Origin of the sequence: Paeniglutamicibacter sp. NPDC012692 (genome assembly GCF_042901625.1) — a bacterium.
Classification (GTDB): Bacteria; Actinomycetota; Actinomycetes; order Actinomycetales; family Micrococcaceae; genus Paeniglutamicibacter.
Map to the genome: position 1 here is coordinate 343339 of NZ_JBIBDE010000001.1, position 57000 is coordinate 400338.

Annotated in this window: 50 protein-coding genes (2 of these 50 cut by a window edge); 24 read left to right on the plus strand and 26 right to left on the minus strand. The window is 63.9% G+C overall.

All coding sequences use genetic code 11. From position 1 onward, the window contains the following. The 4 genes in view from ACFY5D_RS01460 to ACFY5D_RS01475 are tightly spaced (at most 42 nt apart) and all read left to right on the plus strand, a layout consistent with a single transcriptional unit that may run on beyond the window. Positions 1–224, plus strand: the end of a protein-coding gene (locus tag ACFY5D_RS01460) for a bifunctional 3-(3-hydroxy-phenyl)propionate/3-hydroxycinnamic acid hydroxylase (protein ID WP_387524020.1). It extends 1282 nt beyond the left edge of the window; the window shows 224 of its 1506 coding nt (coding positions 1283–1506); the start codon falls outside the window, past its left edge; the stop codon is at positions 222–224. A 42-nt stretch (positions 225–266) separates the two neighbouring features. Continuing rightward, positions 267–1205, plus strand: a complete 939-nt coding sequence (locus tag ACFY5D_RS01465) for a VOC family protein (RefSeq protein WP_387524023.1) — start codon at positions 267–269, stop codon at positions 1203–1205. Between the two features lie 30 nt (positions 1206–1235). Next, positions 1236–2276 carry a fumarylacetoacetate hydrolase family protein gene (locus ACFY5D_RS01470; protein ID WP_387524026.1) on the plus strand — a complete coding sequence of 347 codons (1041 nt, stop codon included), beginning with the start codon at positions 1236–1238 and terminating at the stop codon, positions 2274–2276. Continuing rightward, on the plus strand, positions 2273–3124 hold the full coding sequence (locus tag ACFY5D_RS01475; RefSeq protein WP_387524028.1) for an ABC transporter substrate-binding protein: 852 nt from the start codon (positions 2273–2275) through the stop codon (positions 3122–3124). The genes ACFY5D_RS01470 and ACFY5D_RS01475 overlap by 4 nt, the downstream gene beginning before the upstream one ends. Positions 3125–3514: 390 nt before the next feature. On the opposite strand, the gene ACFY5D_RS01480 is transcribed toward ACFY5D_RS01475, so the two are convergent. From ACFY5D_RS01480 to ACFY5D_RS01490, 3 genes are read right to left on the minus strand one after another with little or no spacing between them, the layout of a single operon-like run. Beyond that, positions 3515–4771, minus strand: a complete 1257-nt coding sequence (locus ACFY5D_RS01480; protein ID WP_387524031.1) for an NAD(P)/FAD-dependent oxidoreductase — start codon at positions 4769–4771, stop codon at positions 3515–3517. Positions 4772–4783: 12 nt separating this feature from the next. Continuing rightward, positions 4784–5107: a 2Fe-2S iron-sulfur cluster-binding protein gene (locus tag ACFY5D_RS01485; protein WP_387524034.1), complete on the minus strand. Its 324-nt coding sequence runs from the start codon at positions 5105–5107 to the stop codon at positions 4784–4786. Positions 5108–5130: 23 nt separating this feature from the next. After that, entirely contained in the window at positions 5131–6411 is a 1281-nt protein-coding gene (locus tag ACFY5D_RS01490) for a cytochrome P450 (protein WP_387524037.1), read from the minus strand. Between the two features lie 102 nt (positions 6412–6513). Between ACFY5D_RS01490 and ACFY5D_RS01495 the strand changes: the two genes are divergently transcribed. The 4 genes from ACFY5D_RS01495 to ACFY5D_RS01510 all read left to right on the plus strand — a co-directional run bounded on the left by ACFY5D_RS01495 (position 6514) and on the right by ACFY5D_RS01510 (position 11342). Then, entirely contained in the window at positions 6514–7428 is a 915-nt protein-coding gene (locus ACFY5D_RS01495) for a LysR family transcriptional regulator (protein ID WP_387524040.1), read from the plus strand. A gap of 322 nt (positions 7429–7750) precedes the next feature. Beyond that, a complete protein-coding gene (locus tag ACFY5D_RS01500) occupies positions 7751–8767 on the plus strand; it encodes a fumarylacetoacetate hydrolase family protein (protein WP_387524043.1) in 1017 nt (338 codons plus the stop codon). After that, on the plus strand, positions 8767–9375 hold the full coding sequence (locus ACFY5D_RS01505) for a cupin domain-containing protein (RefSeq protein ID WP_387524045.1): 609 nt from the start codon (positions 8767–8769) through the stop codon (positions 9373–9375). The genes ACFY5D_RS01500 and ACFY5D_RS01505 overlap by 1 nt, the downstream gene beginning before the upstream one ends. Then, a complete protein-coding gene (locus ACFY5D_RS01510) occupies positions 9372–11342 on the plus strand; it encodes an acetoacetate--CoA ligase (protein WP_387524048.1) in 1971 nt (656 codons plus the stop codon). The genes ACFY5D_RS01505 and ACFY5D_RS01510 overlap by 4 nt, the downstream gene beginning before the upstream one ends. 162 nt (positions 11343–11504) lie before the next feature. On the opposite strand, the gene ACFY5D_RS01515 is transcribed toward ACFY5D_RS01510, so the two are convergent. From ACFY5D_RS01515 to ACFY5D_RS01530, 4 genes are all read right to left on the minus strand, one after another. Beyond that, positions 11505–12551, minus strand: coding sequence for a YeiH family protein (locus ACFY5D_RS01515; protein ID WP_387524051.1), 1047 nt, complete (start codon positions 12549–12551; stop codon positions 11505–11507). Next, entirely contained in the window at positions 12545–14059 is a 1515-nt protein-coding gene (locus ACFY5D_RS01520; RefSeq protein WP_387524054.1) for an SDR family NAD(P)-dependent oxidoreductase, read from the minus strand. Before ACFY5D_RS01520 ends, ACFY5D_RS01515 begins: the two co-directional genes overlap by 7 nt. 97 nt (positions 14060–14156) lie before the next feature. Further along, complete coding sequence (locus ACFY5D_RS01525) at positions 14157–14456, minus strand: DUF2283 domain-containing protein (RefSeq protein WP_387524057.1); 300 nt, start codon at positions 14454–14456, stop codon at positions 14157–14159. Positions 14457–14636: 180 nt separating this feature from the next. Beyond that, positions 14637–15098: an SRPBCC family protein gene (locus ACFY5D_RS01530; protein WP_387524060.1), complete on the minus strand. Its 462-nt coding sequence runs from the start codon at positions 15096–15098 to the stop codon at positions 14637–14639. Between the two features lie 253 nt (positions 15099–15351). Between ACFY5D_RS01530 and ACFY5D_RS01535 the strand changes: the two genes are divergently transcribed. The 3 genes from ACFY5D_RS01535 to ACFY5D_RS01545 all read left to right on the plus strand — a co-directional run bounded on the left by ACFY5D_RS01535 (position 15352) and on the right by ACFY5D_RS01545 (position 16998). Further along, entirely contained in the window at positions 15352–15942 is a 591-nt protein-coding gene (locus ACFY5D_RS01535; RefSeq protein ID WP_387524063.1) for a TetR/AcrR family transcriptional regulator, read from the plus strand. A gap of 58 nt (positions 15943–16000) precedes the next feature. Beyond that, entirely contained in the window at positions 16001–16456 is a 456-nt protein-coding gene (locus ACFY5D_RS01540; protein ID WP_387524066.1) for an SgcJ/EcaC family oxidoreductase, read from the plus strand. 197 nt (positions 16457–16653) lie between these two features. Then, positions 16654–16998 (plus strand): hypothetical protein, encoded by a 345-nt coding sequence (locus ACFY5D_RS01545; protein WP_387524069.1) that lies wholly within the window; start codon positions 16654–16656, stop codon positions 16996–16998. Between the two features lie 811 nt (positions 16999–17809). Here ACFY5D_RS01545 and ACFY5D_RS01550 read toward each other — a convergent pair. After that, a complete protein-coding gene (locus ACFY5D_RS01550; RefSeq protein ID WP_387524071.1) occupies positions 17810–18436 on the minus strand; it encodes a TetR family transcriptional regulator in 627 nt (208 codons plus the stop codon). Between the two features lie 89 nt (positions 18437–18525). On the opposite strand from ACFY5D_RS01550, the gene ACFY5D_RS01555 reads away from it, so the two are divergent. The 3 genes from ACFY5D_RS01555 (at position 18526) to ACFY5D_RS01565 (ending at position 20984) form a co-directional block, all read left to right on the plus strand. Beyond that, positions 18526–19284, plus strand: a complete 759-nt coding sequence (locus ACFY5D_RS01555; protein WP_387524074.1) for a GNAT family N-acetyltransferase — start codon at positions 18526–18528, stop codon at positions 19282–19284. Positions 19285–19900: 616 nt separating this feature from the next. After that, positions 19901–20272, plus strand: a complete 372-nt coding sequence (locus tag ACFY5D_RS01560; protein WP_387524077.1) for a GNAT family N-acetyltransferase — start codon at positions 19901–19903, stop codon at positions 20270–20272. A gap of 274 nt (positions 20273–20546) precedes the next feature. Further along, on the plus strand, positions 20547–20984 hold the full coding sequence (locus ACFY5D_RS01565) for a carboxymuconolactone decarboxylase family protein (protein ID WP_387524080.1): 438 nt from the start codon (positions 20547–20549) through the stop codon (positions 20982–20984). Positions 20985–21193: 209 nt separating this feature from the next. Here the strand turns inward: ACFY5D_RS01565 and ACFY5D_RS01570 are convergent, their stop codons facing one another. The 3 genes from ACFY5D_RS01570 to ACFY5D_RS01580 are packed head-to-tail and all read right to left on the minus strand — an operon-like array spanning position 21194 to position 24779. After that, positions 21194–21964: a nitrilase-related carbon-nitrogen hydrolase gene (locus tag ACFY5D_RS01570; protein ID WP_387524083.1), complete on the minus strand. Its 771-nt coding sequence runs from the start codon at positions 21962–21964 to the stop codon at positions 21194–21196. Between the two features lie 50 nt (positions 21965–22014). Beyond that, entirely contained in the window at positions 22015–23289 is a 1275-nt protein-coding gene (locus tag ACFY5D_RS01575) for a M20 family metallo-hydrolase (RefSeq protein ID WP_387524085.1), read from the minus strand. Further along, a complete protein-coding gene (locus ACFY5D_RS01580; RefSeq protein ID WP_387524088.1) occupies positions 23289–24779 on the minus strand; it encodes an amino acid permease in 1491 nt (496 codons plus the stop codon). The genes ACFY5D_RS01575 and ACFY5D_RS01580 overlap by 1 nt, the downstream gene beginning before the upstream one ends. Before the next feature lie 184 nt (positions 24780–24963). Between ACFY5D_RS01580 and ACFY5D_RS01585 the strand changes: the two genes are divergently transcribed. Continuing rightward, positions 24964–26109, plus strand: a complete 1146-nt coding sequence (locus ACFY5D_RS01585; protein WP_387524090.1) for a helix-turn-helix domain-containing protein — start codon at positions 24964–24966, stop codon at positions 26107–26109. 550 nt (positions 26110–26659) lie between these two features. On the opposite strand, the gene ACFY5D_RS01590 is transcribed toward ACFY5D_RS01585, so the two are convergent. Beyond that, complete coding sequence (locus tag ACFY5D_RS01590; RefSeq protein WP_387527526.1) at positions 26660–28306, minus strand: flavin monoamine oxidase family protein; 1647 nt, start codon at positions 28304–28306, stop codon at positions 26660–26662. Between the two features lie 670 nt (positions 28307–28976). Further along, positions 28977–30620 (minus strand): PucR family transcriptional regulator, encoded by a 1644-nt coding sequence (locus tag ACFY5D_RS01595; protein ID WP_387524093.1) that lies wholly within the window; start codon positions 30618–30620, stop codon positions 28977–28979. Positions 30621–30721: 101 nt separating this feature from the next. Between ACFY5D_RS01595 and lysA the strand changes: the two genes are divergently transcribed. The 4 genes from lysA to ACFY5D_RS01615 all read left to right on the plus strand — a co-directional run bounded on the left by lysA (position 30722) and on the right by ACFY5D_RS01615 (position 34870). After that, the gene (gene lysA, locus ACFY5D_RS01600) at positions 30722–32071 is read left to right on the plus strand and encodes a diaminopimelate decarboxylase (protein ID WP_387524096.1); all 1350 of its coding nucleotides are present in this window, start codon (positions 30722–30724) and stop codon (positions 32069–32071) included. A gap of 98 nt (positions 32072–32169) precedes the next feature. Next, complete coding sequence (locus tag ACFY5D_RS01605) at positions 32170–33093, plus strand: ABC transporter substrate-binding protein (protein ID WP_387524099.1); 924 nt, start codon at positions 32170–32172, stop codon at positions 33091–33093. Positions 33094–33108: 15 nt separating this feature from the next. Further along, the gene (locus ACFY5D_RS01610) at positions 33109–34050 is read left to right on the plus strand and encodes an amino acid ABC transporter permease (protein ID WP_387524102.1); all 942 of its coding nucleotides are present in this window, start codon (positions 33109–33111) and stop codon (positions 34048–34050) included. Positions 34051–34072: 22 nt separating this feature from the next. Then, positions 34073–34870 (plus strand): amino acid ABC transporter ATP-binding protein, encoded by a 798-nt coding sequence (locus ACFY5D_RS01615; protein WP_387527528.1) that lies wholly within the window; start codon positions 34073–34075, stop codon positions 34868–34870. A 177-nt stretch (positions 34871–35047) separates the two neighbouring features. On the opposite strand, the gene ACFY5D_RS01620 is transcribed toward ACFY5D_RS01615, so the two are convergent. From ACFY5D_RS01620 to ACFY5D_RS01635, 4 genes are read right to left on the minus strand one after another with little or no spacing between them, the layout of a single operon-like run. Further along, positions 35048–36520, minus strand: coding sequence for an amino acid permease (locus tag ACFY5D_RS01620; protein ID WP_387524104.1), 1473 nt, complete (start codon positions 36518–36520; stop codon positions 35048–35050). An 8-nt stretch (positions 36521–36528) separates the two neighbouring features. Further along, a complete protein-coding gene (locus ACFY5D_RS01625; RefSeq protein WP_387524107.1) occupies positions 36529–38184 on the minus strand; it encodes an amidohydrolase in 1656 nt (551 codons plus the stop codon). Beyond that, positions 38181–39833 (minus strand): flavin monoamine oxidase family protein, encoded by a 1653-nt coding sequence (locus tag ACFY5D_RS01630; protein ID WP_387524110.1) that lies wholly within the window; start codon positions 39831–39833, stop codon positions 38181–38183. The genes ACFY5D_RS01625 and ACFY5D_RS01630 overlap by 4 nt, the downstream gene beginning before the upstream one ends. Before the next feature lie 60 nt (positions 39834–39893). Further along, a complete protein-coding gene (locus ACFY5D_RS01635) occupies positions 39894–40685 on the minus strand; it encodes a nitrilase-related carbon-nitrogen hydrolase (RefSeq protein ID WP_387524113.1) in 792 nt (263 codons plus the stop codon). Positions 40686–41046: 361 nt separating this feature from the next. Between ACFY5D_RS01635 and ACFY5D_RS01640 the strand changes: the two genes are divergently transcribed. Continuing rightward, positions 41047–42189, plus strand: a complete 1143-nt coding sequence (locus tag ACFY5D_RS01640; protein WP_387524115.1) for a helix-turn-helix domain-containing protein — start codon at positions 41047–41049, stop codon at positions 42187–42189. A 246-nt stretch (positions 42190–42435) separates the two neighbouring features. Here ACFY5D_RS01640 and ACFY5D_RS01645 read toward each other — a convergent pair whose 3' ends face one another. Further along, complete coding sequence (locus tag ACFY5D_RS01645; protein WP_387524118.1) at positions 42436–43515, minus strand: Lrp/AsnC family transcriptional regulator; 1080 nt, start codon at positions 43513–43515, stop codon at positions 42436–42438. A gap of 169 nt (positions 43516–43684) precedes the next feature. Here ACFY5D_RS01645 and ACFY5D_RS01650 point away from each other — a divergent pair, with 169 nt between their 5' ends. Both ACFY5D_RS01650 and ACFY5D_RS01655 read left to right on the plus strand, forming a co-directional pair. Further along, positions 43685–45007, plus strand: a complete 1323-nt coding sequence (locus tag ACFY5D_RS01650) for a M20 family metallopeptidase (RefSeq protein WP_387524121.1) — start codon at positions 43685–43687, stop codon at positions 45005–45007. Continuing rightward, positions 45004–46383, plus strand: coding sequence for an MFS transporter (locus ACFY5D_RS01655; RefSeq protein ID WP_387524124.1), 1380 nt, complete (start codon positions 45004–45006; stop codon positions 46381–46383). Before ACFY5D_RS01650 ends, ACFY5D_RS01655 begins: the two co-directional genes overlap by 4 nt. 475 nt (positions 46384–46858) lie before the next feature. Here ACFY5D_RS01655 and ACFY5D_RS01660 read toward each other — a convergent pair whose 3' ends face one another. The 8 genes from ACFY5D_RS01660 to ACFY5D_RS01695 all read right to left on the minus strand — a co-directional run bounded on the left by ACFY5D_RS01660 (position 46859) and on the right by ACFY5D_RS01695 (position 54645). Beyond that, positions 46859–47323, minus strand: a complete 465-nt coding sequence (locus ACFY5D_RS01660) for a GNAT family N-acetyltransferase (protein WP_387524127.1) — start codon at positions 47321–47323, stop codon at positions 46859–46861. 255 nt (positions 47324–47578) lie between these two features. Then, positions 47579–49114, minus strand: a complete 1536-nt coding sequence (locus ACFY5D_RS01665) for an amino acid permease (RefSeq protein ID WP_387524130.1) — start codon at positions 49112–49114, stop codon at positions 47579–47581. Positions 49115–49192: 78 nt separating this feature from the next. Continuing rightward, positions 49193–50626 (minus strand): aspartate ammonia-lyase, encoded by a 1434-nt coding sequence (locus ACFY5D_RS01670; RefSeq protein WP_387524133.1) that lies wholly within the window; start codon positions 50624–50626, stop codon positions 49193–49195. Between the two features lie 106 nt (positions 50627–50732). Next, on the minus strand, positions 50733–51698 hold the full coding sequence (locus tag ACFY5D_RS01675; protein WP_387524136.1) for an asparaginase: 966 nt from the start codon (positions 51696–51698) through the stop codon (positions 50733–50735). Next, on the minus strand, positions 51695–52402 hold the full coding sequence (locus ACFY5D_RS01680; RefSeq protein ID WP_387524139.1) for a FadR/GntR family transcriptional regulator: 708 nt from the start codon (positions 52400–52402) through the stop codon (positions 51695–51697). Before ACFY5D_RS01680 ends, ACFY5D_RS01675 begins: the two co-directional genes overlap by 4 nt. Before the next feature lie 398 nt (positions 52403–52800). Further along, positions 52801–53247: an SRPBCC family protein gene (locus ACFY5D_RS01685; protein ID WP_387524142.1), complete on the minus strand. Its 447-nt coding sequence runs from the start codon at positions 53245–53247 to the stop codon at positions 52801–52803. 23 nt (positions 53248–53270) lie between these two features. Beyond that, positions 53271–54248: a TIGR03086 family metal-binding protein gene (locus ACFY5D_RS01690; protein ID WP_387524145.1), complete on the minus strand. Its 978-nt coding sequence runs from the start codon at positions 54246–54248 to the stop codon at positions 53271–53273. Continuing rightward, a complete protein-coding gene (locus tag ACFY5D_RS01695) occupies positions 54235–54645 on the minus strand; it encodes an ArsR/SmtB family transcription factor (RefSeq protein WP_387524147.1) in 411 nt (136 codons plus the stop codon). Before ACFY5D_RS01695 ends, ACFY5D_RS01690 begins: the two co-directional genes overlap by 14 nt. 352 nt (positions 54646–54997) lie before the next feature. Here ACFY5D_RS01695 and ACFY5D_RS01700 point away from each other — a divergent pair, with 352 nt between their 5' ends. After that, on the plus strand, positions 54998–55468 hold the full coding sequence (locus ACFY5D_RS01700; RefSeq protein ID WP_387524150.1) for a hypothetical protein: 471 nt from the start codon (positions 54998–55000) through the stop codon (positions 55466–55468). Between the two features lie 658 nt (positions 55469–56126). Beyond that, on the plus strand, positions 56127–57000 hold the 5' portion of the coding sequence (locus tag ACFY5D_RS01705) for a hypothetical protein (protein ID WP_387524153.1). Its footprint extends 659 nt past the window's final position; 874 of the gene's 1533 nt are visible here — the first part of the coding sequence; it begins with the start codon at positions 56127–56129; the stop codon falls past the right edge of the window.

The window sequence follows — 57000 nt, forward strand, 5'->3', positions numbered from 1 at the left end:
CCGCCGTCCCGGCGCCGCTGCGCGAACGACTCGAGGAGCATGGCGACGTCGTGGTCCTGTTCGATCCGGCCAAGGTCGGTCAGATCCTTGAGGCAGCCGGCGCCCGGGCGGTCGTCGTGCGCCCCGACCGCTACATCCTGGGCCTGGGGGACACCCCCGAAGCCCTGGAACGCCTCATCCGCAGCATCCCGCAGGTCGGCCGCCCCGTGCCGGCACACATCTAAACCCACGCCATCGTCCAACGGACAGAACTACAGGAGAACATCATGGCATTCAGCCCGATCACACACCTGAGGCACTTCGACATCGCGGTGCCCGATTACGAAAAGCAGATCGATTTCTACAAAAACCACTGGGGACTCACCGAAATGGAAAACGACGGCGGAGTGACCTACTTCGCCGCCGAGGGCTCCCCGGAACAGTACTCGGTCCGCGTCCGCAAGGCCGACGAGAAGCGCCTCGACATGGTCGCCTTCGGCGCGGCCGACAAGGCCTCGGTGGACCAGCTCGCCTCGGACCTGATCGCCAAGGGCGTGAAGCTCATTGGCGAACCCGATGACGTCAAGACCCTCGGCGGGGGATACGGCTTCCGCTTCTTCGACCTTGAGGGACGCACCATCGAGGTCTCCTCGGACGTCGAGGTGCGCAAGCACCGCAAGATCGAGGAGCGCGAAGCCATCCCGGTGCGGCTCTCCCACGTGGTGCTCAACTCCCCGGAACCGGAGAAGATGCGCGCCTGGTACGAGCAGCACCTGGGCTTCCGCCTCTCGGACACGCTGAACCACCCTCACATGGGTGACCTATTCTACTTCATGCGCTGCAACGCGCAACACCACTCCATCGCGATCTCCCGCGGCCCGCACGCCTCGCTGCAGCACGCGTCCTTCGAGCTGCGCGGGATCGACGAGTACATGCGCGGCAGCGGCCAGCTGCTGCGTTCGGGGTTCAAGAAGATCTGGGGCCCGGGCCGCCACAGCGCCGGGGACAACACCTTCACCTACTTCCACGATCCCAACGGCAACACCATGGAACTCACCACGGAACTAGATTCGGTCGACGAGGACACCTGGCACCCCAGCATCTACGACACCAGCGACCCCCAAACCTCCGACCAGTGGGGCACGGGCGGCGACATGGACGAGTTCATCGCCCGCGAAATGTTCAACGACAAGGACAAGGGCCTGTTCGTACCGCCACCGGTATAGCGGCACCAAATGAGGACCAATGGAGGATTCATGAATGAAACACCCGTCAACGAATTCAAGCTGGGCACCTTCGAGGGGGACGGGGAGGTATTTCCCGGGGCCGTCTTCGGGGGCTACGTCATTGACCTGCGCACGGTGGTGCCGGGCATCACCCGGATCGGGGACCTGTTCGCCGACTGGGATGCGCACCTGGACGTGATCGGGTCCCTCGACCCGGCCGCCGCCGGCGCGCGCCCGCTCGAGGGCCTCAAGGTGCACCCTCCGGTGCAGCCGATGGGCACCATCATCGCCGCCGGGGCGAACTACCGCGAGCACATCCTGCAGATCAGCGTGGCCCACAAGCTCGGCAAGGAAGGCGCCGACGCGGCGCAACTCCACGCCGACGCGGCAGTCGAAACCGACGAACGCGGCCGCTCGGGCGACCCGTACGTCTGGACCGGGATCCCCTCGGCGGTCTGCGGCGCCTACGACGACGTGCAGTTGCCGGATGTCGGGGGCAACGTCGACTGGGAGCTGGAGCTTGGCGTGGTCATCGGCCGCAAGGCGCACCGGGTCTCGGCCGCGGACGCCTACGACTACGTGGCCGGCTACACCATCGTCAACGACGTCACCGCGCGCACGCTTGTCCCGCGCGGAGACATGGCCATGATCGGCACCGACTGGTTCCGCGCGAAGAACCAGCCGACGTTCTTCCCCACCGGACCGTACGTGGTGCCGAAGCGGTTCGTGCCGGACCCGGCGAAGCTGCGGATCTGTTTGAGCCTCAACGGCCAGGTGATGCAGGATGCCCTGGCCGATGACCTGCTCTTCGACATCCCGAGCCTGATCGCCTACGCGTCTTCGGTCGCCGTGCTGCAGCCCGGGGATGTCCTCATCACCGGTTCGCCGGCGGGCAACGGTTCGCATTGGGGCCGTTTCCTGCGGGACGGCGACGTGATGGAGGCGGAGATCTCGGGTCTCGGCATCCAACGTTCAACGGTTCGCGGGCCCAGCGGGCAGCTGCCTCCTTGGTACGTGGATCGCCCGAAAGCGGTGGCAGCCGTCGCCGCGGCCACCGGAACCGGCTCGTGAGCCTGCGCCAAAGCCACTTCGTGACGCCGGTCTCCTATCTCCTGGCGGCCGAGCTGGGATTCCTGCGAGGCGTTCAGGTGGTGCCCACCCGGACCCCCTCGAGCGCCGAGCAGCTGCGGGCCCTGCTCGCCGGTGAACAGGACATGGTGGTCACGGCGATCGACAACCTGTTCGAATGGACCCGGGCCGGCGCCGACCTGCGCCTGGTGGCCCAGGTCGAGGCGAGCACGTCGTTGGGCATCCATGCGGGCGGAAACATGGGATCCCTCGCGGATCTGTCCGGCTGCCGGTTCGCGGTGGACGCACCCGACAACGGGTTCGCGCTCATCGCCAAGCGCCTGATGCGGGACGCCGGCGTCGAGGTCGATTACGTGGTGGTCGGTGGCGTGCGCGAACGCCTGGATGCGCTGCTCGACGGCAGCGCGGACGCGACCCTGCTCGGGCCGCCCTTCGACAAGCTGGCCGAACAGGCCGGTTTCGCGCGCGTGGCCGACGTCAATGCACTGCTGCCGGAACTGCCGGGCCAGGGTTTGGTCGTCCGCGCCGAGGTTCTCGAATCCGAGGAGCTGGCACGCTACCTGGGCGCCTTGGTGCGCGGGGTGGAAGTCGGAGAATCGATGGAAGAAGCCCAAGGCATCGAGTTGCTTGAACACTGCGGTTACCAAGCCGCGGCCGCTAGCACCTGGGGCTCACGGGCCCGCACGCTTGCCGTGGACCGCCGCGGACTGGAACTGTTGACCGAGATCCGTCGAGGCCTGGACATGCTTCCGCCGGGCATCAGCCTGGAAGGGCTCTGCGACGCCGAACCGCTCCAGCGGGCCACACGCTCCGCCACGGTTGACAACTGAGAGTCCTCTTTGGACATGGGCGGATTCTTCGCCGAAGCATCAGGCATGGGTGCGGGTCGAAACCATCGACCCGTACCCATGCCTTTCTGTTGCTGTACCTCAACCGTTGCCGCGGCGTGGACGGACCAAGACCAATGGGTCGGGCAACCCGTTTGGCCAATTGCCACGTATATTCGGACGGGGCGCATGCCCGGACGGATCCGGCGGCAAGAGCCTGGGCCCGGAGAATCATCTCCCGAGAACCGGGACCGGTCCCGGGCGCAGCGGATCCTCACTGTCCCGGACGCACCCAAGAAAGAACACCGGTCAACGCCCCACAGGGACATTGACCGGTGTTGTGGTGGAGTGGAACCGCCATGTTCCGGCGGTTCCACTTGGCGCGGGCGGGGCCTATGCCGGTGCGGAGGCCAGGGATTTCGCGGCAGCCTTGAGCGTGAAGCCCTCCGTCTCTGCCTCGTGCCGGGTTAGCCGTGCGGAGCCGGCCAGCAGCTTGCGGGCGGCGAGATGGTCGCCCGGCAAGTTCACCGATTCGACGGCGGTGAGGAATCCGTCGCGGAAGCACAGCACGGAGAACTTCGCGGCCGCCGGATCTCCCAGGACGAGGGTGTCGTCCTGGGGATGGGCCAGTCCGGCCATCTGCAACCGATACGGGCCCTGGGTGGACCAGAACCACGGGAGATCCGCGTAGACGGTCGCCTCCGCTTGGCCGCCCGCTGCCGCCATGATGGTGCGCGCGGCGTGGCGTGCCTGGTCGGTGGCGTTCTGCACAGACTCGAGGCGGATCCGGCCCCCGGCAAGGGGGTGGGGGAAATTGGCACAGTCCCCGACCGCCAGGATGCCGGGATCCGAGGTGCGCAGCCGCGCATCGACGAGGATCCCGTCCTCGGTCTGGAGCCCGGCTTCGAGCGCCAGGGAGTCGTTGGGCAGCACGCCGATGCCCACCACGACGAGATCGGCCGGGTAGCTTTCCCCGGTGGTGGAAACGGCGGCTGCCACGCGGCCGTGCTCCCCGGCTTCGAACCTGTCGATGCCCTCGGACAGTCTGAGGTCGATGCCGAGGCGCGCGTGGGCGCCGGCAAACCAGTCGCCCATCACCGGGGTCAGTGCCCGGCCCATGGGACGGGGCGCGAATTCCAGGACCGTGGTGTTGCACCCGTGGGCGCGTGCGGCGGCGGCAAATTCGAGGCCGATGAACCCGGCGCCGATGACCACGACGTTCCGTGCGGCAGGTAGCGCCGCATGCAGTTCCTCTGCGTCCGCAAGGGTGCGCAGGCCGTGGATGCCGGGCAGCCCGGCCCCCGTACAGCCCAGGGTGCGGTTGCGGGTGCCGGTGGCCAGGATCAGCTGCCCATAGGGCAGCGTCGTTCCGTCCGCCAATGCAACGGTCCGGGCCTGGCGGTTGATGGCGGTGGCGGACACGCCCCTAAGAAGTTTGATGTCCTTGTCGTTGAAGAAGGCTTCGCCGCGCAGCGGCAACGGCAGCGCTTCCTTGCCCGGCGTCAGGTAGTCCTTGGACAGCGGAGGGCGCTGGTAGGGGAGTCCCGGCTCGTCTGCAACGATCGTGATTTCCCCTGCATATCCCTCGGTGCGCAGCGAATCCGCGCTTTGGAGGCCGGCCTGGCCGCCTCCGATGATGACGATGCCCATGTCCTCGCCCGCCTAGACCTGGTCCGCGGGGATGTCGACGACGATGGATCCCAGCGATGGGCCCACGGCAACCTGGCAGCCCAGGCGCGATCCGGAAGTGCGCTCGGCCGTGGTGCAGTCAAGCATCTCGTCCTCGTCTTCGGCGATCTCGGGCAGGTTTCCTGCATATTCGGGGCGGACGTAGATGTGGCAGGTCGCACACATGGCCTGGCCGCCGCATTCACCGACGATTCCGTCCACTCCGTTGGACACTGCGGCGCGCATCAGCGTGGTTCCGTCGGCGACCTCGAGGGCCTGTTCGGTCCCGTCGGGCTGGGCAAAGGTGATGGTGGGCATCTTAACTCCTGATGGTGGGGGTTCTAGTTCCAGGTGACGGGCAGGCTGGTCAGGCCTCGGAAGACCCACCCGCCCCAGCGTTCGGGACGTCGGTCATCCAGTCGCAGCGAGGGGAAGCGCTCGTAGGCCTTGGGGACGGCAATCTGGCCGATCGCGGCCTTGGCAGCCCAGTGCCCGGCGCAGAGGTGGACCCCGGCGCCGAAGGCCAGGTGCGGGCGCTTGGGCCGGTGGACGTCAAAGCCCTCCGCGCTGTCCCCGAATTGGGCCGGGTCGCGGTTCGCGGAGGCGACGACGACGCCGATGCCGGCACCGGCGGGGATCCGGACTCCCTCCAAGACCGTGGCATGGGTGGTCTGCCGCGGGTACATCCCGATGGGGGACTGCCAGCGCACCGTCTCGTCGAACACCGCAGCCCAGAGCGGGGGGTCGGTCAGCACCGCCTCGCGTTGCGCCGGATGCAGGCTCAGCGCCCACACCATGTTGGTAATCATGTGCTGCGGTTCATTCATTCCGCCGGAGATCGCGAGCTTGACGTTGGTGACGACGCGTTGCGTGCTCATGCCGCTATTGGCGAGGGCGGAAATCAGCGACGCGTCGGGGTTCCGGCCGTAGAACGGAATAAGGTCGGCCAATAGCACGTCGGCCTCGGCCGTGGAGGTATCGCTGCGCTCCCAGATAGCCGGATCGTCAAGTACATTGCCCATGCCGGCAATGAAGTCGTGGGACCAGCGGCGGACCTGGTGCACGTCGGTGTCGCGGAGCCCCAGGAGGTCAATGAGGTTCTGCGAGGCCAGCGGTGCCGCGTAGTCGGTGTTCAGGTCCGCGGTCTCGGGTCCTTTGTCCTCGAGTGCGTCGAGATAGGTCTCGGCGTTGCGAGCGAAGACCGGGGCCCACGCTTGCTGGATTGACTTCGGGCGCAGGACCGGATTGATGGGAGCGCGCTCGGCCGCATGTTCGGGATCGTCTTTGCGCAGCATCGGCTGCGCGCCGATGGCCCGGGTCATCGTTGCCCCTGAAACGTTGGCGCTGAAGATATCTTGGTCCTGCTCGACGTCGTGGCACCCGGAATAGCTGGTCACGAGGAACTTCTGCAGTTTCGGGACCCAGGCCACCGGCGATTCCTCGCGCAGCCTGGCATAGGAGTCATAGGGATCGGCCGCGAGGCCTTCGACATCCAGCCAATCCGCAACCGGGTAGTCGGCACCCGCACTTGATAGCTGATCGACCTGTGGTGCGGGGTTAGATGCGGCGGCGGTGGACGCCGTGGTGTCTTGGAACGGGCACTGGGCCGCTGGGCTCGTCATCGGGTTTCTCCTCATTGGTTGCTTGTAACCAGTGTCACGGCGAAAGTTCTTGCAGTAAACTGCGGATATTAGTGATACTTCTTCGAAAACTTAGGAATAACGTTGGCCCGGTTCACCTTGCGGCAGCTCGAATTGTTCGCCGCCTTGCCCGACCACACCACCTTGAGTTCCGCTGCAAAGACCCTGCACGTCTCCGAATCCGCCTTGTCACATTCCCTCTCCGAGCTGGAAGCCGCGGTCGGCGAGCAGCTATGCATCCGCCGCAAGGCCCGCGGCATGCACCTCACGCCAACGGGGCGGCACTTCGCGGCAAGGGCGCGGGAGATCATCCGCTCCACCGACACGCTGGTCGGCGAGCTCGCGGAGGTCCGCGGAGAACTGCGCGGCCCCGTTGCGCTCGGCTGCTACACCGAGTTGGCCAGCAATGTCCTGCCTGCCGTCCTCGAAGGAGTGGGGCGCAGGCATCCCGAGGTGAACATCGGCATCACGGTGGGGGACCACACCGAACTGCTGGCGGCCCTCGAGAGCGGCTTGCTGGACCTGGCGATCGTCTACGACATCGGCTTGCCTTCGGGGCTGCAGCGGAGCGTCGTCTATGAGACCGAGGTCTTGGCCGTCCTTGCCGGCTCCGAGCCGCTGGCGCAGGAACCCGACATCGATCTGGCGGACCTCGCCGCACTGCCACTCATCATGCTCGACACGGCCCCCAGCAGCGGATACACCGAACTCATGTTTTCCCAGCGCAACTTGACGCCTCGCATCGGGTCGGTCGTTCCGCAGATCGATCTGGTCAGGGCGATGGTTGGCCGCGGACTGGGATACAGCCTCTTGATGTCGCGACCCCACCAGATTCCGGTCTCCAGCGAGGGCCTCCCTCTGGTCACGCGACCTCTGCGCCCACGTAGCGGCGTCACCTCTGTGGTGGCCATTTGGCCCACGGGGGCAAGGCTTAGCAAGCGGGCCAAGGCTGTATTGGACTACGCGGTTGAGGCATTGGAGGCCTCCGACCCGAACTAGGGAACCCCGGACCTGGCGCGATCTGGAAATGCGGGCGGTCCGGGACCTGCGGACGTACCCGCTTCTCGAATGCCGCCGATCGGCAGCCGGGCGTGCGCGTCAACGATTGCGCGCTTCCGGAAGATCGGTGATCGCGCGCAGCAAACCGAATTCCAGGCGTGGCAAGGCCCGCGGCCCCATGAGCCGCCCGGGCCTCGGGGGATGTCCCTGTTGTAGTGGGTGCCCGGGAGACAGTCAATTGCCATGAATTTTGCCTATTGCAACTCCATGAGCCCAATGCGATACTGTACGTATCGTATGAATAGTGCTCAAAGGAGTAACCATGAAACTGGGAAGAATTGCAGTGCCCACGCCCGACGGCGAACAGATTCGACTCGTCGCGGCCCAGCCTGAACAAGGACGGGTCATTGACCTTGCCCGCGCCTATGCCCTGACGCTTCAGCGCAAGGCGGCAGAGCCGGACCGCGCTCGGGCAATCGCCCTGGCGGTGCTTCCCGGAAGCCTGGCAGCGGGAATCGGCGGAGGCTCCATCTTCCTGGACGCCGCGCACGATGCGCTTGCCGCCGCGGACGACGCTTCGTACGGAATCGACGAGGTCTCGTGGCGCGCGGCGGTCGACTCGCCCGTCATTCGCGACGGACTGACCTTCGAGCAGCACATCCAGAACTTCCACCGGATTGTCGCCAAAGCGCAGCCGGCACGCTCGATCTACGAGCGCCCGGGGTATTTCAAGGGCACCACGGCCATGTCCTACGGCCACAACCAGGAACTGCCATACCCCGACTTCACCGAGGCCCTCGATTGGGAGCTCGAGGTTGGCTACGTCGTGGGCAAGTCCGGCAGCGACCTGACCCCGGAAACGGCCATGGACCACCTCTTCGGCATCACCGTCTTCAACGACTTCAGCGCACGCGACGTGCAGGGCCCGGAAATGGCAATCGGCATGGGTCCGCAAAAGTGCAAGGACTTCGGCTACGGCATCGGCCCCTGGGTCACCACGATGGACGAAATCGATTCCATCGAGGGGTTGCGCGGCCAGGTCCGCGTCAATGGCGAGGTGCTCTCCGACACCAAGGTCGAAGACTTCGTCTACAGCCCCGCAGAGCTTTTGGCCTACGTCTCGATCTCCGACCGCCTGCAGCCGGGCGACCTCATCGGCTCCGGCACCATGGGCTTCGGCGCCGGCGTTGAAATCGGGAAATTCCTGAAGCCCGGCGATGTCATCGAGCTGGAGCTCGAGGGGGTCGGCACCCTGCGTACGCCGATCTCCACCGAACGCCAAAAGGCCCCCTGGTGGCCCGAACCCCGGACCTACCCGCACGATGAATGGGTGGCCTGATGTCCCGGCCACCAGTTCGCCGTATCGTCACCGGGCACGACGACCAAGGCCGCGCCATCATCCTCTCGGACGGGGCGTCGCCCAACCACTGGTCCTCGGATCTGATTCCGGGATTCGGTGCCACCGTGCCCTGGATGACAGCAGCCGGAGCAATCAACCACGTCGACGACGCCGACCCGGCCACGGCCGAGACGGTAATCCCCAGCTTCCCCGCCCCGGGCGAAACGATCGTGAGGATCGCCGATTTCCCGCCGGATGCCGTTTATCCGGACGAAGCGGGGTCGGTGATCTTCGACGAGCTCGACGGACACGACGAGGCCGAAGCCGGCGCCGAGCACAGCGGTTCAAAGCACTTCTGGTTCCACCGCACCGACTCGCTGGATTACGCGGTGGTTCTCGAGGGCGAAATCACGCTGCTGGTAGACGAGGGCGAGGCGACCATGCGCGCCGGCGACGTGGCAGTGCAACGTGCCACCAGCCACGCGTGGTCAAACCGCACAGACCGCACGGCCAGGGTCCTGTTCGTGTTGATCGGAACCGAGCCGCAAACCGCGGCCGAGATTGCCGAGCAGCGCAAGGCAACCTCCCGGCCCTTGGAGAGCGCATGATCACCGACGTCCACGCCGCGGACGGCGAGGTGATCTGGGAACCTGACCTTGCACTTGGCGCGGAGACCGGCGTCGGGCGTTTCGCCTCCTTCCTGGAGGGTCAGGGGATCGAGGTCGGCCAGGGCTACGACGAGCTCTGGCAGTGGTCCGTGGATGAGCCCGAGCGGTTCTGGGCCCAATTCGCCCGGTTTGCCGGCGTCGAATTCGGCGGGACCGTCGGGCCCGTCTGCACCGGCGACGCCATGCCGCACACGCGCTGGTTCCCGGGACGCACGCTCAACTTCGCCCGGCACTTGCTGCAAGGCCACGAGGGGACCGCGCTGATCGGCATTGCCGAGGACGGCACGCGGGAGGAAACCACCTGGGATGCGCTGCGGCGCGAGGTGGCCTCCCTGGCGGCGCACCTCCGTGCCCGTGGCGTCGGCCACGGGGACCGGGTTGTGGCGATCCTTCCCAATGTTGCCGAGGCCGTTGTCGGGTTGCTGGCCACGGTCTCGATCGGTGCCGTGTGGTCCGTCTGCGCCCCGGAGTTCGGCGCCGGCGCGATCGTTTCGCGGTTCGCCCAGCTCGATCCCAAGATCGTGATCGCCACACCTGGCTACAAGCTCGGCGGGAAGAACCGAGACCGTCGCGGCGAGCTGGGGGAGATCTTCGCCCAGCTCCCCACCGTCGAGCACGTCATCTGGGTGGGGCGGCACACCTCCATCCCGAGCATGCCGACCGGGGTTCCGGCCGTGGACTGGGCACAGGCCGTGGGTGAGCCGGCGGAGCTCGTCTTCGAGGACGTCGAGTTCAGCCATCCCCTATGGGTTTTGTTTTCCTCCGGGACAACGGGCATTCCCAAGGGCATCGTGCACGGGCACGGCGGGGCGCTGCTTGAGGAAATGAAGATGCTCCTCATCCACTCGGACCTGCGGCCCGGGGACCGTTACCTCAACGTGGCCTCGACGAGCTGGGTGCTGTGGAACGCGCTCGTCTCCGCCCTGGGCGCGGGGGCGACTGCGGTGCTCGTCGACGGAAACCCCACCTTCCCCTCGATCGACAGGGTGTGGCAGATTGCCGCAGACGAACGGGTCGCGGTCCTCGGCGTGGGCGCGGGATTCGTCCATTCCTGTGCGAAGGCCGACCTGGTGCCAATGCGCGACCATGACCTGGGCGCCCTGAAATCACTTCAAGTCACCGGATCGCCGCTCTCGGCCGACGGCTACCGCTGGGTCTACGGCAATGTGGGTGACATCTGGCTGAGCTCGATGAGCGGAGGCACGGATATCGCCTCCATCTTCGTAGGCGGATCCCCGACGCTGCCCGTCCACGTCGGCTACATCCAGGCTCCGGCGCTTGGTGTGCGCGTGGAGTCGTGGGATGAGGCGGGCGATCCCACCCTGGGCAAGGGCGAGCTGGTGGTGACCGGTGCAATGCCCTCGATGCCGCTGAGTTTTTGGGGCGACGATGGAAGCCGGTACCACGAGAGCTACTTTGCCATGTACCCGGGGGTGTGGCGGCACGGAGACTACATTGAATTCACGTCCCGCGGCATCTTGATCCACGGCCGTTCCGACTCGACGCTGAACCGCAACGGGCTACGGCTCGGTTCGGCGGATATCTACGCGGTGGTTGAGTCACTGCCCGAGGTCGCAGAGGCGTTGGTCGTCGGTGTGGAACTTGGTGAGGACTACTACATGCCGTTGTTCGTGCACGTAGCTGAAGGCATCAAGCCGGAGTCGGCACACGCCGCAATCACCAAATCCATTCGGGAAAACCTCTCCGTCAGGTACCTGCCCGACGAGATCGTCTTCATGCCCGGCATTCCGCATACCCGCACCGGAAAGAAGCTGGAGGTTCCCGTCAAGCGGCTTCTGCAAGGGGCGCAGCTGGAAACGGTCGCGGATCTCGGGTCGGTGGATGATCCCGTGCTGATGGAAGCGTATGCCCGTTTTGCCCAAGAACGGCAGACGGTCTCGCTCTAGGTTGTTCCATTGTCGGCCCGCGGCTTCCAAGGATGCCGCGGGCAGACAGCCGACCGGAGCTGTCGGGCAAGGTTTGGCTCGAATTCATCGAGTGACGACGACCCGCCACCGGCACGGCGCATTGGCACCGAAGTCGGCGCCAAGGTTGGCAGAAGTGCGCCCTCAGGCCATCAGCGCGACGAAGCCGAGGCCCAGCCCGGCGACCACGGCCCAGGATCCGAGCGCGGCGGCCGAGGCGCGGCCAGCGGTGGAGAAGAGTTCGCGCAGGTCGATGGCGAAGCCCAGGCCCACGAGCGCCAGGCCGAGGAGGATTTCCTGCCCGGCCCTTGCCGCATGCAATGCCGGTTCGGGCATCCAGCCGGAGGAACGCAGCAGCACGCAGGCGATGAACCCCAGGACAAAGAGCGGCACCAGCGGCGGGCGGGCGCCCGGCGCCGCGGCGGAACCCGCGCCTGCGAGGGCCGCGTGCCGACGCCGGACGGAGATCGAGCCGAGCACCGAGATCGGCGCCAGCATCACCACGCGCACCAGCTTGACCACCACGGCCGCGCCGAGCGCCGTCAACCCGGCTCCCGACGCGGTGGCGACGACCTGGCCCACATCGTGCACCGAGGCGCCGACCCAGCGGCCGAAGCCGGGTTCGTTGAGGTTCAGCCAGGTGTTGGCCAGCGGCAGCACGGCGATCGCGAGCGTGCCGCAGAGGGTCACCAGCGCCACGGGGATGGGTGCGTCCTTGGCCGAGCCGCGGGCCTGGCTCATGGCGCCGATGGCGCTGGCCCCGCAGATGGCAAAGCCGCTGGCCAGCAGGACCGGCTGGTCCCCGGGGAGCCTCAGCGCCCGGGCGATCAGGTAGGTGCCACCGAAGGAACCGGCCACCACCAGGGCGATCAGCCCCACGCCCTTCCAGCCCAGGCCCAGCACGTCGGCCAGCGCCAGCTGGAACCCCAGCAGCACGATGCCCGCGCGCATCAGGTGCGTGCCGGCCCAGCCCATGCCCGGCGCCAGCCGGAGCTTCGGGGCCGCACGCAGCGTGTTTCCGGCGATCGCGCCGAGCAGCACGCAGAGCGTGAGCATAGGGATCGCCGGGACCAGCAGGTGCCCGCAGAAGGCGATGGCCACCAGGCCCGCCGCGGTCAGCAGCCCGGGGAGGAGTTTCTTGTTCATCCCGGGAAGCATCACGTTGAGCAGGGCCTGGAGGCTTCTCACCATGGCGAGGGTTCGTAGTCCTTCAGGAAGCAGCCGTAGAGGTCGATGCCGCGTTCGCCGTCGACGATCGGCTGATAGACGCGTGCCGCGCCGTCGATCAGGTCAAGCGGGGCGTGCCAGCCCTCGGCGACCATGCGGACCTTGGAATCGTGCGGACGCTCGTCGGTGATCCACCCGGTGTCCACGGCGGACATGAGGATGCGGTCGGTCTTGAGCATTTCCTCGGCACTGGTGCGCGTGAGCATGTTCAGCGAGGCCTTGGCCATGTTGGTGTGCGGGTGCCCGGCGCCCTTGTAGCGGCGGGAGAACTGCCCCTCCATGGCGGAGACGTTCACGATGTACTTGCGGTGCGCGTCGGACGCGGCCAGCGCCGGGCGCAGGCGCGAGGCCAGCAGGAACGGCGCGGTGACGTTGCACAGCTGCACCTCGAGCATTTCCAGCGCGTCGACGTCGCCCAGGATCTGGGTCCAGGAGTTCTCGGTGACGACGTCGGGGACCAGGCCGCCGGCGTCGATCGCGGTTCCCGCGGCGATGCGCTCCAGGCTCGCCGAGCCGGCCTTCATGGCCAGGTCGGCGACCGCCTGCGCGTCGTAGCTGGCGTGCGGGGTCGGGGCCAGCAGCGCCGAGTCCTCCAGGTGGAAGGCGCTGGCCAGGGCCTTGGGGTGCTCCGAGGGGGGATTCGCCTCGCCCCAGACCTCCGGGCCGCCGTGCACGAACTCGAGCTCGGCCGGCAGCGGCTGCGCCTCGGATTCGATCAGGTGCAGGTAGGAGTTCGAGGTGCGGCGCACGGTCTGGGCGGCGTTGTTGATCAGGATGTCCAGCGGGCCCTCGGCCGCGATGCGGTCGGCCAGCGAGATGACCTGGGACGGGTCGCGCAGGTCGATGCCGACGATGCGCAGGCGGTGGATCCAGTCCGCGGAGTCTTCGAGCGCGGCAAAGCGGCGGGCGGCGTCGCGCGGGAAGCGCGTGGTGATGGTGGTGTGGGCGCCGTCGCGCAGCAGGCGCAGGGCGATGTGCATGCCGATCTTGGCGCGCCCGCCGGTGAGCAGCGCGCGCTTGCCGGTCAGGTCCGCGCGGGCGTCACGGCGTTCACGGCCGGCGGCCGCGCACTCGGGGCAGAGGTAGTGGTGGAAGGCATCGACCGTGGTGTAGCGCTGCTTGCAGATGTAGCAGCCGCGCGGCTTGATGTACTCGCCGGCGGTGTGCTCGTCGGTGAGCGTGCTCAGGTCCAGGCCGAGGGTCTCGTCGTCCAGGCGCTGCGGGGAACCGGTGGCGGTGCGTTCAACGACGGCGCGGTCGGCGGCGTTGATGGCCGAGCGCTTCTCGTTCTTGCGGTGGCGCTTGGCGGCCTTGAACATCTTGCCGGTGGCGCGGCGCACCGCGACGTGGCGCTCGTCCTCGGGCTCGAGCCGGTGCACCAGGCCCAGCACCTTGATGGCTGCCTCAAGCTCGGCTGCGGTAAAAAGTTCGTCGGTACCGGCCTGATCGGCCTCAGAAAAATTCTCAGTCATGTCGCCATCAAGTCTACCGGCAGGGGCGGGAGCGCCTGAATGCGGGTGCCGAACGCCACGGCGGTCGGTTCCTTCCGGCGATGCAGGCCGCCGTGGCCTAACTGATGTGCCGCACGGATATTGCGGGGTTGCCGCGCAGGCGGGGGATTTCGTATCCGGCGGCGGCCAACAAGTCTGCGACGTAGCCGCTGGCGATGGCCCGCAGAAGCTGTTCGGGTTCTGCCTGCGCCAGGCCCAACAGTTCCACTCCCACGGGCCGATTTGCCGCATCGACATCCAGATTGATGTCGAGCGTTATCGAGCTGGTTTCCAGTATCACGGTGTCATCAATGCGGGACTGGCTTAGGTGGATGTACGCAGCCCCGGCCTCGCGGTCGTAGGTCATTTCAGGTGCCATGGTCATAGTCTTGCATGGCCAGCGGCTGCCATGGCCGAGGTTCCGGCTGTCCGGGAATGCGCAGGCGTCGGGCCTGTTGATGGGCTGGTTGAACAGCCGCACGAGCATGGCCGATTGCGGGGGTCGTGAAGCTCCGGCCCCGCAATCAATCCATTCCGGGAGGGGTGAGCCCCATCCGCGCTATGCGGTCGGCGGGCCAGTCATCCGTCGCACCGTGGCGATCGTCGATTCAACCGCCTTGAGATACTCGGACTTCATGCCCTCTGCGTAAGCAGATTCCTCGGCGGAACCCGGCTCCACGTCCGGGATGACGAGCGCAAAGCTGAAGCGGAGCCTGAGGTCGTCATCGTCGCCCTCGATCTCATTGGCGATCGTGCCCAGGACGCTGCCCGCAATGCGCGTAAAGACAACTCGTTTTGGTTCCTGCAGGGTGATTCTTTCGGTGGACGCCTGGCCGTTGACCACGATGTCGCGATCGAACACCGTGTCGCTGATGCGGTCGGTGACGGTGCACTCGCTCATGGCAGCCACGAAGGGCAGTGCATTGTTGGCCTTCATGACAAGGCCGTCCCAAAGTTGGGCCCTGGTGAGGGGAGCGCTGTCGATGTTGTTCACTGGCAGTACATGGGAAACGTAGATCATGGGACCACCCTAGACCGCCCGAATCGTACTGGACCAGTCGGTCCAGATGATGCTAAGTTGGTCTTTTGGACCAATCGTTCCGGAATGCGAAACTCCTCCACTAGCATGCCGAAAGGCGTCGGAGCGAGCCAAGCGGAGTGGTTCCGTGCCCGCTGCTTGCGGGGGTATCTCCTACCAAAGGGCAATCCTGCCTGCAATTGGTACGGTGGATTGTCCATGACCGACCGGCCCACAACAGCGAGGAGCAGCACGTATGGCACGCAAACCGGAGTTCGACCGGGACGCTGTTCTCCAGAACGCCATGGGGGCGTTCTGGGAGCACGGCTATGAGGCGACTTCCCTTGCCAAACTCCTGTCAGTCACCGGGCTGAGCAAAAGCAGTCTCTACGCAGCTTTCGGGGACAAACACCAGCTGTTCGTTGCCGCCTTCGACCTCTACAGGGATCGCCAGATCGGGCATCTCACCAAGGTGCTGAACGCGCATTCGGCCCCACAGGGAATCAGGGTGTTCTTCGAGGAAGTCATCGGGGTGGGGGTGGAAGGATGCCAGCGCTTTGGGTGCATGAGCACCAACCAGGCCGCCGAATTGGCACCGTCGGACGGTGTCGTGTCTGACCGTGTTGCCGAAGATCACCGGAGGCTGGAAGATGCTTTTGCGGAGCACCTCCGTGCCGGGCAAGACGCTGGGTCCATCCCTGCGGACGTCGACGCCCGGGCGGCGGCCAGCGCATTGGTCACGGCGCTCTCCGGCTTCCAGCTAACCGTACGCGCGGGCATGGATCGCACCCGGCTGGAACGGTCACTGGACTATCTCTTGGCCCCGCTTGAGGTTGCCGCGAACTGATCCTGCTTCGCTCGCAAGTCCAGCGCCATTGCGCACCCGAACTTATAGGAGCCCGCTCATGATCGAATCGCCGGCGCAAATCGCCACTGGCTTCGCCGAGGCCTGGAATGACGCCGACGCGGATGCCCTGGCGAATCTCTTCGCGGAGGACGCCGATTTCGTGAACGTGGTGGGCCTCTGGTGGAAGACGCGTTCCCAGATCAAGCACAACCACGCCTACGGCTTCCGCCGAATATTTCCACGGTCCGTGATGACCCTGGGCAATGTGGCCGTCCGAGAGTTGGGATGCGACGTTGCCGTCGTCCACGCCTCGTGGAGCCTCTCCGGTCAGACCGGTCCATCCGGAGGCCCTGCGGGAGACCGATCGGGCGTCTTGAGCTTCACACTCAGCCGTGGCGCCGACGGACAGTGGCTCGCCGTAAGCGCCCAGAACACCGACCGTGTCCCCGGCGCTCAGACCTACGTCGCCGCTGGTCGATCCCTCACCCCGGCAACCTACGCGCGCCCCTCTTGATGGACATGCATCAATGACAGCTGGCTATCATCGAGCACGCTATCGATGAAGGCGGTCCGGCGACGGTAGCGAAAGCCGCCTCGCCGTGCTCCGGCCATGAATCAAGCCCCCACAGTGAGGTCTTCCCCCACGGTGGGGCTCAGGCGGAGAACCGATCCCCGCATCGGGATTCCGCAAAACGAATACCAGGAGAAAACATGAAGCATGAGGGCAAGGCACTTGCTGCCGACGAAACCGACACGAACCATCACCGGAGTCCTGGCGTCGCATCCGTACACATCCGAGCCATCCTCACGTGGTGCGCGATCTTCCCGATGGTCGCAATCGGGATGACGGCCATGGGCTCGTTTGCCCAGGAGTGGCACCCCGTCCTGCGCGCACTCGTCCTCACGCTGGTTGTCGTCCCGATGGCCGTCTACGTGGTCGTACCGAGGCTGCTGCTCCTGCACGGCCGATTGAGCGGCGCGGCTCATGATCGAAAGCTGCGCCGTGAGGACCAGCGTGCGGTCCGCAAACTTCGACGGAGCACACCCGGTTCGTAGCCGGATCAGGGGCGGATCCGCAATCTGGGCCAGGCTTTCAGCGGTCGCTGTGTGGATCCGGGCAAGCGATACAGGGTAGGGCCGAGCTCGCCTGGCTTGTTTCCTTTTGTCCGTATCCGCCATCCCAAGCGGTCGGAGGTGCCGGTTCGGCTTCGCCACTGAACGGTCCCGTATTCCAACGGCCGCTCACTTCGCGGAACTCTCACGAACGATGTATTTCGAGAATGAATTGAATCGAGAATCCCCGAGGCCGGTTGCTCTTCTGCGTAGTTGCGGTTTTCAGCGCTGAATGGTTCTGGCACGAATTTCGTGAATGGTGCCGGATTGTCGCTGCATGCGGTGTTCTCGCACCAAAACAGATCGGGGGTTAGGGAAGATGCGCCGTGTCGACGGAACGACGTGGGCGTCGGGCCGGACTCGCACAAACGGTGCGTTCTCGGACCCGGACCCAAGGAACCTTGAGCGGATAACCTCGCCATCGTGCTCGCGGGATTCGCGCTGGCCGGATGCGGTTCTGCGACTCTGGTCCCAAGCCCAGCCAGCGCCGCTGCGAGGTTCTCGGGGTCACCGAAGACGCGGGCGTTACGATCGTCAGCTGGCTGATGCGGGGCGGGCTCCTCACCAGCCAGCCCGATCATCGTGACGTAACCAACGCATCCGAGCCGCGATGGGGACTGAGCGCTCTAGTCATAGTGGGGGCGGCAACCACGCTTTTCGCCACGTCGCTCAAGGGGAGCCGCACGGCGACAACGGTTGCTGACCTCACCCAAAGATCTCATGATGTTCATTGACCATGTCGCCCGGCCCGCCATCAATTTGGTTTGCCAGCTAGATCTTCGCGGGCCGGACGAACCGCATCAAGGGCCTCTCGAAACATACGTCTACGTTCTGCAAGAGGGCGCTCCTGCGTAGCAAGTTCAACTTCGTTGAGCACAGCGAACACAGAACTCACCAGCGCGCGGAAAACAACTCGAGTGTCGGCATCCGCCTGGTGACTGAACTTCCATCGCGTCCAAAGGACTTCGCACAGTTCCTGCTGGGAGGCGTGAACTCGGGCGAAGTACTGGGCCAAGATCTGGGGCGCGGTCTCGGTGATCTTCCGAAAGAGTGCCGCACGTTTCGCAACTGATTCTTGATCGAGGTTCTCCAGGGCGCTCTCAAGGGCATACCGCAGAGTCAACCAGGGCGCTTCGTCTGGGGGGCGCGCCTCGATGGCCTCGACGAGACCATGAGTGTCGACTTCGAATCTTAGAAAGAGAACCTCAGCCTTGGATGCAAAGTACCGAAAAAACGTTCTTTCCGAAATTCCAGCTTCACGAGCGATGTCCTCCACGGTGGTGGCGTCATAACCGCGCGAAACGAATAAATCCTCCGCTATCTCGCCTATTCGCTGGCGCATGGCCTGTCGCGAGACTTCTCTGAGGGTGCTTTTCGACATTGCAACAGTCTATCAACGTTTAATGACATATGCTGTCAAGGGTGACAGCGAATGACTAACTTGGCAGTCACTGACAAAAGGAGAAAATCATGGAACATTTCCACCCGCTAGTGAGGGATTTCTGGCAAGGACCATTCGACGGAAAACGTGTGCATCACGGCACTCACCTGAGCATCATTCTCAACGAGACCCTGGACGAATCCGAGCGGATCACCGTGCTTAAAACTGCAGGCGATGGTCGGACGGCCGTTGCGATGCGCCCCGAAGTTGCCGCTCAATTCTCGGAGGTGTTGGCGTCAACCGAGGAACTGGATGTGAATGCACTCCTTGCGCGCTTTGTTGAAGAAGGCATCATTCTTCATGGCGCCGACAACATCTACTACCTGCCTGCAGACTCCCGTGAACCGTTGTTCTCTGAACCCACGCCATCTGACATCCGCCAATTGAGCAAGCACGATGCAGCACAATTTGCGGAGTTTCAGGCAGGCGTCTCCGAACAAGATCTCGACGATGCACAAGTGGAACTCGATGACTGGGCCGTATTCGGTGTGATCGACGCAAATGGTCGTATCCTCAGTGCCGGCAGCATGTATCCCTGGCAGCAAGACAGCAAACTTGCCGACATCGGCGTTCTAACACTTGCCGAGGCACGTGGCCGGGGCCACGCCCGCCGTTTGGTGCGGGCCATGTGCAGGCACGCGCTCAACCGGGGGTACGAACCGCAGTACCGATGCCAGCTGGACAACGTTGCCTCGAATATCCTCGCCGGTGCATCGGGCCTCACCCTCTTCGGCCAATGGCAGATCGTGACCCCCGAGATTGAAACAGGTGGTTCGGAAGCCTCCTGACCGGGATGGTTACCAACGCCTCCGGGTCGCCATGGTGACTGAGCGCTCTAGCGAAGGTGGGCGTGGCGACCACGCTTTTCACCCCAACGCCCAAGGGCAGCCGCACGGCGACAATGGATGCCGACCGGACCGTGAAGATCCCATAGTGGTCATTGACCATGTCGTCTGGTTTATCGAAGATCCTGAGCCTGCACCGTACAAGTAATTGCGCGAAGTCCGACTTTCCGGTGAGTCCGAAGGCGCAACGTAGGGGCCAGGAATGGGTTGAGTTCCGCCAATGGCTCTCAGTCGAGACACAGTTAGATTGCTTCGTGCAAGTGTTGACGCGGCAAATTTCCGATCAGAAGAACAACTCTCACAATCTGACAGGGTGGCCACTCAGTGGTCCTCACGTCAACGTCCCAGGAGAAATACCGCATGATCCATGACGTCCGCCTTGCCACTTCTTCAGACCTTGATTCCGCGGCGTTGGTCCTCGCCGCAGCATTTAACACGTACCCATGGACACGATGGGCGATTCCGGCAGACGGATACGCTGAACGCCTTGAAGAAGTCCAGCGACTATATCTAGACCACGCCCTCAACCACGGCATCGTAGTCGTGGATGAACAAATAGGTGCAGTCGCCGCGTTCCTCCCCCCCAGATGCCCCTGCCCCCAGCGAACACACGCAACAACGGGTAGGAGCGCTGCACGGATCACGCCTCTCGGCACTCATTGGATTGTCTCTGCCTCAGGCACCAGCGGGTTCGTGGACGCTTGAAACCGTCGGCGTCAATCCTTCGCTTCAAGGAGCTGGCCTCGGGACAGCCGTTGTGGCAGCGGGTCTGGAAATTATAGACCGGCAAGGAGGCGCCGTCGCTCTCGAAACGTCGGACGCGCGAAACGTGTGCCTTTACGAACGCCTAGGGTTCACTACCGCCGTCACGACCACGGTCCCCGAGGGGCCCATCGTGTATTCGATGATCCGCGCCACGCAGTCTCAGTAGCCCCTTTACTTGAGGCTCGGTATCAACCTTGGGCAGCGTATCCGCAGAAACGAACTTGCAGCTTATTAAGAGGACCTCATCAGGCAGCCTCAATCATTTGGTGAGCGCAAACAGGCAGAGCCCGATGATGTATGGAAATGCCAGCGGGATATCAGGATTGGTCGGATGTACAGCGACCACACTTAGGCCTCACCGAAACGTATCGGGCGTTGTCGAAACCATGGCCATGTTGGTACATGGCGGAACACGCCTCACCTGGAAACGGAAAGCACACATGGCACGTGTCAGCATCAGCAAAAAGCACCCCGACGTATACAAAAAGGTGGCGGAACTCAGCAAGGCCGCCGAAGAGGCTGCACTGGCTGCAGGCCTCGGCCCAAGACTCATCGAACTTGTCAAAATCCGAGTGTCTCAGATGAACGGTTGCGCATTCTGCTGCCGCCTGCATACCCGGGACGCACTCAAGTTGGGCGAAACGGCAGACAGACTTGCGGTCCTTCCCGTGTGGTGGGAGTCGCAATACTTTTCGAGCACCGAGCAGGCCGCACTGGGCCTCGCAGAGGAAGCCACTCGATTGCCAGGCCGCAGGGATAGGCACTGGGACAGCGGTGCTCTCACGGACGAACAAATCTCAGCAGTGACCTGGGTTGCGCTCGTTATGAACACGTGGAATCGCGTAGCGGTCCTCAGCGAGTATCCAGTAGCACCCTAAGCTACACGACAGTCGGCACAAGCATGAAGAAGCGCCTTGCCGAGCGGAATGTTCCATCGGCCTGCCAAACGCTCGGTCATGCCCGTTGTTTTGGAGCGGAGTCTCAAGCTGTGGGGCTCGCCGGCGGCGGCACCCACAACTTGAGAATCGACAGTCAGAGAATCTTAGGGGGGCGGGCGCTTCGGTTTTCCTGCTCCTGTCCTAGCGGTTCACGTCGCACACGGATCGGGGAGAGGGAAATACCCGGTGTCGGCGCGGGCGGTTTCCATGTCGTCAATGTTTATCGACGCAGTAATTAGATCTTCCATTCCCCAGGCCGTGGCAAGGCGTCGCCCGTAGGGGTCGGCGATGGTGCTGAGCCCGGCAAAGTCCGGGCCGGAATGGTTCGCGTAGGCGATGAACATTTGGTTCTCCAACGCTCGGGTGGGCACCACCATGGAAGGAATGAGCCTCGTATCGAGTGGGTGCGCTCCGGTCACTGTAGGTGGCCGCAATGGTACTGCGGTGGGGACGCATAGCAGTTGGGCGCCGGAGACGGCGGCAGCCCGGACAAACTCGGGAAACTCGACGTCGAAGCAGATCCCCAGTGCGATCCGAATCCCGTCGAAGAGCACCACTTCGGGTGCTTCGGTGCCGCGAGAAAAGACCTCGTTCTCCGCCGTACCAAACAGGTGCTGTTTGCGGTAGCGGGTTTGTTCCACGCCGTTTCGGTTGAAGAGGGATGCACAGATGTAGTGCTTGCCTTCATCGTGCTCCACAGTGGAGGCGACCAGACCGATGTCACTGATGGCTGCTATCGCCGCCAGCTGGTCCCGGTGTGTCTTCCCGTCGGTTTGGTGGACTTGCTCCGGAGCGTACCCAACACTGTAGAGCTCCGGGGTGACCAATAAATCAGCCCCAAGGTCGCGCGCTTGGTTGGCGATGTAGGCAACATTGCTGAGATTGTTTTTTGGGGATGAGGTGTTCCCGGTCGATTGCATGACAGCGACTTTGAGGAACCCCGCATCCGCCGCTCGGGGAGATTGGCGTATCACTGTGCTCCGTCCAGATCTCCTCGGCAAAGACGGGAGACAACTTCGGTGAGCATGTCCACCCCCGCGCGGGCGTCTTCGTCGTGGGTGTATTCGTGCTCATTGTGCGAGATGCCTGCAACGCTTGGCACGAAGAGCATCACTGTTGGCACGGTGTCCTTCATGTTGATGGAATCGTGCCCGGCCAAGGTGAAGACGGGACGGTGGCTCAGCCCCAGATCTACGGCGCACTTCGCAGCCAGCTCAACCCCGGCCGGTTGGTAGGCGTTTAGGCCCCAGGAGTGGGATTCTTCGACTCCGACGATTGTGTTGGTTTCTGTCTCGATGCGGGCAATGCCCGCGGTCAACAAGGTCTTGGCAACGGCGAGGACTTCTTCGTCCGCGCTGCGCATGTCCATGGTCAGTTCCACCCGGCTCGGAACGACAACGGGGGAGTTTGGGAAGACGGTGAGCTGTCCGACGGAGGTATGAAGGACGGCACCGGGGAAGTGGTCGGCGATCTCGCGCAGCAGGACCACGATCCGTGAAGCGCCGAGCAGGGCGTCCTTGCGGTCGGCAATGACGGTGGAACCGGTGTGCGCCTGCTCGCCGTCGACGACAACCGAGTATTTCACCGCTGCCCAGCAGGAGTGGACTAGGCCAATGGTGGTGCCGGAGTCCTCCATGGAGCGGCCCTGTTCGATGTGGATCTCCGCGTACGCTGCCGCAACTGGGCCATCGCCCGTTCCTAGCGCACCGATGGTCGTCAGTGCCTCGCGCACGGTGATCCCGTCTCGGTCGGTGACGGCCAGGGCATCAGACGCGTCCAGCTTTCCTGTGTAAACGGAGCTGCCCATCATGGAGGGTGCGAATCGGCACCCTTCCTCATTGAACCAGTCCACGATGGCCAAATTGTACTTGGGCGCTGGTCCTGCATTTACGCGCTGTTCCTGAGCCAGTCGCCGGCCGGCGTGCAGAGCGGCGGCGACGCCGTAGGCTCCGTCGTATTTTCCTGCTCGTGGCTGGCTGTCCAAGTGGGATCCCGCAAGGACGTAGGGAGCGCCGGGGTTCCATTCAAGGAGGGCGAAGACGTTGCCGATTCTGTCGGTCTCGGTGCGGAATCCGTAGTGCGCGGCCAACGTGGTGAACCAGGTTCGAGCCTGGGCATCGGCGGGTGTGGCAGCTTGGCGGTCCACGCCACCGCCGGAGGTCGCCCCGATTACACCCAAACTCCGGAAATCGCGAAGAAACGCAGCAGCGTCGCTGTCAATGGCGTGTGTGGTGGGAGTGCTCATTACTTGGGTTCCTTAGATTCGTGGTTGTACTTGGCAAGGATGGTGGGAAGAACGTGGCCGCCTGGGTTGGCGCTGGCGAGTTCATTGACCCTCTTGCGCACGGCAAACCAGCCGGCAATCAATGCCGGAACGATGAGAGCCAACGAAGCCACGGTGTAGGTGCCGACGGGGAAATCGAAAACCATGAGTATCAGTACCCCTCCAAGGAAAGCCAGGGTCAGGTAGGAGGTCCACGGTGCGCCGGGCATCCTGAACGACGGCCGGGCAATGGCACCGGCCTGGGACAATTTGTAGAGCTTGAGCTGGCAGAGCACGATGGTGGCCCAGGTACACAGGATGGCCAAGGCGGTGGCGTTGAGGGTGATCTCGAAGGCCATCTGGGGGACGATTGCGTTGAGGGCGACACCGAGCAGGGTGAAAGCGGCGGTGAACAAGATCCCGCCGTAGGGGACCCCGCCGCGACTCATTCGCTCCATGAAGCGGGGGGCGGCACCGCTCTGTGCCATGGATCGGTAGATCCGCCCGGTTGAATAGAGTCCGGCGTTGAGGCTGGACAATGCGGCGGTCAACACCACAAAGTTCATGGCGTCACCGGCACCGGGAACCCCGATGCTGGTAAAGAACGTCACGAACGGCGATTCGCCGGCTTTGTATGCGGTGTAAGGCAGAAGGAGCGTCAGCAATGCGGTGGAACCGACATAGAAGATGCCGATGCGGAAGACCACGGCATTGATGGCTTTGGGCATGACCTTTTCGGGGTTCTTCGTCTCGCCGGCTGCAACACCAACCAAATCGATGCCCGCATAGGCGAAAACGATGCCCTGGACGATGATGACGGCCGGAAGGAGGCCGTTCGGAAGAATTCCACCGTGATCGGTAATGAGCGAGATCCCGGGTTCATATCCGGCTACCGGGAAATGGCCGGCGAGGATGATTCCGCCAACGAGCAGGAAGATGATGAGCGCGCCCACCTTGATGACCGCGAACCAGAATTCAAGCTCTCCGAAGAGCCTGACCGAAATCAGGTTCACCGCGGTGACAACGATGAGGGCTATGAGCGCCAAGACCCATTGAGGAACCGAGCTGAATGCGGACCAGTAGTTCAGATAGACGGCGACAGCGGTGATGTCGACGATGGCAGTCAGAGCCCAGGACAAGGCGTAAACCCACCCGGAAACGTAGGCGGCCTTCTCGCCGTAGAATTCCCGTGCGTAGGAAACAAAGGAGCCGCTGGATGGCCGATGCAGAACCAATTCGCCCAGGGCCCTGAGGATGAGGAAAGCGAAGAAGCCGCAAACGGCATAGACAATTGGTAGGGCCGGACCTGCGGATGCAAGTCGGCCGCCAGCGCCAAGAAACAAGCCGGTGCCGATGGCTCCGCCCATGCCGATCATTTGAACTTGCCGGTTTGACAGGCCTTGCTTGTATCCAGCTTGTTCGTCAGGGCGGACGGCTATCGTCAGCCCTGCTGCTGGCTCTGGTGTAGTCATTGGAACTCCTGAAAGATAAACATGTGATCACTGCCACAAGTAGCGTCACAATCCTCGCATTCGACTGGAGGCGTGCCCATGATCAAACAACGCCAAAACAGGGGCACTATTTGTACGAAAGTACAGTGCCATGCGAACCGTGCTGCATGAAGATGGAGATAGGCACAAAGCAGTGGAGAGCACATTGAACGAAGACGAAAACTGGCAACGAACCATCGAAATATTGACCCACCAAGTTGCTGAAATTTCGGAGAACTTCCTAACGCGGATCCTCGTCGATCCGGCCTACGCGGAGTCCGGTTTGACGATGGACGACCTGGGCGCAAGTAGCCGCAAGTCCTTTGCCGCCATGCTGGAGGCGCTCCGGACCGGAGGGGCCGAGATGGCCGCGGTCGAATCCATCGCTGCGGAATTGGGCTCGAAGCGAGCGCGCCAGGGAATCCCACTCGAGAGTCTTGTGAGGGCGATCCGGATGGACTTCACGGTGCTGTGGGAGGCGCTTTCTTCACCGTCCCTCGGCGTGAATCCCGCTCTGCTTGTCCGCCGCACGGAACTTGTGTGGCGAACGGTTGATGCCTTTGCCGGGAAAGTCCAAGAGTGGTATCGCGCTGAACTGGAAGACATGGAATTGGTCGACGCCGACCTTCAGCAGCAGTACTTGACACTGTTGCTTGCAACGCCGGAGCCTTCTGAATCGGATCTCATGCGGATAGCAGGAGCATTGACCGTCGACACAGACGCCGAATTCGTTGCGGCGGCCATTAGCCGCGACGATAGTTTGCTGGTCAAGCGGCGCATTTTGGGGGTGCGCCGTAAGAACGACAAGATCTTCACCTACGACCAGGGGCACCATACGCTCGTCATTTGGCAACGTCGCAGGGGAAATCAGCCGTCACTTGATTTCGACGAAAAATCCCTGTTCGAGGGAGTATGCGCGGCCGTCGCACCCATGGCATCGGGCTTTGCAAGCGTCCGCAAGGCGACTGTGACCGCTCGAGAGATCATGAGCGATCTCCCCATGGGAAGCAATGGCATTCATACGCTGGGAGACAGATGGCAATCCATAGCCCGTCACCGCCTTGCCCAGGTTGGCTGCGATCCTGGCCAGCTCGTCTACCCGCTCTTGCGTCGCTGCACGGAGGCGGAACGAAATCGGCTATTGGAAATGGCGGCGGTTTACCTGCGTACTGGAAGCCTGCTCGGCACTGCTGCCGAACTCCACTGCCACAGGAACACCATCGTCAACCGGCTGGAGTCCTTCAAGCGATACACGGGTCTGGATTTGCGGTTGCCAGCGGATGCTTCGGTCGTCCTGCTGGCACTTCGGTGACGGCAGCAGGGCGAACTTCGGTGCCCCGGACTTTCCGCGGGGCAGGACCTGCCAGGTGAAGAATCGCGTGAAATTTTGGCGGAATTACATGAAGGGCCGTCGGGACGCGTAGGAGATTATCAGCACCGGGAAAGTGTGTCATCCAGGACGGAGCTGTTCTATGCCAGGGAGCCGGCGGCTGCGTTCTCCTTTCGTCTCGAGGTGCTGTAGCGGTCAATGTCAGCGCTCGGCTTGGATTCGGACTCCATCACGGTGCTCATGCATGTGCCGGGACCCAGTGCCTTGTCGCAGAACCCACACAACGGAGAAGTCATATGTCTTCGCATCGATTGTGGCCAGGTAGGTATGTCCGTTGAGGTGGAAGACACGTACCTGCTCCTCGACCTTTAGCCCGCTCCAGTTCTCGCGTGAAAACCACGGAAAATCTCCAGAATTCGACTTCTTCATCAAGAATTGAACTTTCTAGTTGTGTGAGGTCGGAGTCCCCAAGAGCCTCCGACCTCACGTCAGATCCAATTGGCCGCTGTCCCGCCATAGCCAAAGTCGGTGCCTAGGGGAGTCGAATTGGTTTCAGCTCTTCGAACCGATCGCCCGGGCCGGGATTGTCGGCGTGGGTTTTGCCGCCGAGTTGGTTCATTACGCCCCAGACGGCATTGAGACCGGTGGTTACGGCGCCGTCCGCCCATCCTCCAGTCCACGAAACGTCATCGCCCGCCAGATAGATCCCGCGATGTGCCGGCTCGTGTTCGTCTTGCATGAAGTGCGTGTATAGGCGTTCCTGGTAGCGGTAGTGGCCGGGTAGGTTGTCACTGAATGCGCCCATGAAGTTGGGGTCGTCTTCCCACGACACGGTGATGGGATCACCAATGATGTGGGAAGCAATATCGACGGTCGGGTAGATCTGCTTGAGCGAGTGCAGCATGAGTCGAACACGCTCGTCTGCGTCAAGTGGGAGCCACTTGAGGGCGTCATCGTTCCAGGTGTAGGACAGACAGATGAGTGCCGACTCATCCTGGCCGTTGTCGAGCAGGTAGGTGCCGCGCGTCAGACGGTCGGTGAGGGTCGTGCTCATGGTTTCCCTGCCGGTGGACGGGTCTATGTCCTTCCAGAACGGGCGGTCAACCACTACGAATGTCTTGGATGATTGCAGGTAGTGGCTACGTTCAATGGCCGTCCAGAGTTTGTGGCTGAACAAGGATTCGTCCACGTCGATCCGAGCCGAGAGCAGCCAATTCTGGCAGGTCGCGATCACCGCTGGGTAGTTCCCCTGCTTGCCCCATTTGTCGGTGACGGTGATGTCCCCGGGCGAACCATCGCTTTGTAGAACACGTTTGACGGAAGCGACGGCGCCTCGCGGATTTCCCCCATGCATCGAGGCAAGGCTCGTGCCCGCGGGCCAGTGCTCCAGGTTTTCTGGAGCGTGGTTCCACAGCCGTTCCGGGACGAGCTGTGCTCCGCCCAGGATCCGGTGTTGGTCGGCGTCAGCGTCCACGTAGACGACACGGAGGATTTCCAAGAATGAGTCCGGGAAATTGGTGTCCCAGCCTCCCGTCCCGAATCCGACTTGTCCGAAGGCTTCGCGGTATTCGAAAGGTAGCGCGGAGAAAGCCTTTGACGTTGCGAGATAGCCGGAAAATGAGACATCGTCGAACCTCGGAACAAGCTCGTTCCAAAGCTTCTTGATGGTGGGAAGGTCGCGGGATCGGATGGCTTCTTGCATGGCGGAGAAGTGGGCGCGTTCCTCGAGGCAGTCGTCCCATGCCCCTGCCACATCTGCGAAGAACTGGGGGAGGTCTGCGGGAGTCTCGGCATAGTGGGATTTCCCGGCGAGCTCGATGACGGTGCTTCCTGCGGCCGGGGTCAACGGGTTGGGAAACGGCTGCGTTTCGATGGAAAGCATGTCCGCATAGTGGAAGAAGGACTTTCCCGAACGTGGAAAACGCATGCCGCCGAGGTCGGCAACGGGCCCGGGCTGGCCGCTGGGTCGTCCCGCCCTGAGGCGTCCGCCGATTTGGGAGGATTCATAGATCACGGGCCTGAGCCCCATTTTCATGAGCTCATAAGCGGCGACAAGCCCGGAGACTCCGGCGCCGATAATGGCTACCTCTGTTCCATGCATGCTCTCGGGCACGCTGCCGACACCTTCGGGGTGGCTGAGGAACGAATCGTATGGGAATGGAAAATCGGGGTTCAACATGCTGATTGTCGGCTCAGATGCGGTGCTTGTGGCTGCTGTGTTCACTTCTATCCTTCAATGGTCTTTGGTGGAACGCGTTGGGTACATTGCGACTGGTATTCATCGGCTCCGAGGGCCTTGCCTGGCTGCGGCGAGGAATGCCTGCGTTCGGCGCGGCGGCCGGACTTGGAGTGGCAAGGTTCAGATGGCCACCGGCAGCGCCGACCTTGGCCTGTCCATTTGGCAGAGCCCTTCTTGCGCCCGGTTGCTAGTTTCGGCATGCAGCCGTGGACGTGACTGCGGCGGTTCCACTGTCTCCTTCAAGACTGCCGAAGCGGGATTGCCGACGCCGTTCGCCAGGTATCGATTTTTTCAAGGAAAGCGGCGCCAGCACATGACGAGTGTGCGCGAGATCGCCGTCAATAATTGTGCGAAAGTACATCTCAAGGGCGGTTCTTAAAGAACAAAAGGGTGGCTTGCCGTTGTTTTAGGCAAACCACCCTTGGCGGGTTCGGGCGCGGCTGCGGGGTTTCAAGCAATCAAAAAGCACGCTTGACCTATGTCGTCAGACGCGAATACCGATCGATCATTACCCCTGGAAACCCGCAATCCAAGATGCGAAACGTCATTGAGCGGCGCATTCGCCACCACACGGCAGTCGCCATCTGGCCCGGCATGAATCAGACGGGACCTAGCCGCGTTTTTTGCCCGGCTCGTCGCCCTTGCCGAGCGCGTGCAGGCGCAGCTGCAGCCACAGCGCGAGCAACGCATCCGGATCCTTCGGGTGCAGGGTGATTCGCTCACGCAGCTGCCGGATCCGGTAGCGCACGGTCTGCTCGTGGATGTTCAGCCGGTCCGCGACCCTTGATGCGTTGCCTTGCTCCTCGCACCAGACGAGGAGGGTAAGTCGGGCCTCCTCGTCGCGCGCGGTGTCCCCGTCCAAGAGCGCCGCCAGCTCCGGATCGATGAGGTGGCGCTGATCCACCAGCTGGCCCTGGCAGCCGAGCAGCACCAGCTGCGGGCGCACCTCGTCCAGCGTTGCCACGTCGAGCCCCCTGATCCGGGCGCATTCCAGCACGCCGACAGCCTCGTCGCGCTGTCGGGTCAACGTGCCGGAGAACCGGCGCGGCTCGCCGACGCCCACCCTCCACTCCTGCGCACTGGCGCGAACCAGCTCGGGGAGTAGCTGCCGGAACACCCTGCGTGCCTCCTCCGAGGAGCCGGTGGGCAGCAATGTGAGCACGGCGTCGTTCTGGGTGATCGTGATGGAGCCGGGGAAATACACAGATACGTGCCGGTGCACGGCGAATCGCAGGTCGTTCAGCTCGGCGGCGTCGAGCCTGTGGCTCGCGGAGCTCACCGCGGCGAGGGTCACGAACTGCTTCGGGCGCAGCCCGAGCGTGGTCAGTTCGTTCTGGTTCGCGGTTCCGTTGATCAGCCGGAGGAAGCTTTCCTCGCGGGGCCGGTCGCTGGAGTTGTCGGTGCGCCACGCGTCGACCAGATAGCGGGCCGCGAGGATCGCGGCCCGTGTGAGAACCTCCTGCTTTTCTTCGGACAGCGGGATGTCGAGGTCGTGGCCGTCCGGGTCGATCACCCAGATCGATCCGAGCGGGATGTTGCCCGCCCGGATCGCGACCGCCGCGCGGTGCGCCTCGCCCTGTTGCTGGGAGAAACGGGAAATCCCGGTGCTCGCGAACACCTCGCGGTAGCGGATCTCATTCAGCGGCGCGTCGGGCGTGCGCCGGTACAGGATGCCGTTTGCACGCAGGTCGTCGATCGCCTGCCCGGGCATTGCGGAGTAGGCGAGCATGTTGCGGCGGTGGTCCTCGATGGCCACGGAGCCGCCGAAGACGGAGGCGACCGTGTTTGCGAGGGCGAAGAGACGGTCGCTGGCGCTCGGCGCCAGGTGGAGGCCGGAGTCGTACTCGGCGAGCAGCCGGCTCACGAGCGCGTCGAGCTGGCGCCAGGAAATGGAGACGCTGAGGCTCACGAGCGCGACGCCGTGCGTGTTGGCGGCCTCGGTCAGGGCGTTATCCCCTTCAGGGACTCCTTTGCAGACAACGGCGCTGTGCCCCTGCTCCGCGGCAAAGGCAAAGGCGGCGTCGAGTTGCTGTTTCGGCAGCACCGAGGCGGACGTGAGCAGCAGGAGGTGGCCGGGGCTGGGCGGTTCCGCCGTATCCGCGTCGTAGTAGCTCACGCCGAGTACGCGGGGGCCCTGGTTGCGCGGCACCCGCAGCCGGCCGACGGTTTCGCCGAGTTGCTCGACGAGCTCATCGAGCGGCAGTCCCCTGGCGATGCCGGCAGCGGCCATCGTTGTCGTAATCGCAAAACTCATGCACGAACTTTATCAATATCGATAAAGATTGGAGCGTTTTGGTCGCCTAATGTCATTCAGGCAAGCGCATCCAAGCGCTTCGCAGCGGAGAGGAGACAGGGTTGTCTGAGCACGAATTTTATGATGCGGCACTCGCTGAGGTGTTCCCGGTCCACAGTTCGGTGAACCTTCGGGGGGAACTGGAAATCGGGGGATGCTCGGTGGTTGAACTCGCCCGGACCTTTGGCACTCCCGCCTACGTGGTGGACGAGGAAGGCCTGCGCGAGCAGATGCGCCGCTACCGGGACGGGATGAGCGCGCGGTGGCCCGGAGGGGCCGTCACCTTTGCCTCGAAGTCGATGCCGGTGCTGGCCACCTACGCGATCGCGGCCTCCGAGGGGATCGGCGTGGACGTCGCCGGGGCCGGCGAGTTGATTCTCGCCCTCGAGGCGGGCGTGCCGCCGGAGACGATGTACCTGCACGGCAACGCGAAGAGCGTCGAGGAGCTGCGGCTTGCCGTGGAATGCGGGGTCGGAACGATCGTCGTGGACAACCTGGCGGACATCGAACGGCTGGAGCGGCTGCTCACCCGCAAACAGCCTGTGCTGATCCGCGTCATCCCCGGCATCGACCCGAACACGCACCGCTCGGTGGCCACGGGCGGCAGCGACTCCAAGTTCGGGCTGCCGATCGAGCAGGCGCGGGCGCTGATCGCCCGGCTGGAAGGCCACCCCACGATCGAGGTGGAGGGCGTGCACCTGCACATCGGCTCGCAGATCCTCGACGTGGAGCCGTTCCGGCGCGCTGTCCAGGCGATCGCGGGCTTCGGCACCTTCCGGACCTACAACATCGGCGGCGGGCTCGGCGTGAACTACAACGTGGGCCATCGCGCGCCCACCGTGGAGGAGTACCTCGACGAGATCACCGCGATCGCCCGCGAGGTCCTGCCGGCAGGCTCCCGGTTGCTGATCGAGCCCGGCCGCTCCCTGGTGGCACGGTCGGGGATCACCATCTACGAGGTGAACAACGTGAAGACCACCGGGAAGACTTTTGTGGCGGTGAATGGCGGACTGGCCGACCAAATGAACGTGGCGCTCACCGACACCACCTTCTCCGCGGTCGTCGCGAACCGCGCGGGGGAGCAGCCCAACGTGACGGCGCAGCTTGTCGGCCGCCAGTGCGAGTCCGGCGACCTGTTGGTCGACGGCGCCCGGCTCGCGGATCCGGCCGCGGGCGACATCATCGCGCTTGGCGCGACGGGCGCCTACGGCTACACCCTCGCCAACAACTACAACGGCGCGCTGAAGCCGCCGGTGGTGTTCTGCCGCGACGGCGACACCCGCCTGGCCGTGCGCCGCGAGACCTACGAAGACTACCTGTCCACGCACACCCCCGCGCGTTCCGTGCCGTGGGCGGACGCCGCCCGGACGGCCCCCGAAACTCCCGCGCGCATCGTCGCGTGGGGCGCATGACCCGCACCCGACCCCGGGCGGCCTGTCGCCAGGGACGCAGCATAAAACCCCCAGCAGGCGGAGGGATCCGCCCCTTTCCCCAGATGACGAGGAACCCCATGAAAATGCAGAAGAAGCTCCTGACCGGCACCGCGATCGCTCTCGCCGGAGTGTTAGGCCTCAGCGCCTGCTCCGCGGCGGACGCCGTCCCGGAAGCACCCGCGCAGGCGCTCACGAGCGGCGTCAACGAGGCCGCCGCCAAGGCCGTCCCGCAATCCTTCCGCGATTCCGGGCTGGTCAGGGTCGCCTCCGGCATCCCGTACCCGCCCTTCATCCTGATGGACGACAAGGACCGGCTCAGCGGCTTCGACTGGGACCTGTCCCAGGCGCTCGGCGAGAAGCTCGACCTGACCTTCGAGGTCAAGCACCAGAACTTCGAGACGGTGATCCCGGCGCTGCAATCCAAGCGCTTCGACGTGATCATGGCCGGCATGAACGACTCGGTCGAGCGGGAAAAGACGCTGAACTTCGTCGACTACCTCCGGGCCGGCTTCACGATCGTGGTGAAGAAGGGAAATCCCGAGCAGATCGGCACCCTGCTCGATCTCTGCGGCCAGACCGTTGCCGTGCAGAAGAGCACGATCCAGGGCCAGATCCTGCGTGATCTAGTCGCCGAGTGCGAGGCAAAGGGCAAGCCCGGGGTCGCGGTCCAGGAGCTGCCCGTCGCCAACGATGCGCAGACCGCACTGAAGGCGGGCAAGGCCGACGCCTACGTGACGGATGCACCCGTTGCCGCTTACACGATCAAGACCTCCGGCGGCGGCAACGACTTCGAGGGTGTCGAGGACCCCGAGAACCCGCAGGGCTTCAAGCCCGCCTACACGGGCGTCGGGATCCTCAAGGAGCAGGCCGGGTTGACCGAGGCGATCCAGCTGGCACTCCAGTCGCTCATCGAGGAGGGCGTTTACCAGGACCTGCTCGCGAAGCACGGCATGCCCTCCCTCGGCGTTGACGAGGCCATCGTCAACGCCGCCGGCAAGTAGGCGGGCGGGTTGAACATGAGTGTCACCGAAAACCACGACGTCGTCGCCAAGCCGCTCCGGCGGCCCGGCCGGATCATCTGGACCGTGGTGCTGCTGTTCCTCGCGGCCGCTTTCATCCAGGCGATCGCGACGAACAAGAACATCGACTACCCGGTCATCGGGAAGTACCTCTTCAACGAGCGGATCATCGCGGGAGTTGGACTCACGATCCTGATCACCGTGGTCTCGATGCTGGTCGCGACGGTGCTGGCGGTCACGCTCGCCGCGATGCGGCTGTCCGGGAACCCCGTCATGGTGGTCTTCTCCTCCCTGTACGTGTGGCTGTTCCGCGGAACCCCGCTGCTGGTGCAGATCGTGATCTGGGGCTACTTCGGCCTGATCTTCGAGAAGATCACGCTGGGGATCCCCTTCACGGGCATCACCTTCTGGTCGATCGACACGAACGTCCTGATCACGGCGTTCGTCGCCGGCATTCTCGCGCTCACCCTGAACGAGGCCGCCTACGCCGCCGAGATCGTCCGCTCCGGCATGCTGTCCGTGGACGAGGGACAGCAGGAGGCCGCGGCCTCGCTGGGCATGAGCCCGCTCTACACCTTCATGCGGATCCTGCTGCCGCAGGCGATGCGCGTGATCATCCCGCCGATGGGCAACGAGCTGATCTCCATGATCAAGAACACCTCGCTGCTGTCGCTGATCGCCGTGATGGAGCTGTACACCGTGGCGACGCAGATCTCCGCGCAGAACCTGAAGCAGGTGGAGCTGCTCATCGTGGTCAGCATCTGGTACCTCGCGATCGTGTCCCTGCTCTCGATCCCGCAGTTCTACCTGGAGCGCCGGTTCGGGCGCGGATCATCCCGAAACCTGCCCCCAACCCCCCTGCAGAAGGCCAGGGAGATCGCGGGCCTGCTGAAGGTGCAGCGCGGCCAGACCAACACGAAGGAGCGGGTAAATGTCTGAGGCACAGGGCGCCACGGCGCAGATGACAGCGGCACGGGAGACCGACCCGCGGGCAGGCCGGGAGCCGCTCGTCAAGATGCGCGGGGTGCGCAAGCACTTCGGTCAGCTTGAGGTGCTCAAGGGCATCAACATGGACGTCTACCCCGGGCAGGTCACCTGCCTGCTCGGGCCCTCCGGATCGGGCAAGTCCACGCTGTTGCGTTGCATCAACCACCTGGAAACGATCGACGGCGGCCGGATCTCGGTCGACGGCGAGCTTGTCGGCTACCGCGAGAAGCACAGCGTGCTGCACGAGATGAACCCGCGCGAGGTCGCTAGGCAGCGCCGCTCGATCGGCATGGTGTTCCAGAAGTTCAACCTGTTCCCGCACAAGACGGCGCTGGAGAACATCATCGAGGCACCCGTCGGCGTCGCGAAACGGCCAAGGCAGGAGGCCATTGCCGAGGGGCACAGGCTGCTGCGCCAGGTGGGTCTCGACAAATGGGCCGACCGCTACCCGTCCCAGCTTTCCGGGGGACAGCAGCAGAGGATCGCGATCGCCCGGGCGCTGGCGATGAAGCCCAAGCTGATGCTCTTCGACGAGCCGACGAGCGCGCTCGACCCCGAGCTGGTCGGCGACGTGCTCAGCGTGATGCGCGACCTCGCGGCGGGCGGCATGACCATGGTCGTCGTCACGCACGAGATCGGCTTCGCGCGAAGCGCCGCCGACGAAGTGGTGTTCATGGATGGCGGCGTGGTCGTGGAAAGCGGGCACCCCTCGCGGGTGATCGATGACCCGCAGCACGAACGCACGCGCAACTTCATCAACAGCGTGCTCTGACGAAGAGCCGACACGCGAAGCGGCCCCGCCCGGACACCGGGCGGGGCCGCTCAACCAGCCGTGTGGACAACGCCGGACTCGTTGCAAAGGACCATCATGTGGCGTTGCGATTCAGATGCCTTCGGTGAGCAACGCCCGGGGTTGTTCAGGAATGGCTCACTACGCGCCAATCCGGGATCAAGAGTGCTGTTTGTAGTTCTCCGCGATTTCCTCGGCGGTGACAACGCCGATGCTGCCGGTCAGCGGGTGTCCGTTCCTGATAAGCCGCTTCTTGGTGAACCACCAGAACACGCCGAGCAGGCAGAACCACAATGGCGAGAGGATCAGGGCGATGCGGGTGTCCTCCCCTGCATACAAGGTCACGGCAATGAACGCGAAGAACGCGAGCACGAGCCATGGGGTGATGTGAGGGAAAGGCAACTTGAATCGCGACGCGGCATGGCGTTCTGGGAATTTGCGGTAGTAACGGATGTAGCTGACAACGATGATTCCCCAAGTGAATAGGATGTTGGCTGCGCAGATCGAGGTGACGATCGTGAAGGCCGCCAGCAACGTGTCGCCCGCATAGAGCAACGGGATCGCAGAGAAGAGGAACACCGCGGTGAAGAAGACCGCGTTCCGCGGAACCGAACGCGCCGTCCGTGTGCCCAGTTTTTCCGGCGCGTGGCGGTCCTTGGCGAGACCGAACGCCATGCGACTGGCAGAGTAGACACCGGAATTCGCACTGGAGGCCGCCGAGGTGAGGACCACGAGGTTTATGGCGAACGCGGCGCCGGTGAACCCGACCATGCCGAACATCGAGGTGAAGGGGCTTTGCCCGGGGTTGATCTCGTCCCAAGGAGTCACTGCCATGATGACCGCGAGGGCACCGACATAGAACACCAGGATGCGGACCACGATCGAGTTGATGGCGCGGGGCAGGTTGCGGTGCGGGTCTCGGGTTTCGGCGGCCGTGGTGCCGACGAGTTCGATGCCGATGAAAGCGAAGATTCCCAGCTGGAAGCCGAGGACGAACCCGCCGAAGCCGGTGGGGAAGAATCCGCCGTGCTCCCAAAGATTGGCAAGGCCGGCATCGGCACCTGTCGGGCTGGTGAATCCGGTGAAGACAAGAATGAGGCCAACAACAATGAGGCCGAGGATGGCCACAATCTTAATGATGGCGAACCAGAACTCGGTCTCGCCAAAGGCCCGCACGGGTTGCAGGTTCAGGATCAGCAGGGCCACGGCGGTGATTACCGCCGGGATCCAGACTGCGACGCCCGGGTTGAAGTACTGCACGTATGCGGTGATCGCGACGATGTCGGCGACACAGGCGATGACCCAGGAAAACCAGTAGTTCCAGGAGACAAAGAAGCCCGCCCAGGGGCCGATGAGATCCTTGGCAATGTCACCAAAGGTCTTGTAGTTCAGGTTCGAGAGAAGGAGCTCCCCGAGTGCGCGCATGACGAAGAACAGCATGAAGCCGATGATCATGTAAACGAGGATCACCGACGGGCCAACGAGGCTGATGACCTTCCCTGAGCCAAAGAAAAGTCCGGTGCCAATGGCTCCGCCGATGGCAATCAGTTGGAGATGCCTGTTGCTGAGGCCTCTTTCCAGCCCCGATGAGGAACCACTGGTGGCGCCTTGTGGTGTGGGATGTTGTGACATGAAGTTCCTTAATTCCGGTACATCGACTGGTGCAATGAACGGGCGAACAGACCATGCGGGTCGTGGGTGGCTTTGCCCCCAAGAGCGGTGGCCACCACCTCGATGGATCCGATCCGCGAAGATTCAATCGTGGTGGGATCGTCGGCCAGCACGGTGAGGTCGGCGAGGTAGTTTGGGCGTAGCTGCCCGAGTCTGTCACCGGTGCCGGTCGTTGCCGCGGATCCAACGGTGTAGGCACGCAACGCCTCGGTGGCGGTGATGCGTTCGCCCGGTCCATACTCGGCGCCGCTGGCGGTGGTGCGTTCGACAAAGGACTGCATGACCCGCAAGGGCCTGCCGTCCGCGACGGGGCGGTCCGAGCTGCCGGGCAGAACAGCGCCGGCTTCCAGGAGGCTCTTGACCGGGTAGGAGTAGCGGGTTCGCTCTTCACCCAGCAGCTCACGCATGCCGTCGCCGAAGGCGTTGATGAAATGCGGCTGAGGCACCAGGACGATGCCATTCGCGGCGATCCGGGCGATCTGGTCTGGACGCACGTAACCGCCGTGCTCGATCCGGTGCGGGCTGCGCGGGGCGCCGTGGCGTTCCCGGGCCTTTTCGATGGTCTCAACCGCGAGATCCACCGCCGCGTCGCCAATGGCGTGCAGGGCCAAGGTCCATCCGGCGGAGGCCGCGGCCAACGCCGCTTCGGTGAGCTCCAGCGCGTCCGCCTGCAGGTAGCCGGTGTTGTTTCCGTGGTCGCATCCGCAATATGGTTCGGTCATGGCAGCGGTGGCGCCCAAGAGCGAGCCGTCGGTGAAGATTTTCACCGGCCCCAGCCGCAGCCGGTCATCGCCCAAGCCGGTGCGGATGCCGGTCTGCAGGGTGCGGGTGCCTCCTGCATCGAGGTTGAGCGCATCGAGGGTGATCATGGGGCTCATGCGGGTGCGCAGGGTGCCGCGTTCCAAGACATTTTGGTAGGCGGCGAACTCGATCGGGCTGTTGCCGATCCAACCGCCGGCGATCCCTGCATCGGTCACGCTGGTCAGGCCCTCGGATGCGTACACGGCGGTTGCACGTTCCAGCGCGTCCTCAATGCTCGCGAGTGGGTAGGGCATGAACAGCGCCTGGACTAGACGCAAGGCATTTTCCTCCAGCAAGCCGGTTTCGTTTCCGTGCCGGTCGCGGACGATTCCGCTGCCTACCTCGAGGGAGTAGCCCGCGCTCTGCCGGATCCGGGCCAGGACGGGAGAGTTGACCAACCCGCTGTGCCCGGAATTGGATTTGAGGAACAGCATGTGGTTCGGTGCCGCGGCGTCGAGTCCGGCCAGCGTGGGCTCCGAGGCAAGGTTGAGCAACTCGAGGTTCGCGCCGATGATCCACTCGCCTTCGGGAAGGGACGCGGCCTTCGACGCAACCTTCGTGTAGACGTCCAGTGCCGTGCGCGCGGCGGACAGGTCCAGTTCCGTCATGGACAGCCCAAACCAGACGCTGTGTGCATGGACGTCGTTGAAACCAGGGACGACCACTGCGCCGTCCAGATTGACCGTCTTTTGCGCGGTGAGGCCGTCGAGCTGGCCGTCCACGCCCATGATGCGGCCGCGGTGCAGGCCAATGCGCTGGGCCTGTGGATAATCCGTGTCGCAGGTGAGGATCCGACCGTTGTCCAGGATGGTATCGATCATCATGGCAGTACCACCGGCTTCAGGTCGTTCCAGCGTTCGCCCGGACCGGGGTTCTCCGCGGGGGTGGAGCCACCCAGGGCGCGTTGCACGCCCCAGATCGCGTTCAGCGCCGTGGTGACGGCGCCTTCGATCCAGCCGGCCGTCCAGGAGACGTCGTCGCCGGCCAGGAAGACCCGTTGAGGGCCTTCCTCCGGCGCGGCCTCGATGAAGTGGGAGTACAGGGAACGCTGGTAGCGGTAGTGGCCGGGCAGGTTGATCTTGAAAGCGCCTGCAAAGTTGGGCTCGGTCTCCCAGGACACGGCCACCGGGCTACCGATCACGTGGCTGCGCAAGTCCAGCCCGGGGTAGATTTCCTCGAGGTTCCGTATGGCGATGTCCGCGCGTTCCTCGGCGCTCAGCGGTGCCCACTGGAGGGAGTCATCATTCCACGTGTAGGACAGGCAGATGAGTCCGGGGCGGCCGGGGCCGTTGTCGAACAGGTAGGTGCCGCGGGTGACCCGGTCCGTGAGCGTCGTGCTCATGGCGTTCAGGCCGGTTTCCGGGTCGATGTCGTTCCAGAACGGGCGGTCCACCGCAATGAAGGTCTTGGAGGACTGCAGGTAGTGGGTGCGTCGCATCGCCATCCACACTTCGGGGGTGAAGAGGGATTCGTCGGTGTCGATCTTGGTGGAGAGCAATCCCTTGTGGGCGGTGAGGATGGCGGCGGGATATTCCCGCGTGGTGCCGCTCGCATCGGTGATCGCGACACCGTCGCCGGTGTTCCGGATGTGGGTGACGGCGCCCAGGGGAGCACCGTCGTGCAGGGAAGAGAGCGTCGTGCCGGCCGGCCAGTATGCAGGGTTCTCCGGTGCTTGGGTCCACAGAAGGTCGGCGAATGTCTTGGCACCCCCGGTGATACGGCGGTGGTCTTCCTCTGCGTCGACGAATACCACTCGCAGGATTTCCAGGATTGCGTTCGGGAAGCTGACGTCCCAGCCGCCGGAACCGAATCCGATCATGCCGAAGGCCTCCTTGGCCTCGAACGACAGGCGACCGAATGCCTCGGAAGTGGAAAGGTATGCCCAGAAGGAGGTGTCGTCGAAGCGCGGCACCAGCTCGTTCCAGAGTCGCTTGATGGATCCTTCGTCGCGCGAGCGGATGGCTTCCTGCATCTCATCAAAGGTTGCCCGTTCGCCCAGGCACGCCTTCCATGCTTCCTGCACGGTACGGTAAAGCTCCGGCAGGTCGGCAGCGGTGTTGGCGCGCACGGTGCGGCCGAGGATGTCAATGGTGGTTCCCGGCGAGGCACTCGTGAGCGGGTTGGGGAACGGCGTCGATTCAACGCCCAGGAGGTCCGCGAAGTGCCAGAATGCACGGCTCGACTCAGGGAAGCGCATGCCGCCCATGTCGGCCACCAGGCCGCCGGAGCCGGGCACCTCGACGCCACGCAAGCGTCCACCGATGCCTTCGGCGTCGTAGATGACCGGCTTCAGGCCGAGCGCAACCGCCTGGTATCCGGCGAGCAGGCCAGCCGCGCCGGCGCCGACGATGGCGACTTCGGTCCCCAGCCGGTCATCGGGCACGGATCCAATGCCTGCGGGGTGGCGCAGGAACTCGTCGTAGGAGAACGGGAAGTCCGGCAGGAGCATGCTGACGGATGGTGTTTTGGGCACAGTGAAGCCTTTCGGGTGGCGGGAGCGTGGTCGATTGCGGAAAAGTTGTGTGGTCGGCGGCTAACGCGACGGGTGCACGGAACGTGCGATCTCGAGGTAAGCGACAGCCTCGCGGGCCTGGGTGAGTCGGGAGCGGTCCAGCTCGGCCAGCAGGATCTGGTCATTCTCCCGTGCCGTGGCCAAGCACTGCCCGAAGGGATCCGCGATGGTGCTGTGTCCGGAGAAACCACGGCCCGAGTGGTTGGAGTAGACAATGAAGAGCTGGCTTTCATAAGCGCGGCAGGGCACGACCAAGGTCGAAATGATCCTGGTGTCCAAGGGGTTGGGGCAGCCATCGACATCCGGGCGCAGTGGAACAGCGGTGGGGATCAACAGCATTTCGGCACCCCCAAGCGCGGCCTGGCGAACGAACTCGGGGAACTCGACATCAAAGCAAATGCCCAGGGCGACCTTCCAACCCAGTACCTCGAGGATCTGCGGGGCCTTGGTTCCGGGCGTGAACGAGGAAAGTTCCGCATCGCCAAACAAGTGCTGCTTGCGGTACCGTGCAATTTCCTCTCCCTCGGGAGTGAAAAGGGAGGCGGAAATGTGGCGATGTTCGCCCTCCGCCTCGACCGTCGAAGCGACAAGGTGCAGCCCGGATTCCACGGCGATCGAGGCGAGTGTCTCCCGGTGGGTCTCGCCCGGGTCGTTGGCGACATACGCTGGATCGTAGGAGCTCAGGAACAGTTCAGGGGTGACCAGAAGCTGTGCCCCCTCGTCGGCCGCGTGGTGTGCAGCCTTGCGCACGATGTCCGCGTTGTACTGCCAGTTCCCTGGGGTGCTTCGTGCTTGAAGGGCGGCTACTCGCATCGCCTGGTCTCCTTTTGCTGTTTTGTTCGGGGCCTCGGTCAGGAAAGTCGCGGGATGCGAGTACCTGCCCTGGGTATCGGCGCATTCCGCGACGAATCATCGTGGAAAGTCCCCGCACCCGTGTTGACCCCGCGCAGTTTTCAGTCCGCCCAGCCCCCGCGGCCCCGGCCGCGGGAAGGGACTGCGCCATGAGCATTCTCCGACGCGTTAGACATACTCACAGACGCTCAGGGGCAACGTCTAACCAATTTAGTCCTTGAGCCAGTACGGCGACAATGGGAGAAAAGTGCTATCTTCAACTTGATAACTGTGCATGTTCACAGTTTGGTCAGGTGGATATGGTTTGGCAAAGGTGGAGACGATGACGGAACAGACCTGGGTGGGTGCGCTGGATCAGCTGCTCCTCGACGTGGATGCCCTGGTTGACCAGTTCATGCAAATCCTGGCCCCCGATCCCGCCTATGGGCAATCCTCAATTCCGTTTTCCGAGCTGCGTGCTGTCGACCGGGAAGTATTTGTGGCCCTGATCCAGTTCCTGATCGACCCGGTGGCCAATCGTGGAGAACTCAAGCAGCTTGCCTCGGATCTGGGGGCACGCCGCGCCAACGACGGCATTCCCTTGGAGAACCTCGTCGCGGCGATCCGGCTCGATTTCAGCATCCTCTGGTCGGCGCTGAGCAATCCCAAGTATGGGCTGCCGGCGGAAATTCAAGTCGCCCATGGCCAGCGCGTCTGGGAAGCGGTGGAAATCTACACCGCCCAGGTGCATATGCATTATTCCGAGGCGCTGCGCGCCAAGGACCAGCTGGATCGCGAGACCGTGCTACGGAACCTGGCGCTCTTGTTCGGCGATTCGGCCCCCGGCCAAGCGGACATGGCGCGCATCGCGGGAACGCTGCGCATCGACGAGAACGCGAACTTCAGGCTGCTGGCCGTCAACCGCACGGACTTACCCAGCACCTTGCAGAGATTGGCGCCACGAGTTCCCGGGCGAATATATGGCCAGGAACTCGCGCATCAGGCAGTGGTCTTTTGGGAGACCAAGGCTCCGGCTTGGCAGGACCTTACCGCCGAAGAATCGCTGGCCGTATCTGTGGTGCCCTGTGCCGTCGCACCGATTGCCCGGGGAGTGGGCGAGCTGCGCTCGGCGGCGGTCATCGCCCGCGAGGTCCTCTCCGATCTTCCCGTGGGGTTGGTGGGCCCGCATACACCGCTGGACCGTTGGCGAACGATTGCGCATCATCGAATGGCGCTGGTTGGCTGCGACCCGAGGAGCATGATCGCACGCAAGCTAGAGCGGGTGCCGGAGACTGATCGCGAAAGACTGTTGCAAACCGCACGGACCTACCTGCGCACCGGCAGCTTGTCGATCACCGCTGAACGGGAATACTGCCATCGAAATACCGTCATCAACCGCTTGGATTCCTTCGCGAATCTCACCGGCATCGATGTGCGCCAGCCGTCCGGGGCCGCTCTCGGCCTACTGGCGCTTGACGATCAATAGCGTAGGAGGATGCGTGCTGCCGGGTCCTTACCTGTAGGTCCCGGACCTGGCGCGGCCATGAGTGGAGCACCACCGCGACTTCTTGACTCGATACGCCACGACTCATCGCGCACAGTTTCAAGGTCGTCAGCCGGCGACTCGAAGGCGGGGGGGATTTGACCGTCGGAACGCGTCTCGGCCTGGGTCTGCAGTCAACGATGGCGATACGCATCGGCGCACGCACCGTGTCCGGAAACAACCCGCATGCTAGTCGGCGGCCTTGCCGTAACCGGGTGCCGGCTGGAGGCCACCGCGAGGATCCGACCAAACCGAACGACCTTCCATCCCCATGTTCCGGTGCATTCGTTTCCAGGTGCGTAGGTGCAGGATGGTTTCGGTCACCGTGACGCCGGCACTCGAGTCCAGCAGACGCGCTTCAAACGCCGCCGATTCCTCGAGCGTGCGGCTCAACGCCGTGATGACAATATTCGCATCGCCGATCGTCACCGCCACGAGGCGAAGCCCCCGATACTCGCGCGCCACCGCAGTGAGTGCGTTGATGCCACCGCCCGGAACCCGCAGGAACCACGACCGCTCGATCGGCCAGCCGCTCACGTCGTAGGACATCTCACAGCGCACGGTTACGGCACCCGACTGCAAGAGCGCCGTCAACTGCCGGCGCACCGTCGCTTCGTGCCGGCCGACTTCGTCGGCAAGGTGCGCAATGCTTGCACGCGGCTCGCGGATCAACGCATCAGCCAGTGCCTTCTTGTCCTCGTCGAATATCGGGCCCGATGATTCACGCCACGCGCCGGGGGCGGTGCGGACCGCACTCTCTTCGGCAAGCTTCCGCTGCCCGGCATCGAGGGCGTCCAGACGCCATGAGGCGCCCTCCGCAAGCAATCGAGCAACGAAGCGGGCGTGCACATCGTGTACGCCCGGAATTCGTGTGACTTCATCGAGCACGTTGCCGATCAACATCTCCAGGCGATCGGCGGAAATTGTGACATGCATTTGCGAGGCACGTGCGCCTTCGCTCAACGCCATGACGGACTCATGCGCGCAGAGAGCAGCAATGGTTGATTCCCGCCGGGCCATGTCAACGGTGACGGTCGCGAACGCCATGGCGGCACGAGTACCGAGTGATTCGTAAGCAACGAGCCACGCGAGCCCCTGGGTTTCAAGTCGTTCCCAGCGCTGCGCCGTGGCGGCTGGCGACCGGCCTACGATCTCCCCAAGTGCCGACCAAGTGATTCGGGGCGCTATTTGCAACGCATGAACGATTTGTCGATCGATCTCATCGACCGAACGTGACGCATTCGTCATTTCAAGTACCTTCGTCTTCACGGGATCATCCGTCGGCATGGCCAATCGTGCAAGAAATCCGCCATTGTGTCTGATCGCACTTTCTTCGAGCCTAGTATCTTACACAACCACAACGCGGCAGCATTAGTGCCGTTGCGATCACTTACAAACGGAAGGACCAAGCGTGGACGCTAGAACATTCGCCTCCGACTTGGCCAAGCACCTCACTACGCTACGTCGCGACATTCACCGGCGACCAGAAATTGGCCTTGACCTGCCCGAGACACAGCGTCGCGTGCTCAGTGAACTCGAGGGCCTCGGCTTGGAGATCACCACCGGACACTCACTCAGCTCAATCACCGCAGTGCTGCGCGGCACTTCACCGTATCGCCCCGAAACCGACGCTCCGGTGGTGCTTCTCCGGGCCGACATGGACGCGCTTGCCGTACAGGAAGAAAACGACCTCGCGTTTGCCTCCGAAATCCCCGGAGCGATGCACGCCTGTGGCCATGACCTGCATACCGCAATGCTCGTCGGGGCAGCCAACGTGCTTGCCGCGCACCGTGACGAAATTCCCGGTGACGTCGTGTTCATGTTCCAGCCTGGCGAAGAGCTCCACGATGGTGCCGCGATCATGGTGAAAGAGGGCGTCCTCGACGCGGCCGGACGGCGTGCCGATGCGGCATACGCGCTTCACGTGTTCGGAGACCGAGGGGAGGTCGGCTCCTTTTCAACTCGTGCGGACACGATCATGTCGGCGGCGGACACGCTGAAAGTCACTGTCATTGGACGCGGCGGGCACTCATCCGCCCCCTATCGAGCCATCGACCCTGTCCCTCTCGCCGCGGAGATGATTCTTGCTCTCCAAACGTTTGTGACGCGTCGTTTCGACGTGTTCGACCCGGTAGTCATCGGTATAGGCGCGATCTCCGGCGGCGACCTTGCTGCTCCGAACGCGATCCCCGAGCGGGTGCGATTCAGCGCCTCGGTGCGGTCCTGGTCGAAGGCCTCGCGGGACCGGTTCCAGGATGAAGTCGGCTCATTGCTCAGGAGTATCGCGAACGGCCACCAGGCAAACGTCGACGTTGAAATCGTGCCCGGTTACCCCGCCACGATCACCGATCGGACCGAAACCGAGTTCGCCGCCAAGACCATTGAGAAAGCCTTCGGTGCGGATCGGTTCACGCGTCTTGAGAATCCGCTTTCCTGCTCGGAGGACTTTTCCCGCATACTTGCAGAAGTCCCAGGCTCATTCATCGTGCTCTCCGCCGGTGAGGTTCCCGAAGGCGATACCGTTCCTGCGGATAATCACAGTGCGCGGGTGCGATTCAGTGAATCGGTGCTGACCGACGGCGCGGCGCTGTATGCCCAGCTCGCCGCAGACCGCCTCGCTGAACTCGCCCTCGGCAGCGCCGAGGCGTATACATCCGCGATGACTGCGACCGGCCCGATCAACGCAGCATCCCCAACGGATTCGCCGGACGCGACATCAGTTTCCGTACCCACCACAGCACTTGAAGAGGTAGTTCGATGACCCAACAAAGCTCAGCGGTCGACACCAAGCGCGCATTGGTCGGCTCCGGGTTCGGAAACGCACTCGAGTGGTTCGATTGGTCGATCTACGCGACGTTTGCGCCATTCTTTGCGTCAAGCTTCTTCAATGCAGATGACCCCGTATCGGCGTTCTTGTTCACACTCGTGGTGTTTGCAGTTGGATTCGTCGGTCGTCCAGTCGGCGGAATCATCTTCGGGCGACTCGGCGACCGCATCGGGCGACGCACGACAATGGCTCTCACCGTCGGTCTCATCGCTGCCGGTGCACTCACCATCGGCCTGAGCCCGAACTACGCAACAATCGGTGTTTTCGCATCGGTGCTGCTGCTCGTGGCTCGACTCACGCAGGGCCTGGCCTATGGTGGCGAGCAGCCTTCGGTAGGTGCGTACTTGTCGGAGCGTGCCCCGGCCAAGCATCGTGGCCTCTGGTCATCACTCATCTACTCCTCCGGAACTGTCGGCGCCACGGCCGGGCTGGTGCTCGGCGGCGTCTTGTCCGCGCTACTCAGTTCGGAGGCCATGAACGCATGGGGCTGGCGCATCCCGTTCATCATCGCCGGCCTTGGCGGCCTCTACGCGCTGCGGATGCGACGCAACATGCCCGAAACGGAACAGTTCGCCGAGCAGATCGAGACGGCAACCGACTCAACCGCCAAGCAATCCTCTGCGCCGAAGCCGAACCTAATTCGCGACATGTGGACCATGCGCCGATCGGTGCTCCAGGTCGTGGGCATGACCGTCGGCATGACGGTTGCCTACTACTACTGGGTAGTAGCCGCTTCCTCGTATTCGATCAGTGTGCTGCATGCCAATCCCACCGCGATCCTTTTCGCCGGAACCGGTGCAAACCTCCTGTTCATCGCGATGCTGCCGCTGTGGGGAATGATTTCTGACCGCATCGGCCGCCGGCCAGTCATGCTCATTGGATATTTGGGCCTCATCGCCACGGCGTTCCCGCTCTCCCGTCTCATCGACGGGAATCCGGTGCACTTGTTCCTGGCAATGTCGGGCGCGGCCGTCTTCATGACCGCAATCGTGTCGATCGCGCCCGCGGTCATGTGTGAGCTCTTTCCGACCCGCGTCCGCACGGCTGGTGTCGCGGTGCCGCTCGCGGTTGCCACTTCGGTCTTCGGCGGTACCTCCCTGTACCTGCAGACTTGGCTTTCGACGACGTTCGGTCCGCATGCTTTCCTCATTTACCTGACCGTACTCTTGGCTATTTCGGCAGCCACAATCTTCTCGATCCCCGAAACCAAGGGGCGCGTGCTCAACGATGACACCGATTCGTTCACTGGCGCCGGAAAGGCGCAGCGCCGCTTCAAAGTAGCAAACGGGGCGCTGGCACATACGGAGTAAGCACTCGCCTAATCAATACCCCGGAGTGTGGCCGCTATCCAATCGACCAAGATTGAAGAGTAGCGGCCACGCTCCGTCGTCACCTGGTAAGGCAGCTCGAGGCGGTGAGGAGTGCTTCCCGTACGGCGGTTGAATCTCGAGCTCACCACTGCTTCGACTCCGATCGCCCAGCAAGAGTAGATTGCCGCGGTAGCGAACGTCAGCAGCCCCAACCCGCAGGAAAGTCTGAGCCGGTTCCAAGGTGGTACCCGCACGGACACCAACTCCATCAACGTGCCAATCGCCGGAAAATCAGGACCGCCGCCATGATCTTGACGTTTGGCTATTTCATCCACGTACTCCGAGCTTGTATGGCCCTGTGAATCAAAGACTTACCCGGACACGGATGCCACACCTTTTGATGAGAAAGCCAGAATCAAGAACCGCTGTCCGAGCGTCAGCCACTTAATTCCACCTCACCTGTTCGCATGGTTATCTATGTCAGCGGCAGCGAGTACTGCAGGAAAAGCTCGTCGCGGACCCAGCCGAGCGATTCATACACGGATTGGGCCTTCACGTTGCTCTTCGCCGTGGACAGGTCCAGCCTCGAGGCGCCGTTGGCGCGGGCATATTCCTCGGCCGCGGCCAGCAGCGACCGCCCGACTCCGAGTTGCCTCGACGCGGGGGAGACATACAGGTCGTAGAGAACAAAGATCGGGCTTGCCTCGACTGAACAAAACGTTGGATACAACTGGGTGAACCCCACGACATCGCCGTTGCCGGTTGAAGCGATGAAGACTGTCGACTCACCCCGACCGATTCGGTCCGCCAAATAGGCGCGCGCTAGCGGAAGATCTGGCGGGCAGTCATAGAACTGCCTGTATGCATCGAAAAGCGGTGCGAGGGCTTCAAGGTCTTCCATCCCGGCTTGATGGACGGAAACTGCCGCGGATTTCTCCATGTTCGGGCTCCTCCGTTGGATACGGAACGATGTCCGCGAATTGTGCAAATCAGTCGTATCCACGACTGTACAGCGCCGTTGCGGTGTCGGCGGCAGGTCCGCAGGACATGACCACTGCCCGGTTCACGGATCGACAGGTACGGCGTATGCCGGCGACAACCGCCGCCGGCATACGCCGCTATTTCCCTGTTCGAATGCGTCCGTGGCCAATTCGGACAGAAGGCCAAGCGACCGTCGCCGATTCGAGAGCGGAAGCTACTCCTGGTCCCGACCGCCGCCGGCGGCCACAGCGAGTCCCTGACGCGCCGAGGTCGATGGCGCCCCGTCGGATTCGTTTCGGGCGGCGGCGATCTCGTTGATGCGGCCACGTGAGAGGTACCAACCCACCATCAGCGCCGGGATGATCACGATGATGGAGGCCACGGTCCAGGTTCCCACCGGGGAGTCGAAGGCCATCAGCACGATCACTGCCAGCAGGAATGTTAGGGTCAGGTAGCCGGTGTACGGGGCGCCGATCATCCGGAACGCGGGACGCACGGCCGCGCCCCGCTTGGCCAGGCGGTAGAGCGCCAGCTGGCACAGCACGATCATGCCCCAGGACGCGATGATGCCCAGCGCCGCCATGTTCAGCACGATCTCGAAGGCCTGGGCCGGGACGATGGCGTTGAGGACCACGCCGAGGCCCGCGACCGCGGCGGTCAGGGCGATGCCGCCGTAGGGCACGCCGCGGCTGTTCAGCTTGGCGGCAAAACGCGGCGCGGAGCCGGCCAATGCCATAGAGCGCAGGATCCGTCCCGTGGAGTACAGGCCGGCGTTCAGCGAGGACATGGCGGCGGTGAGCACCACCAGGTTCATGATCGAGTCCATGCCGTCGACCCCGATGGAGCCGAAGAACGTCACGAACGGCGACTCGCCCGCCTTGTAGGCGGAGTAGGGCAGCAGCAGCGACAGCAGCACCAGCGAACCGACGTAGAAGACGGCGATGCGGATGATCACGGTGTTGATGGCCTTGGGCATGACCTTCTCGGGATTCTGCGTTTCCCCGGCCGCGGTGCCGATCAGCTCGATCGAGGCGTAGGCGAAAACGACGCCCTGCATCACCACGACCACCGGCAGCAGCCCGTTGGGGAAGAGCCCGCCGTTGTCGGCGATCAGCGAGAAGCCGACCTCGTGCCCGGCAACGGGCGTTCCGAAGATGACGAAGTAGGTGCCCACCAGCAGGAACCCGACCAGGGCCACGACCTTGATGAGGGCGAACCAGAACTCCATTTCGCCGAAGACCTTCACCGATACGAGGTTCAGGCCCAGCACCAGGAGCAGCGCGGCAAGCGCCCACACCCACTGCGGGACCGCCCCGATCCACGGGACGTACTTGGCGAAGAAGTTCATGTACAGCGCGATGGCGGTGATGTCCACGATGGCGGTCATCGCCCAGTTGAGCCAGTACAGCCACCCGGTGACGAACGCCGCCTTTTCCCCGAAGAACTCGCGGGCGTAGGAAACGAAGGAACCGGAGGACGGGCGGTGGACGACCAACTCGCCCAGCGCGCGCAGGATCAGGAACGCGAAGAACCCGCAGATCGCGTAGCTGAACATCAACGCCGGGCCGGCACCGGCCAGGCGCCCTCCGGCGCCCATGAAGAGCCCGGTGCCGATGGCCCCGCCGATGGCGATCATCTGGATCTGGCGGGATTTCAATCCCTTGTGCATCCCGGCGTCCTCGGCCGTCAATGCCGGATTCGGGGTGTCGGGAACAACGGTGGTGCGGGATTCGGGAACTTCATTGTTCATGCGCAGGTGCCTCTCGGGGGAGTGTCTTGGGCGTGCCCAGGGATCGGAAACAGTGAAACCGGTTGGAGCGGTGGGAAGTTATTCGCTGAGGTTGGCCAGGCGTTCGGGACGCAACAACTCGTTGAGCTGCTCGGCGGTGAGCAGTCCGTGCTCGAGGACCAGTTCGGCCACCCCGCGCCCGGTGGCCAGCGCCTCCATGGCGATCTTCGTGGAGGCGGCGTAGCCCAGCTGGACGGTCAGCGCGGTGACCAGACCGATGGAGTTCTCGACCTGGGCCCGCAGCTTGTCCTCGTGGGCGGTGATGCCGACGATGCACTTGTCGGCCAGCGTGATGCACGCGGCCTCCAGGTGGCGCATCGACTTGGTCAGGCTGTGCACGATGATCGGCTCGAAGGCGTTCAGCTGCAGCTGCCCGGACTCGGCGGCCATCGTGATGGTCACGTCGTTGCCGATGACCTCGTAGGCCACCTGGTTCACGACCTCGGGGATCACCGGGTTGACCTTGCCGGGCATGATCGAGGAGCCGGACTGCACCGCGGGCAGGTCGATTTCGCCCAGCCCGGCGCGCGGGCCCGAGGAGAGCAGGCGCAGGTCGTTGCAGACCTTGGACAGCTTGACCGCCACGCGCTTGAGCACGCCGGAGAGGTGCACGAAGGCGCCCACGTCGGCCGTGGCCTCGATCAGGTCGAAGGCCGTCTCCAGCTTCAGCCCGGAGATCGCGGCCAGGTGCGTGCAGGCCAGCGCGGCGTAGCCCAACGGCGCGTTCAGCTCGGTGCCGATGGCGGTGGCGCCCAAGTTGATCTCGTGGATGAGCAGGGTGGATTCGGCCAGCCGGGCGCGGTCCTCGCCGAGGGTGACGGCGTAGGCGTTGAATTCCTGGCCGAGGGTCATCGGGACCGCGTCCTGCAGCTGGGTGCGTCCCATCTTCACGACGGTGCGGAACTCCACTGCCTTGGCGGTGAAGGCCGCGCCGAGGTGCTCCATGGCGGCGACCAGCGAGGTGGCGCCGAAGATGGTCGCGACGCGCACGGCGGTCGGGTAGACGTCGTTGGTCGACTGGCTGAGGTTCACGTGGTCGTTGGGGTGCAGGAACCGGTACTCGCCCTTGGCGTGGCCCATGATCTCCAGCGCGCGGTTGGCGATGACCTCGTTGGCGTTCATGTTGGAGGAGGTGCCGGCGCCGCCCTGGATGACGTCGACCACGAACTGGTCGTGGAACTTGCCTCCGATGATCTCCCGGCAGGCGGTGATGATGGCGTTGGCGCGGGCCGCATCCAGCAGGCCCAGCTCCTGGTTGGCCTGCGCGGCGGCCTGCTTGACCATGGCCAGGGCGACGACCAGGTGCGTGTTGGTGGACAGCGGCTGGCCGGTGATCGGGAAGTTTTCCACGGCGCGCAGCGTGTGGACGCCCCAGTAGGCCTCCGCGGGAATGTCCCGGTCGCCGATCAGGTCGTGTTCGCTGCGCACGGCGAGGCGGCTGTGGGGCTGCAGGGTGGCGGTGGTTTCGGGCATGGTTCTCCTCGGGTCGCGGTGGTGGGGGATGGGTTTTTGGGCGCGCCGAAGCGCCGGATGGCCCCGCAGGGCGGTGATGGGGAAGGTGTGTCCGGCGGTTGTGGCGCTAGGGCAGCGGCAGCCCGTAGAGGGCACCGACCGGGTGGCCGCCGCCGAGGGCGGGGAGGTTGTTGAATGGTTCCAGCGATGGCGCATCCACGCCCAGGGCCAGCAGGGCCGGGACGGCCGCCGGCATGCGTGCACGGTCGCCGCCGTCGGAGACCTTCAGGGCGAGGGCGGCGCCGTCGGCGAGGGCAATCAGCTGGATGCCCTCGAATCCGTCCTTGGCCAGCAGGCCGGGCACCGCGTCCATGAGCTCGGTGACGTCGCGTCCGCGCCCCGCAACCATCTCGGGGTGGGCGCGCATCGCGCGGGCCACCTGGTGCTCCGCGGTCCCGGCGGGCGCGGTGACGAGTTTTTGGAAGGCCCGGGCCATGCCGGCCAGCGAGAGCGCGAAGACCTCGGTGCCGCAGCCGTCGGTGCTGATCAGGGTGGTGGGTTCCCCGGTGAGTTCGGTGATCACCTCGCGGATGAGCGTGGGCAGCGGGTGCTCGTGCTGCAGGTAGGTTTCCAGCGGCCACCCGTTGAGCACACAGGCGGCGAGCATGGCCGCGTGCTTGCCGGAGCAGTTCTGGGCCAGTTGGGTGGGCCCGTTGCCGTCCTGGATCCAGGCGTGGCGTTCGGCCACCCCGTAGGGCAGGTCTGTCGAGTTGCCCAAGGACGCGGGTTCCAGCCCGGCATCGGCGAGGATCTTGGCCGCCTGGTCTTGGTGCTCGGCGGAGCCGGAGTGGCTGGCCGCGGCCAGGGCCAGTTGCGCGGGGGACAGGTCCAGTCCCGCCCGCACGAGGGCGACGGCGATCAGCGGCTTCAGGGCCGAACGCGGATAGATGGGCGCTTCGGGTTCGCCGCGCGTGAGTACGGTTTCACCGTTCGGGGCCAGTGCCACGAGGGAGCCGAAGTGGACGCTTTCGACCGTCTCGCCGCGGGTCTGCACCGCGAGCGGGGCATGGGCGGGGAAGTTGCTGGGGATCATGCTTCGTTGGCTCCAAGGATCAATGTCAGTGCTTCATCAACGGCCGTCAGGTGTGCGGACATGGCCCGTCCTGCAGCGTCGCTGTCGCCGGCCTCGATGGCGGCGAGGACTTCACGGTGTTCGTCGTGGGATGGATGTCGGCGGCCGGTGATGAGGTTGATGGTCTCGGATTGGTTGACCATGGCCTCGCGGATGTCGTTGACGACCTGCTCGAAGACACCGTTGCCGCTGGCGCGGGCAATGGCGGCGTGGAAGCTGGCATCCAGCGCTACCCAGATCTCGGGATCGTCCTCTTCCTCCATGGCGTCGAGGACTCCGTGCATTTCCTCAAGCTGCTCCGCGGTGGCGCGGGCCGCGGCCAGTTCGGCCGCGGGAACCTCGATGTGCGGGCGTGCCTCCATGAGGCTCCGTGCAGAGAACCGGCCGAGCTTCAGGTCGCCGCCGGCGCGGCTGGCGATGACAAAGGTTCCCTTGCCGGTCTTGGTTTCGGTAAGGCCCAGGGCTGCCGCGGAACGCAGCGCCTCACGGATCACGGAGCGGCTCACCGAGTACCGGGTGGCAAGCGCTGCCTCGGCGCCGAGTTTGCTGCCGACAGGCAGCTCACCGGATTCGATGGAGTGGCGGATGGAGTTGAAGACGGCTTCGGCGGCACTCGTCCTCACGATCGATTGCAGTCCGACTGTCCGGCTGTCTGACAGGTTCATGTTTGTGACTATGTCATGCCTCACAAATCGCTGTCAAGGCGGGCGTGCTGCTCCCTCGGCAGCCCGTGGGACTGCCGTCGCGGAAGCATCATGGCCGTCTCGCGCAAAGGGGCATGTCAGCTCAAAATCCATGAAGTGAGTCGGCGGAGAAATGCCCATCGCTGTACGGTGCGACCGGAAAGCGGGTACCACGTGGGGGGCCAAGCAGGGGAGGGGGCGGCGGTCTTTCGGGAACCGTGAAGGGCTCCTCCGTGGCCCAGTGCATGGGGGAGCTGTCTAGCCGTCTCAATCTTTGCGGGCATCTCAGATGGGTAGCCCCGGTGTGACCATAAGGCCGTACCGGGACTACCCATTAGAGAAAATGCGGTCCGTTGATGAGTGGGTGCTTGCTGCCGTGGCTATGTATGCGGCCGCTGCGACTCAAGGATCGACTTGAGGTTTTCCAGGTCCTTGCTCATGGCCCTGCGCATCATGGGGCCCATGAGCACCCCGGCAACAACGGAGAATCCCCGGGGTTCGCCGTTGTTCCGCAGGGTCATGAACGTTCCGTCCCCGGCGTCGGACGACGTGTAGGTTGTCTGCATCGGAAACGGGCCCTGGTTGGTCCGCATGACGAGCCTTTCCTTCGGCATGAGTTTGACGACCTCATAGGTGTAGTCCAACGTCCGGCCCAGGAAGCGTGCGCTGAACGCCACCCGCGACCCGACAACCAGCGGCGGTCCGGTCAGCCACGCGGCCGAGGTGATGTTGCCGTACCACCGCGGGGCATTGCCCGGGTTTCCCGCAAAGGCCGCGACCTCCGCGCGCGAGACCCGGATGTGTACTTCGGTCTGGACGTCGACCACATTTGCTCCTTTCGGACGCAGGCTCAGGCCTTCGTGACCTGCCTGCCGGTGAACGCAACGAGCCGGTCCAGGCTCTCAGCGGATTCCTCGACAAGGGTTTCCTCGGCGAAGCTGTGTCCGCGCATGCCCGGGGCGATGGTGTTCCGGGCCAGCCCCAGGACGTAGTCGGAAAGAGCCGGCGCAACGTCAAGGGACTGTCCCTTCGCGGAGGCGAAGTCCCAGGCGTGGATCAGGAACTCGATGTTCAGGATGTTGGCCACGATGTTGGCAGGCAGCACCGCGAAGCCCATGTCGATCGTGCCTTCCAGTCCCCGGGCGTTGAATGCCTCCAACGTGGCGGCTGCGGCATCCGCGACTCGGACCTCGGGAGATGCACTGGCATCGTCGTCCATTTCGAGGCCCAGGGCCTTGCCGATGCTGGTGACGGACCCCACCAGGTGCTCGACGAGAGCGTCCACGGTGAAATCCTCGCAGGGCGTTTGCAGGCCCATGTCCGACGATTCCAGGGAGGCCAGGGTGCGCTGGGCAATGGCCAGGGTGGCTTCGGCACTGATCAGTTCGTTGATCGGGTCCGGTGCGGCGGCCCAGTCGTCGGCGCCGGCATCGCCCGTGGTGGCCAGGGCTTCGAGGCGGCCCAGGAAGTGGTTCCAGCCCTCGGTGTGGGCTGCGACTTGCTCGCCGACGAGGCCCTCGTGGACGAGTCGGACATTTGTGCCGCCGTCGACCGGCTCAAGGGTGATGGCGACGGTGGACGGATTGGCTTCCGGAGCCTCCGTGCCCTGCCAGCCCCACGTGAACACGACGCGCTTGCCCGGCTCGATTTCGGTGTAGGTGCCTGCCGCCGAATGCCCCGGCGTGACGGTCCACCGGTACTCTCCGCCCACCCTCAGGTCCACGCGGGCGGCCACGGTTTGCCAGCGGCGGAGACGCTCGGGTTCGGTGATGAGTGCAAACGCGGTGTCCGGATCGACCGGAATGAAGACGGTTTTATCGATGATCATCGGAATTCTCCTTGGGATGGGGTGCTGATCGGGAAGTCTGGGTTGCTGCGGCGACCGCCGCAAGCTGGTCCAGTTCGGTGTTCCAAAACGATTCCAGCGAGTCGCGAAGCCGGGCCATTCCGTGCGGGTCCAGGCTGTATAGCCGTCGCCGGCCGTCCTTCCTTGCCCGGACCAGTCCGACATCAGCCAGCAGTTTGAGGTGCTGGGAGATCGCGGATCGGCTGACAGGAAAGTTCTCCGCCAATTCGTTGACGCCCGTTTCCCCGCGACCCAGCAGTTGCAACAGGCGTCGCCTGTTGGGTTCGGCTGCGGTTTCCAGGAGATCGAGCATGAAGAATACGTTAGTCGTGACTAACGTATATTGCAATGGGCGGGTGATATTGCCGTCGCGCCACATAACCCTGGCGCCTTATCTGTACCTGTCGGAGTACTTCTGGCACGCCAACACGCGCCACCTCATAGGCCGCAGTAGCCCTGCAGGTATCCGGCGGCATTATGTTGGCAAGCCAACCATGAATACGTCCCGGGTGCCATGAACACTGGCGCGGCCCCGTTGCGCGGCGCCCCTCCAAACCAGCAGTTTGCTGGCGGGGTGGTCGTGGTTGGAGATCCGTATGAATGGATGAAGCGGTGGCCACGGCGAAACGCCTAGAGACACTGGAATGACGGGCCTATGCTTGGGGCAGTAGCGGTCAGGGGATGATGGCGGACGCGCCGGAGGCCTGCCGCAGACTGGCAGGAGAACGGTCATGGACGACGAATCGGGCGTGCGGCAGCAGCTTTCGGCGCGTATCGAGGCCAGACGGGCGAGTATTGCGCGATTCTTGCTGCACGCACGGCCCCGACGAAACCGCTTGGCCAACCTCAGCATCCTTGGCAGCGCCATTGCCGCGGTGATGACCGCGGGGCCGGCGCTGGGCGGCCAGTCATTCACCGCCAGCGTGCAAAGTACCCTGGGCATCGAGGACAGCTCGACTGTTTGGCGGGTCTTGTGTCTTGCGGCCATGCTGCTATCGGTCGCGGCGGCCGTGGCCACGAACCTAAGCAACTCCCGTGACTTGAACGGGCGCGTCACCGCGGCCGAAACCTGCAACGCCGAACTTGAGGGTCTGGAAACGCTGCTGGAATTCGGGCAGTTGCCAGTCCCCGAGGCCGTCAAGCTCTACCAGCAGTACGTCGCCAAGGTGCCCTTCGTGGACGAAGCCAAGGTGCCCGGGTAGGCATGCCGGCAGCGGTGCGGTCGTGTTCCTACTGCGCCGGCGACGTCATGAATCGTTCCTGCAGTCGACCCCCGATGTGAAGCGGCGGCCCACGCCTGCCTGCCCATGCCCGACAAGCCGCCGGAGCGGGGTCTCCGGGGGTTGCCCGCCAACGCTCACGGCGAAAGTACTTGCCTCTCCCGGAAGCCGATTGAACCCGCGCAAGGTGCCTTCACGCACCGGGTTCCGGGCGACCCACCCGGTCACGAATCCAGACGTTGCTGCCCGACTGCCCTTGGCACTTCGCGCCAGGTCTAGGCACGGCGGGTGCGTTTTGGCGGTCTTCTCCTTCCGTTGCCCGTACTAATGGCGGCTCCCTGCGATATCTGGCCTCCCGTCACTCGCGTGCGCCCCGAGGTGACCCGGCGAGCCATCGGTGGATCGGAACCCCCACTTGGTCCGGAAATACCGTGCATCGACAGGGGAGTATCGTCGAGCCCGAAGTATTGGCCGCCTCCTAAGATCATTTGTTTTGCCTGTTTGGATCAGCCCGGATTGGATTTCCAGCTGATGCCCAGAGTGCTGCCTTTAACGACTTTCAAGTGGCGAGCGTGTCGGAAAGAATTCCCGTTTAGGCGGGTGAATAGAATCAAGGAAAATCTGAACGAAGGAATATTGCATGCTCATGCCCAACAAGGCTGCCTCCATAATCCTGGCCGCGGCCCTAGCGATTGGTGCCGTGTCGGCTCCGGCCATGGCAACGGAAATTTCGTCAGCCGTGCAGGTCAATGCCTTGAGCAGGCCAAACATTTCGGGGGTGACTTCCGGTTCAGTCAACTTGTCGTGGCCCACGCATGAAGGAGACCACAGCTACGAGGTCAGATACTCCGTTCGGCCCGATTTCAATGACGCAAAGATGGAGGTCAAGTTCGACAGCCGGACGATCAGGGGCCTCGCCGATGGCACTAAATACTATTTCCAGTACCGGGTCCGCACACACGTCCCCAAGACCCCATCCGGCGTCTATGAGCGATCCGCGTGGTCTGCGACGTCCAGCGCCACCACCGACGCACTTTTCCCTAACGCCTTCTCCAGCGTGAAAACAACCGGGGGAGTAGACAGCATCAATGTGCGATGGAGCAAGACGACCAACACCACCCATTACACGGTGATCGTGGCGGACGACGTCAGCTTGAAGGAGAACAAACGTGTCTTCACAAACATCAAAGGCACCAGCTTCACCGTAAATGACCTTAACAACGGTTCCCGCTCGGGCATGCCCACTTTCGTCCAGGTTCAGGCCCACAACAAGGGTTTCCACACACGCAGCGCCCGCCGGATCACGGCCTACCCGGCAGCCCCCAAGCTGTCCGGCTGCGAGGCTGTCACGATCGCGTCCCAGAACCTCATGTGCGCCACATGCATCGTCCCCGGGGCAAAGCGCGCCCACTGGAACACAAGGGTCAAGATTCACATGGACACCATCAAGGCCGAGAAGCCGGATGTCATCCTGATCCAGGAGGGCCTCAACCAGCACATCCCCGGCAGCAAGA

What these genes read in the sequence shown, in the direction of transcription:
- ACFY5D_RS01465 (WP_387524023.1), top strand. Translation starts at nt 267, where the DNA reads ATGGCATTCAGCCCGATCACACACCTGAGGCACTTCGACATCGCGGTG.
- ACFY5D_RS01470 (WP_387524026.1), top strand. Translation starts at nt 1,236, where the DNA reads ATGAATGAAACACCCGTCAACGAATTCAAGCTGGGCACCTTCGAGGGG.
- ACFY5D_RS01480 (WP_387524031.1), bottom strand. Translation starts at nt 4,771, where the DNA reads ATGGGCATCGTCATCATCGGAGGCGGCCAGGCCGGCCTCCAAAGCGCG.
- ACFY5D_RS01485 (WP_387524034.1), bottom strand. Translation starts at nt 5,107, where the DNA reads ATGCCCACCATCACCTTTGCCCAGCCCGACGGGACCGAACAGGCCCTC.
- ACFY5D_RS01490 (WP_387524037.1), bottom strand. Translation starts at nt 6,411, where the DNA reads ATGACGAGCCCAGCGGCCCAGTGCCCGTTCCAAGACACCACGGCGTCC.
- ACFY5D_RS01500 (WP_387524043.1), top strand. Translation starts at nt 7,751, where the DNA reads ATGAAACTGGGAAGAATTGCAGTGCCCACGCCCGACGGCGAACAGATT.
- ACFY5D_RS01505 (WP_387524045.1), top strand. Translation starts at nt 8,767, where the DNA reads ATGTCCCGGCCACCAGTTCGCCGTATCGTCACCGGGCACGACGACCAA.
- ACFY5D_RS01510 (WP_387524048.1), top strand. Translation starts at nt 9,372, where the DNA reads ATGATCACCGACGTCCACGCCGCGGACGGCGAGGTGATCTGGGAACCT.
- ACFY5D_RS01515 (WP_387524051.1), bottom strand. Translation starts at nt 12,551, where the DNA reads ATGGTGAGAAGCCTCCAGGCCCTGCTCAACGTGATGCTTCCCGGGATG.
- ACFY5D_RS01520 (WP_387524054.1), bottom strand. Translation starts at nt 14,059, where the DNA reads ATGACTGAGAATTTTTCTGAGGCCGATCAGGCCGGTACCGACGAACTT.
- ACFY5D_RS01525 (WP_387524057.1), bottom strand. Translation starts at nt 14,456, where the DNA reads ATGGCACCTGAAATGACCTACGACCGCGAGGCCGGGGCTGCGTACATC.
- ACFY5D_RS01530 (WP_387524060.1), bottom strand. Translation starts at nt 15,098, where the DNA reads ATGATCTACGTTTCCCATGTACTGCCAGTGAACAACATCGACAGCGCT.
- ACFY5D_RS01535 (WP_387524063.1), top strand. Translation starts at nt 15,352, where the DNA reads ATGGCACGCAAACCGGAGTTCGACCGGGACGCTGTTCTCCAGAACGCC.
- ACFY5D_RS01540 (WP_387524066.1), top strand. Translation starts at nt 16,001, where the DNA reads ATGATCGAATCGCCGGCGCAAATCGCCACTGGCTTCGCCGAGGCCTGG.
- ACFY5D_RS01545 (WP_387524069.1), top strand. Translation starts at nt 16,654, where the DNA reads ATGAAGCATGAGGGCAAGGCACTTGCTGCCGACGAAACCGACACGAAC.
- ACFY5D_RS01550 (WP_387524071.1), bottom strand. Translation starts at nt 18,436, where the DNA reads ATGTCGAAAAGCACCCTCAGAGAAGTCTCGCGACAGGCCATGCGCCAG.
- ACFY5D_RS01555 (WP_387524074.1), top strand. Translation starts at nt 18,526, where the DNA reads ATGGAACATTTCCACCCGCTAGTGAGGGATTTCTGGCAAGGACCATTC.
- ACFY5D_RS01565 (WP_387524080.1), top strand. Translation starts at nt 20,547, where the DNA reads ATGGCACGTGTCAGCATCAGCAAAAAGCACCCCGACGTATACAAAAAG.
- ACFY5D_RS01570 (WP_387524083.1), bottom strand. Translation starts at nt 21,964, where the DNA reads ATGCAATCGACCGGGAACACCTCATCCCCAAAAAACAATCTCAGCAAT.
- ACFY5D_RS01575 (WP_387524085.1), bottom strand. Translation starts at nt 23,289, where the DNA reads ATGAGCACTCCCACCACACACGCCATTGACAGCGACGCTGCTGCGTTT.
- ACFY5D_RS01580 (WP_387524088.1), bottom strand. Translation starts at nt 24,779, where the DNA reads ATGACTACACCAGAGCCAGCAGCAGGGCTGACGATAGCCGTCCGCCCT.
- ACFY5D_RS01590 (WP_387527526.1), bottom strand. Translation starts at nt 28,306, where the DNA reads ATGTTGAACCCCGATTTTCCATTCCCATACGATTCGTTCCTCAGCCAC.
- ACFY5D_RS01595 (WP_387524093.1), bottom strand. Translation starts at nt 30,620, where the DNA reads ATGAGTTTTGCGATTACGACAACGATGGCCGCTGCCGGCATCGCCAGG.
- ACFY5D_RS01605 (WP_387524099.1), top strand. Translation starts at nt 32,170, where the DNA reads ATGAAAATGCAGAAGAAGCTCCTGACCGGCACCGCGATCGCTCTCGCC.
- ACFY5D_RS01610 (WP_387524102.1), top strand. Translation starts at nt 33,109, where the DNA reads ATGAGTGTCACCGAAAACCACGACGTCGTCGCCAAGCCGCTCCGGCGG.
- ACFY5D_RS01615 (WP_387527528.1), top strand. Translation starts at nt 34,073, where the DNA reads ATGACAGCGGCACGGGAGACCGACCCGCGGGCAGGCCGGGAGCCGCTC.
- ACFY5D_RS01620 (WP_387524104.1), bottom strand. Translation starts at nt 36,520, where the DNA reads ATGTCACAACATCCCACACCACAAGGCGCCACCAGTGGTTCCTCATCG.
- ACFY5D_RS01625 (WP_387524107.1), bottom strand. Translation starts at nt 38,184, where the DNA reads ATGATGATCGATACCATCCTGGACAACGGTCGGATCCTCACCTGCGAC.
- ACFY5D_RS01635 (WP_387524113.1), bottom strand. Translation starts at nt 40,685, where the DNA reads ATGCGAGTAGCCGCCCTTCAAGCACGAAGCACCCCAGGGAACTGGCAG.
- ACFY5D_RS01640 (WP_387524115.1), top strand. Translation starts at nt 41,047, where the DNA reads ATGACGGAACAGACCTGGGTGGGTGCGCTGGATCAGCTGCTCCTCGAC.
- ACFY5D_RS01655 (WP_387524124.1), top strand. Translation starts at nt 45,004, where the DNA reads ATGACCCAACAAAGCTCAGCGGTCGACACCAAGCGCGCATTGGTCGGC.
- ACFY5D_RS01660 (WP_387524127.1), bottom strand. Translation starts at nt 47,323, where the DNA reads ATGGAGAAATCCGCGGCAGTTTCCGTCCATCAAGCCGGGATGGAAGAC.
- ACFY5D_RS01665 (WP_387524130.1), bottom strand. Translation starts at nt 49,114, where the DNA reads ATGAACAATGAAGTTCCCGAATCCCGCACCACCGTTGTTCCCGACACC.
- ACFY5D_RS01670 (WP_387524133.1), bottom strand. Translation starts at nt 50,626, where the DNA reads ATGCCCGAAACCACCGCCACCCTGCAGCCCCACAGCCGCCTCGCCGTG.
- ACFY5D_RS01675 (WP_387524136.1), bottom strand. Translation starts at nt 51,698, where the DNA reads ATGATCCCCAGCAACTTCCCCGCCCATGCCCCGCTCGCGGTGCAGACC.
- ACFY5D_RS01680 (WP_387524139.1), bottom strand. Translation starts at nt 52,402, where the DNA reads ATGAACCTGTCAGACAGCCGGACAGTCGGACTGCAATCGATCGTGAGG.
- ACFY5D_RS01690 (WP_387524145.1), bottom strand. Translation starts at nt 54,248, where the DNA reads ATGATCATCGATAAAACCGTCTTCATTCCGGTCGATCCGGACACCGCG.
- ACFY5D_RS01695 (WP_387524147.1), bottom strand. Translation starts at nt 54,645, where the DNA reads ATGTGGCGCGACGGCAATATCACCCGCCCATTGCAATATACGTTAGTC.
- ACFY5D_RS01700 (WP_387524150.1), top strand. Translation starts at nt 54,998, where the DNA reads ATGGACGACGAATCGGGCGTGCGGCAGCAGCTTTCGGCGCGTATCGAG.